Source organism: uncultured Eubacterium sp. (assembly GCF_945980375.1).
Lineage (GTDB): Bacteria > Bacillota > Clostridia > Oscillospirales > Acutalibacteraceae > Eubacterium_R.
In genome coordinates, this window is sequence record NZ_CAMFQO010000003.1 from 1 (window position 1) to 57671 (window position 57671).

The 57671-nt window shown below is 37.5% G+C and carries 61 protein-coding genes and 7 tRNA genes (1 of these 68 running past the window's edge); 7 read left to right on the forward strand and 61 right to left on the reverse strand.

Going from position 1 to position 57671, the window contains the following annotated elements; translation table 11 throughout:
* Nucleotides 1-102: 102 nt before the first annotated feature.
* The 6 genes from Q0P34_RS01685 to Q0P34_RS01710 all read right to left on the reverse strand — a co-directional run bounded on the left by Q0P34_RS01685 (nt 103) and on the right by Q0P34_RS01710 (nt 4231).
* Nucleotides 103-189: transfer RNA gene (locus Q0P34_RS01685), tRNA-Leu, on the reverse strand.
* A 36-nt stretch (nt 190-225) separates the two neighbouring features.
* The gene (locus tag Q0P34_RS01690; protein ID WP_294951945.1) at nt 226-822 is read right to left on the reverse strand and encodes a stage II sporulation protein R; all 597 of its coding nucleotides are present in this window, start codon (nt 820-822) and stop codon (nt 226-228) included.
* A gap of 46 nt (nt 823-868) precedes the next feature.
* A complete protein-coding gene (ispE, locus tag Q0P34_RS01695; RefSeq protein ID WP_294951948.1) occupies nt 869-1756 on the reverse strand; it encodes a 4-(cytidine 5'-diphospho)-2-C-methyl-D-erythritol kinase in 888 nt (295 codons plus the stop codon).
* On the reverse strand, nt 1740-2927 hold the full coding sequence (locus tag Q0P34_RS01700; protein WP_294951951.1) for an aminotransferase class I/II-fold pyridoxal phosphate-dependent enzyme: 1188 nt from the start codon (nt 2925-2927) through the stop codon (nt 1740-1742). The genes ispE and Q0P34_RS01700 overlap by 17 nt, the downstream gene beginning before the upstream one ends.
* On the reverse strand, nt 2924-3403 hold the full coding sequence (locus Q0P34_RS01705; protein WP_294951954.1) for an Lrp/AsnC family transcriptional regulator: 480 nt from the start codon (nt 3401-3403) through the stop codon (nt 2924-2926). Before Q0P34_RS01705 ends, Q0P34_RS01700 begins: the two co-directional genes overlap by 4 nt.
* Before the next feature lie 21 nt (nt 3404-3424).
* Nucleotides 3425-4231, reverse strand: a complete 807-nt coding sequence (locus Q0P34_RS01710) for a histidinol-phosphatase HisJ family protein (RefSeq protein WP_294951957.1) — start codon at nt 4229-4231, stop codon at nt 3425-3427.
* Nucleotides 4232-4361: 130 nt separating this feature from the next.
* Between Q0P34_RS01710 and Q0P34_RS01715 the strand changes: the two genes are divergently transcribed.
* The 3 genes from Q0P34_RS01715 to Q0P34_RS01725 are packed head-to-tail and all read left to right on the forward strand — an operon-like array spanning nt 4362 to nt 8012.
* Complete coding sequence (locus Q0P34_RS01715) at nt 4362-6350, forward strand: right-handed parallel beta-helix repeat-containing protein (protein WP_294951963.1); 1989 nt, start codon at nt 4362-4364, stop codon at nt 6348-6350.
* Nucleotides 6351-6371: 21 nt separating this feature from the next.
* On the forward strand, nt 6372-6641 hold the full coding sequence (locus Q0P34_RS01720; RefSeq protein ID WP_294951967.1) for an ACT domain-containing protein: 270 nt from the start codon (nt 6372-6374) through the stop codon (nt 6639-6641).
* 15 nt (nt 6642-6656) lie between these two features.
* Nucleotides 6657-8012 (forward strand): PFL family protein, encoded by a 1356-nt coding sequence (locus Q0P34_RS01725; protein ID WP_294951970.1) that lies wholly within the window; start codon nt 6657-6659, stop codon nt 8010-8012.
* Between the two features lie 94 nt (nt 8013-8106).
* Here the strand turns inward: Q0P34_RS01725 and Q0P34_RS01730 are convergent, their stop codons facing one another.
* Nucleotides 8107-8763 carry a hypothetical protein gene (locus Q0P34_RS01730; protein ID WP_294951973.1) on the reverse strand — a complete coding sequence of 219 codons (657 nt, stop codon included), beginning with the start codon at nt 8761-8763 and terminating at the stop codon, nt 8107-8109.
* Nucleotides 8764-8984: 221 nt separating this feature from the next.
* On the opposite strand from Q0P34_RS01730, the gene Q0P34_RS01735 reads away from it, so the two are divergent.
* Complete coding sequence (locus Q0P34_RS01735) at nt 8985-10052, forward strand: mechanosensitive ion channel family protein (protein ID WP_294951976.1); 1068 nt, start codon at nt 8985-8987, stop codon at nt 10050-10052.
* 17 nt (nt 10053-10069) lie between these two features.
* Here the strand turns inward: Q0P34_RS01735 and Q0P34_RS01740 are convergent, their stop codons facing one another.
* From Q0P34_RS01740 to Q0P34_RS01880, 30 genes are all read right to left on the reverse strand, one after another.
* The gene (locus tag Q0P34_RS01740) at nt 10070-10603 is read right to left on the reverse strand and encodes a nitroreductase (protein ID WP_294951979.1); all 534 of its coding nucleotides are present in this window, start codon (nt 10601-10603) and stop codon (nt 10070-10072) included.
* A 492-nt stretch (nt 10604-11095) separates the two neighbouring features.
* Nucleotides 11096-11169: transfer RNA gene (locus Q0P34_RS01745), tRNA-Cys, on the reverse strand.
* Nucleotides 11170-11212: 43 nt separating this feature from the next.
* Nucleotides 11213-11288 (reverse strand) — tRNA-Gly (locus tag Q0P34_RS01750).
* A 5-nt stretch (nt 11289-11293) separates the two neighbouring features.
* Nucleotides 11294-11369: transfer RNA gene (locus tag Q0P34_RS01755), tRNA-Phe, on the reverse strand.
* 6 nt (nt 11370-11375) lie between these two features.
* Nucleotides 11376-11452: transfer RNA gene (locus Q0P34_RS01760), tRNA-Asp, on the reverse strand.
* A gap of 26 nt (nt 11453-11478) precedes the next feature.
* A tRNA-Val gene (locus Q0P34_RS01765) sits at nt 11479-11554 on the reverse strand.
* A gap of 79 nt (nt 11555-11633) precedes the next feature.
* On the reverse strand, nt 11634-12518 hold the full coding sequence (gene hslO, locus Q0P34_RS01770) for an Hsp33 family molecular chaperone HslO (protein ID WP_294951982.1): 885 nt from the start codon (nt 12516-12518) through the stop codon (nt 11634-11636).
* Nucleotides 12519-12520: 2 nt separating this feature from the next.
* The gene (locus Q0P34_RS01775) at nt 12521-13261 is read right to left on the reverse strand and encodes a class I SAM-dependent methyltransferase (RefSeq protein WP_294951985.1); all 741 of its coding nucleotides are present in this window, start codon (nt 13259-13261) and stop codon (nt 12521-12523) included.
* A complete protein-coding gene (locus Q0P34_RS01780; RefSeq protein WP_294951988.1) occupies nt 13254-13556 on the reverse strand; it encodes a YerC/YecD family TrpR-related protein in 303 nt (100 codons plus the stop codon). The genes Q0P34_RS01775 and Q0P34_RS01780 overlap by 8 nt, the downstream gene beginning before the upstream one ends.
* 112 nt (nt 13557-13668) lie before the next feature.
* Nucleotides 13669-14943 (reverse strand): diaminopimelate decarboxylase, encoded by a 1275-nt coding sequence (locus tag Q0P34_RS01785; RefSeq protein WP_294951991.1) that lies wholly within the window; start codon nt 14941-14943, stop codon nt 13669-13671.
* A 22-nt stretch (nt 14944-14965) separates the two neighbouring features.
* A complete protein-coding gene (gene yihA / locus Q0P34_RS01790; protein ID WP_294951994.1) occupies nt 14966-15550 on the reverse strand; it encodes a ribosome biogenesis GTP-binding protein YihA/YsxC in 585 nt (194 codons plus the stop codon).
* A 2-nt stretch (nt 15551-15552) separates the two neighbouring features.
* The gene (gene lon, locus Q0P34_RS01795; RefSeq protein ID WP_294951997.1) at nt 15553-17955 is read right to left on the reverse strand and encodes an endopeptidase La; all 2403 of its coding nucleotides are present in this window, start codon (nt 17953-17955) and stop codon (nt 15553-15555) included.
* Between the two features lie 102 nt (nt 17956-18057).
* Nucleotides 18058-18147: a stage V sporulation protein SpoVM gene (gene spoVM, locus Q0P34_RS08435; RefSeq protein WP_178667782.1), complete on the reverse strand. Its 90-nt coding sequence runs from the start codon at nt 18145-18147 to the stop codon at nt 18058-18060.
* A 7-nt stretch (nt 18148-18154) separates the two neighbouring features.
* Nucleotides 18155-18301, reverse strand: a complete 147-nt coding sequence (locus Q0P34_RS01800; RefSeq protein ID WP_294951999.1) for a hypothetical protein — start codon at nt 18299-18301, stop codon at nt 18155-18157.
* Between the two features lie 51 nt (nt 18302-18352).
* Nucleotides 18353-18997, reverse strand: a complete 645-nt coding sequence (locus tag Q0P34_RS01805; RefSeq protein WP_294952002.1) for a thiamine diphosphokinase — start codon at nt 18995-18997, stop codon at nt 18353-18355.
* Nucleotides 18985-19866 carry a ribosome small subunit-dependent GTPase A gene (gene rsgA / locus Q0P34_RS01810; RefSeq protein WP_294952005.1) on the reverse strand — a complete coding sequence of 294 codons (882 nt, stop codon included), beginning with the start codon at nt 19864-19866 and terminating at the stop codon, nt 18985-18987. Before rsgA ends, Q0P34_RS01805 begins: the two co-directional genes overlap by 13 nt.
* Before the next feature lie 51 nt (nt 19867-19917).
* Nucleotides 19918-21924, reverse strand: a complete 2007-nt coding sequence (gene pknB / locus Q0P34_RS01815; RefSeq protein WP_294952007.1) for a Stk1 family PASTA domain-containing Ser/Thr kinase — start codon at nt 21922-21924, stop codon at nt 19918-19920.
* An 18-nt stretch (nt 21925-21942) separates the two neighbouring features.
* The gene (locus Q0P34_RS01820; RefSeq protein ID WP_294952010.1) at nt 21943-22671 is read right to left on the reverse strand and encodes a Stp1/IreP family PP2C-type Ser/Thr phosphatase; all 729 of its coding nucleotides are present in this window, start codon (nt 22669-22671) and stop codon (nt 21943-21945) included.
* The gene (gene rlmN / locus Q0P34_RS01825; RefSeq protein WP_294952013.1) at nt 22655-23704 is read right to left on the reverse strand and encodes a 23S rRNA (adenine(2503)-C(2))-methyltransferase RlmN; all 1050 of its coding nucleotides are present in this window, start codon (nt 23702-23704) and stop codon (nt 22655-22657) included. The genes Q0P34_RS01820 and rlmN overlap by 17 nt, the downstream gene beginning before the upstream one ends.
* Complete coding sequence (rsmB, locus tag Q0P34_RS01830; protein ID WP_294952016.1) at nt 23697-24935, reverse strand: 16S rRNA (cytosine(967)-C(5))-methyltransferase RsmB; 1239 nt, start codon at nt 24933-24935, stop codon at nt 23697-23699. Before rsmB ends, rlmN begins: the two co-directional genes overlap by 8 nt.
* Complete coding sequence (locus tag Q0P34_RS01835) at nt 24932-25627, reverse strand: zinc metallopeptidase (protein WP_294952019.1); 696 nt, start codon at nt 25625-25627, stop codon at nt 24932-24934. Before Q0P34_RS01835 ends, rsmB begins: the two co-directional genes overlap by 4 nt.
* Nucleotide 25628: 1 nt before the next feature.
* The gene (gene fmt, locus Q0P34_RS01840) at nt 25629-26558 is read right to left on the reverse strand and encodes a methionyl-tRNA formyltransferase (protein ID WP_294952022.1); all 930 of its coding nucleotides are present in this window, start codon (nt 26556-26558) and stop codon (nt 25629-25631) included.
* Complete coding sequence (gene def, locus Q0P34_RS01845) at nt 26558-27010, reverse strand: peptide deformylase (protein WP_294952025.1); 453 nt, start codon at nt 27008-27010, stop codon at nt 26558-26560. The genes fmt and def overlap by 1 nt, the downstream gene beginning before the upstream one ends.
* A gap of 13 nt (nt 27011-27023) precedes the next feature.
* On the reverse strand, nt 27024-29240 hold the full coding sequence (gene priA / locus Q0P34_RS01850) for a primosomal protein N' (RefSeq protein WP_294952028.1): 2217 nt from the start codon (nt 29238-29240) through the stop codon (nt 27024-27026).
* Nucleotides 29240-29449 carry a DNA-directed RNA polymerase subunit omega gene (gene rpoZ, locus Q0P34_RS01855; RefSeq protein ID WP_178667756.1) on the reverse strand — a complete coding sequence of 70 codons (210 nt, stop codon included), beginning with the start codon at nt 29447-29449 and terminating at the stop codon, nt 29240-29242. Before rpoZ ends, priA begins: the two co-directional genes overlap by 1 nt.
* 11 nt (nt 29450-29460) lie before the next feature.
* Nucleotides 29461-30042, reverse strand: a complete 582-nt coding sequence (gene gmk, locus Q0P34_RS01860; RefSeq protein ID WP_294952034.1) for a guanylate kinase — start codon at nt 30040-30042, stop codon at nt 29461-29463.
* Entirely contained in the window at nt 30032-30283 is a 252-nt protein-coding gene (locus Q0P34_RS01865) for a DUF370 domain-containing protein (protein ID WP_294952036.1), read from the reverse strand. Before Q0P34_RS01865 ends, gmk begins: the two co-directional genes overlap by 11 nt.
* A 15-nt stretch (nt 30284-30298) precedes the next feature.
* Nucleotides 30299-31177, reverse strand: a complete 879-nt coding sequence (locus Q0P34_RS01870) for a YicC/YloC family endoribonuclease (protein ID WP_294952039.1) — start codon at nt 31175-31177, stop codon at nt 30299-30301.
* Between the two features lie 134 nt (nt 31178-31311).
* Nucleotides 31312-31962: a hypothetical protein gene (locus Q0P34_RS01875; RefSeq protein WP_294952044.1), complete on the reverse strand. Its 651-nt coding sequence runs from the start codon at nt 31960-31962 to the stop codon at nt 31312-31314.
* A gap of 2 nt (nt 31963-31964) precedes the next feature.
* A complete protein-coding gene (locus Q0P34_RS01880; protein ID WP_294952049.1) occupies nt 31965-32882 on the reverse strand; it encodes a dihydrodipicolinate synthase family protein in 918 nt (305 codons plus the stop codon).
* A gap of 88 nt (nt 32883-32970) precedes the next feature.
* Between Q0P34_RS01880 and Q0P34_RS01885 the strand changes: the two genes are divergently transcribed.
* From Q0P34_RS01885 to Q0P34_RS01895, 3 genes are all read left to right on the forward strand, one after another.
* On the forward strand, nt 32971-33663 hold the full coding sequence (locus tag Q0P34_RS01885; RefSeq protein ID WP_294952054.1) for an N-acetylmannosamine-6-phosphate 2-epimerase: 693 nt from the start codon (nt 32971-32973) through the stop codon (nt 33661-33663).
* Between the two features lie 27 nt (nt 33664-33690).
* Nucleotides 33691-34572 carry an ROK family protein gene (locus Q0P34_RS01890; protein WP_294952058.1) on the forward strand — a complete coding sequence of 294 codons (882 nt, stop codon included), beginning with the start codon at nt 33691-33693 and terminating at the stop codon, nt 34570-34572.
* Nucleotides 34573-35170: 598 nt separating this feature from the next.
* Entirely contained in the window at nt 35171-35488 is a 318-nt protein-coding gene (locus tag Q0P34_RS01895; RefSeq protein WP_294952063.1) for a DUF1292 domain-containing protein, read from the forward strand.
* A gap of 252 nt (nt 35489-35740) precedes the next feature.
* On the opposite strand, the gene Q0P34_RS01900 is transcribed toward Q0P34_RS01895, so the two are convergent.
* The 24 genes from Q0P34_RS01900 to Q0P34_RS02015 all read right to left on the reverse strand — a co-directional run.
* Nucleotides 35741-36760 carry an NAD(P)-dependent oxidoreductase gene (locus tag Q0P34_RS01900; RefSeq protein ID WP_294952067.1) on the reverse strand — a complete coding sequence of 340 codons (1020 nt, stop codon included), beginning with the start codon at nt 36758-36760 and terminating at the stop codon, nt 35741-35743.
* Nucleotides 36761-36842: 82 nt separating this feature from the next.
* Entirely contained in the window at nt 36843-38243 is a 1401-nt protein-coding gene (locus Q0P34_RS01905) for a transglutaminase-like domain-containing protein (RefSeq protein WP_294952068.1), read from the reverse strand.
* Between the two features lie 95 nt (nt 38244-38338).
* On the reverse strand, nt 38339-39736 hold the full coding sequence (locus Q0P34_RS01910) for an oxaloacetate decarboxylase subunit alpha (RefSeq protein WP_294952071.1): 1398 nt from the start codon (nt 39734-39736) through the stop codon (nt 38339-38341).
* Between the two features lie 10 nt (nt 39737-39746).
* Nucleotides 39747-40118, reverse strand: a complete 372-nt coding sequence (locus Q0P34_RS01915) for a biotin/lipoyl-containing protein (RefSeq protein WP_294952074.1) — start codon at nt 40116-40118, stop codon at nt 39747-39749.
* A 14-nt stretch (nt 40119-40132) separates the two neighbouring features.
* The gene (locus Q0P34_RS01920; RefSeq protein WP_294952076.1) at nt 40133-41455 is read right to left on the reverse strand and encodes a carboxyl transferase domain-containing protein; all 1323 of its coding nucleotides are present in this window, start codon (nt 41453-41455) and stop codon (nt 40133-40135) included.
* A 143-nt stretch (nt 41456-41598) separates the two neighbouring features.
* Nucleotides 41599-42342, reverse strand: a complete 744-nt coding sequence (locus tag Q0P34_RS01925) for a pseudouridine synthase (protein ID WP_294952079.1) — start codon at nt 42340-42342, stop codon at nt 41599-41601.
* On the reverse strand, nt 42324-43373 hold the full coding sequence (locus Q0P34_RS01930; protein WP_294952082.1) for a D-alanyl-D-alanine carboxypeptidase family protein: 1050 nt from the start codon (nt 43371-43373) through the stop codon (nt 42324-42326). Before Q0P34_RS01930 ends, Q0P34_RS01925 begins: the two co-directional genes overlap by 19 nt.
* Before the next feature lie 54 nt (nt 43374-43427).
* Entirely contained in the window at nt 43428-43817 is a 390-nt protein-coding gene (locus Q0P34_RS01935; protein WP_294952084.1) for a spore germination protein GerW family protein, read from the reverse strand.
* Nucleotides 43818-43835: 18 nt separating this feature from the next.
* Nucleotides 43836-44591, reverse strand: coding sequence for a hypothetical protein (locus Q0P34_RS01940; protein WP_294952087.1), 756 nt, complete (start codon nt 44589-44591; stop codon nt 43836-43838).
* Nucleotides 44592-45224 carry an SMC-Scp complex subunit ScpB gene (gene scpB, locus Q0P34_RS01945; RefSeq protein WP_294952090.1) on the reverse strand — a complete coding sequence of 211 codons (633 nt, stop codon included), beginning with the start codon at nt 45222-45224 and terminating at the stop codon, nt 44592-44594.
* A complete protein-coding gene (locus Q0P34_RS01950; protein WP_294952093.1) occupies nt 45217-45945 on the reverse strand; it encodes a segregation/condensation protein A in 729 nt (242 codons plus the stop codon). Before Q0P34_RS01950 ends, scpB begins: the two co-directional genes overlap by 8 nt.
* Before the next feature lie 15 nt (nt 45946-45960).
* Nucleotides 45961-46650: a site-2 protease family protein gene (locus Q0P34_RS01955; RefSeq protein WP_294952095.1), complete on the reverse strand. Its 690-nt coding sequence runs from the start codon at nt 46648-46650 to the stop codon at nt 45961-45963.
* 4 nt (nt 46651-46654) lie between these two features.
* Nucleotides 46655-47470: a peptide chain release factor N(5)-glutamine methyltransferase gene (gene prmC / locus Q0P34_RS01960; RefSeq protein WP_294952098.1), complete on the reverse strand. Its 816-nt coding sequence runs from the start codon at nt 47468-47470 to the stop codon at nt 46655-46657.
* Nucleotides 47470-48441, reverse strand: a complete 972-nt coding sequence (locus tag Q0P34_RS01965; protein WP_294952101.1) for a DUF1385 domain-containing protein — start codon at nt 48439-48441, stop codon at nt 47470-47472. The genes prmC and Q0P34_RS01965 overlap by 1 nt, the downstream gene beginning before the upstream one ends.
* A 14-nt stretch (nt 48442-48455) precedes the next feature.
* A complete protein-coding gene (locus Q0P34_RS01970; RefSeq protein WP_294952103.1) occupies nt 48456-49931 on the reverse strand; it encodes a HAMP domain-containing sensor histidine kinase in 1476 nt (491 codons plus the stop codon).
* Between the two features lie 24 nt (nt 49932-49955).
* A complete protein-coding gene (locus tag Q0P34_RS01975; RefSeq protein ID WP_294952106.1) occupies nt 49956-50669 on the reverse strand; it encodes a response regulator transcription factor in 714 nt (237 codons plus the stop codon).
* A gap of 29 nt (nt 50670-50698) precedes the next feature.
* Complete coding sequence (locus Q0P34_RS01980; protein ID WP_294952109.1) at nt 50699-52003, reverse strand: hypothetical protein; 1305 nt, start codon at nt 52001-52003, stop codon at nt 50699-50701.
* 358 nt (nt 52004-52361) lie between these two features.
* Entirely contained in the window at nt 52362-53420 is a 1059-nt protein-coding gene (mnmA, locus tag Q0P34_RS01985) for a tRNA 2-thiouridine(34) synthase MnmA (RefSeq protein ID WP_294952112.1), read from the reverse strand.
* A 3-nt stretch (nt 53421-53423) separates the two neighbouring features.
* Nucleotides 53424-54338, reverse strand: a complete 915-nt coding sequence (nadA, locus tag Q0P34_RS01990) for a quinolinate synthase NadA (RefSeq protein ID WP_294952114.1) — start codon at nt 54336-54338, stop codon at nt 53424-53426.
* 24 nt (nt 54339-54362) lie between these two features.
* On the reverse strand, nt 54363-54791 hold the full coding sequence (nifU, locus tag Q0P34_RS01995; RefSeq protein WP_294952117.1) for a Fe-S cluster assembly scaffold protein NifU: 429 nt from the start codon (nt 54789-54791) through the stop codon (nt 54363-54365).
* Complete coding sequence (gene nifS, locus Q0P34_RS02000; RefSeq protein ID WP_294952120.1) at nt 54791-55975, reverse strand: cysteine desulfurase NifS; 1185 nt, start codon at nt 55973-55975, stop codon at nt 54791-54793. Before nifS ends, nifU begins: the two co-directional genes overlap by 1 nt.
* A gap of 157 nt (nt 55976-56132) precedes the next feature.
* Entirely contained in the window at nt 56133-56606 is a 474-nt protein-coding gene (locus tag Q0P34_RS02005) for a dihydrofolate reductase (RefSeq protein ID WP_294952123.1), read from the reverse strand.
* Between the two features lie 14 nt (nt 56607-56620).
* Nucleotides 56621-57523 carry a thymidylate synthase gene (thyA, locus tag Q0P34_RS02010; protein ID WP_294952126.1) on the reverse strand — a complete coding sequence of 301 codons (903 nt, stop codon included), beginning with the start codon at nt 57521-57523 and terminating at the stop codon, nt 56621-56623.
* Between the two features lie 94 nt (nt 57524-57617).
* Nucleotides 57618-57671, reverse strand: a tRNA-Lys gene (locus tag Q0P34_RS02015); it runs 22 nt beyond the window's last position.

The following is a 57671-nucleotide window of genomic DNA, read 5'->3' on the forward strand; positions in this document are numbered from 1 at the left end:
TTAGCTATTTCATAACGCGAAGCGTTATTTCACAAATCCCGCAAGGGATTTATTTAATTGAAAAGAGCCCACACTTGTCGTAAACAAATATGGGCTCTTTTCTGGTGCTGGTGACCGGACTTGAACCGGTACGGTATTGCTACCGAGGGATTTTAAGTCCCTTGCGTCTGCCGATTTCGCCACACCAGCACAACACATATATATTAATTGATTTTATGTTTGTTGTCAAGAATTTATTTTATTTTTTATCTTGTTTATAATTTCAAGAATTTTGAATTTTGGGATGTATTTTTTTGATGTTATCAGCTTCTTTTCCTCCTTGGTTAAAGCTTTATCAAAATCATCACTACAAGCAGAAATGCAAACCGCGGGATACATAACGCACCACCAATTTTTGCCCTTCCCCTCCCCTATTACAACCTTTACGGTATTGTAGTTACCAGATGGCAGAGTAAAGTCCTTGTATTCCCTAACATCGAAGAATTCATTATCAACATATACCTTTACATCGTAGTTTTTGTTATATTTTTTTATCACCTCTTGGGCTGAAGCCTTTATTAATTCTGTATTACTTTGTGCAATTTCGATTGATTCTTCAAGGTTGTTACAGTCGGTAAATAATTCCCTTGTAGACTTTAGTATATTGTTCTTAACAGCAATTTTAAGACTTTGGTCATCAATGGAGTTACTGTTTGCCAAAACGTGCATTCTCAAAACCTTGTTACTGATATTATTTGATGCATCATTTGTGTATGATAAAGACCCAAATAATAAAGTGAAAATTAACAAAAGAGGTAAAAATACAAATAGTTTTTTTGACATAAATAAACCTGCCTTTCAAAACGATGATTGGCAGGCTTTTCATTTTTTATTCAACAATATCAATGATTTTGCAGCCCTTGTTTACGGGTGTACATATAACAGTATCAGAAACGTTAACGTAATTAATAATCGATTGCTTAGCTGTTAAAGCATCTTCCTTGTTCTCAAATATGCCGAAAACCGTTGGTCCGGATCCACTCATACAAACACCGAGAGCATTGTTGCTTCGCATAATTTCTTTAATCGTAATTCGTTCAGGTACCTCAACAAATTGTTCAAATACGTTCTCCATTTTGGCAGAAATTTGAGCTAAATCTCTTGATTGCACAGCATAAAGCATACCTAATTTATCGGGAGTATGTACTTTTCCGTGTTCATCAAATTGCTTAAAAGCACCGCCGGTATTTACTCCCCTGTTTGGCTTTGCAAGAAGCAGGTAGCACTTACGCATAGGCTTAACGGGTGTTAATACCTCGCCGATGCCTTGTGCAAGAAGAGTACCTCCGCAGATGCAAAAAGGAACATCTGCACCGATTTTAACACCGATGTTACATAATTCTTTGTCAGCTAAATCGGTATTGAATATTTTATTTAGAGCAACTATAACAGCTGCACCGTCAGCACTGCCTCCTGCAAGTCCGGCGGCGTGAGGTATACGCTTAATAATATCAATGTGTATGCCGGTATTTTTTATCTTGTTAGCCTTAAAAAAGGCGTCGGCAGCCTTGTAGGCAATATTCCTTCCATCAAGAGGAATATCATCTATATTACACGATATTGTAATTCTTTTACCTTTAACCTTTTCAACCGTAACGGTATCGTAAAGTCCTACTGACTGCATAATCATAAATAAATCATGATAACCGTCTTTCCTTTTTGCAACAATATCAAGCATTAAGTTTATTTTTGCATATGCGTTAATTACTATTTTCATTTTTTAATTCCTTAACAAATTCACCGATTCTGCTTATAGCTTCTTTAATATTATCAATAGAATAGCAGTATGACGCTCTGATATATCCCTCACCGCAATCACCGAATGCGTTGCCGGGCACTACTGCAACATGCTTTTCCTTGATAAGTCTTTCGCAAAATTCATCACTTGAAAGACCTGTTGATTTAATGCAGGGAAAAACATAAAACGCTCCCTTTGGCTCAAAGCATTCAAGACCTATTTTTCTGAATGCGTCAACAGTAAATCTTCTGCGCATATCGTAATCCATAACCATTTTTGATATATCGCTGTCACCGTTTTTGAGAGCGTCAATAGCGGCATACTGCGAATTTGTAGGCGCAGACATTATTGCAAACTGATGAAGCTTTGTCATCTGTTCAATAATTTTTGCCGGGCCGAGAGCATAGCCTAATCTCCAGCCCGTCATAGAATATGTCTTTGAAAAGCCGTTAATAACAATTGTTCTTTCCTGCATATTATCAATGGCTGCAATTGAGGTATGACCCTGAGATGTATATGTCAGCTCACTGTATATTTCATCGGAAATAACAAAAAGATTATGCTTTATAATTACCTTGCTGATTTCCTTTAGCTCCTGCGCGGTCATGATTGCACCGGTTGGATTATTAGGATAAGGAAAAACAATAGCCTTTGTTCTTTCCGTTACATATTGCTCAATATCATCACAGGTTAACTTAAAATCATTTTCAGACTTGGTAGGAACAGAAATTGCGACACCTCCGCAAACCTCGACAATCGGCTTGTAGCAAACAAATGACGGCTCCACAACAAGAACCTCATCATCCCTTGATATAATTGCTCTGATAGCCATATCAATGCCTTCACTGCCGCCTACGGTAACAAGCACCTCTGAGTTGGGATCGTACTTAACAAGATACTTCCTTGCGTAAAAATTTGAAATTTCGTTTCGTAATTCAATTAATCCGGCATTGGCAGTATATCTTGTTGCACCCCGTTCGAGAAAATCAATTCCCTGCTGTCGTATGTGCCATGGAGTTAAAAAATCAGGTTCTCCCACACCGAGAGAAATTACATTTTCCATTTCCTTGGCAATAGCAAAAAACTTTCTAATCCCCGATGGCTTAACATCTACAAGGTCCTTGTTCAAAAAATCATTATAATTTATCACAGTGAGTAAGTCCCCCTGTCATCCTTAATGTTATCGGAAAAGCTTACACCCTGCTCCTTGTATTTTTTGAGTATGAAATTAGTTGATGTTGAAACAACATCTTCAAGCGGTGAAAGTCGCTTAACGACAAACATTGCAACCTCTTCAAACGATTTGTTTTTTACTATACAGCACAAATCATATCCACCGCTCATAAGGTAAATGCTCTCTACCTCTTCAAGATTGGCAATCCTTTGAGCAACCTCATCAAAGCCGTGACCGAACTTTGGCTGTACCTTAATTTCAATCAGAGCAGTACAACCCTGCATATTAATTTTTTCTTTATCAATAATTGCACGATAGCCCTTGATAACACCGCTTTCTTCGTATAATCTTATTTGCCGTGTAACCTCGTCGGCAGATACGCCAAGAGCAACTGCAATCTCTTCATTTGTTAAACGCGGATTTGTTTCAAGTAAATACAGTAATCTGTCCATAATTAATCTCCTTAGGTTACACTAATCAATTTTTATCAGCTTTGGCTGTCTGTTTTCAAATACGGTAAAGTAATCGTATCCACAGCTTTTCAGTATATCATATCCCTTATCAATATTATTGCACACCTTTTCGCAATAATGAGAATCAGAGCCTACAGTTACATATTTTCCGCCCATATCATGAAATCTTTTTATGTATTCGGGGCTTGGCAGGGTATCGTTCATTTCCATAGACAGACCTGAAACATTTAGCTCCAATGCCTTTTCATTTGAAATTATTGCTTCAAATATTTCTTCAATAATATCATCAAACCTTGACATATCAACATTAATTTTTTCTCTTGCAACGATGTATCTTAATGGATATGTCAGGTGAGCAATGCTGTCCGTCTTGTTCCATTTTGCAACATCAAGCACAGCCTCAAAATAACGACGCAGCAATTGATATATGTCATATTGAGAGTAATCTAAAAAATAGAAATCCTCCATATTTTTTAGATTATGAACAGAGCCGAGCACAAAATCAAAATTGAATTTTTCTAAAAGCTCTTCGGACAATTCCTTTTCATAAAGTGGCTGACCGAGCTCTATTCCTTTATAAACCTTAATGCTGTCAAAATCTTTTTTTGCTTCTTCAACTTCGTTATACTGCTTTTCAAAGCTTTCAAAGGATTCTCTCTTTAAGCCGTCAATATCACAGTGGTCGGTAATTGCAATTCCTATTCCGCCGTTTTCAATAATACCCTTGCATAATTCATGGCAGGTGTGATGACCGTCAAAGGAATTAACGGAATGTGTGTGAGTATCAATAATGCTTTTATATTTCATATAATCACCTGAGTACGTATTATACCACAAAACATAGGCAAATTGAATACCAAAATTTGAAATAATTATTTGACAAATCTTTGTTATAAATATATAATAATTTTTAATAATTTAACTTAGGTACTGTTTGATGAAAAAAAGAATTATTTCGTTTGTTTTAAGCATTTGTATTTTGATAAGCTCGCTTTCAACTATGATTGCTTATGCAGAAGCTGATATTGAGGTTAATTCCACCCCTAAAATTGTTATATATAATTCAAATTCCGTTATACTAAATGAATTTGAGATTACAGGTGACGATATTACAAGTGTATTGAAAAAATCGTTTGCATATTGCAACGACAATGCAGGCTTAAATAACGTATTAACTATTAAAATTCCCGAAGGAAAATATTTAATTAAAAAAACAAATGTTGCTTCAAGCAATACAATACTTGATTTGACAGATAATGTAGTGATATATAACGCATGTCCCAGACGGGGAAACATCATAAATTCACCAAATGGGTTCTACGGATACGACGGACTGAAAAATTTTACTGTTCGAGGTGGAGAGTTAACATACGATATTAACAATAAAAACGGTTCAACCCTGTCAAGAATTGCTCACGCGGACAATGTTACCTTTGAAAATGTAAAATTTTCAAACGGATATAAATCCCACTTTGTTGAGGTTGCCGCTTCAAAAAACATAAAGTTTGACAGATGTACCTTTGATGGATTTAAGGGCAATCTTTCCTCATCGGGCTGTGAGGCTATTCAAATTGATATTCTTGAGGAGAAAAGCCATTTTACAGGATTTCCTTATTACGACGGAACAATGAACAGTAATATTACCGTTCAAAATTGCACCTTTACAAATATTGTCAGCGGTGTCGGAACAAAGTCATTATATTACGGCTATTATCAAAGTAAAATCAATATTAAAAATAATACTTTTAAGAATTTGACAGGTACGGCAATTTATTGCAGCGGATACACAAATTGTGATATTTCAGGCAATACAATAACAAACTGTGCAGAAGGCATTAATTACTTTATGATGAAGCCTGATTCAAGGCTTAGCACGGTTTGTAAAATAGATAATCTTGGCTCAATAAATAACAATTGCGCTACAAGGATACACGATAATATCATCAGCGTAAACTCAACTGAGGATATATCGACAGCATCTGCTATATATGTTTTTGGAAATAACGTTACTTCTTCAAAAAAGAGCAAGTATAGCACAAGCGTAAAAGTTGGTAATTACAGAGTTAATAAAATACAAATCTACAATAATACAATTAAAACCACCGCTCACGGAATTAGGGTATACGATACAACCAATTCAAAAATATTCGGCAATACCGTTACAAGCTCAAAAAGCAGCGGCGGATACGGTATTTATGCTGCGAATTCTTCAAATTCAAATCAAATCTATTCAAATAAAATAAACAAGTTTTCAAACGGAATATTCATTGCATCATCAAGCAAGTGCAACAAGGTTACAAAAAACACTGTTAACGGTACAGGAAACAGCGGAATTGTTATTAACAGTGGATGTGACAGTAATAGTATTGACTCAAATACTGTTATGAATTCGGGCAAAAACGGTATTTTGATCGGTGCTTCAAAGACAAGCAGTGTTCAAAGCAATAATATTTCTTCTTCAAAGGCTGATGCAATACACTTAAATTCCAAGGCTAATGTAAATGTTATTAAGGGCAATCTGTTCAACGTTCACGGTAAATATGCAATTTACTGCGACAAGGGCTCAACCGCTAATGTTTATGTAAACAATTACAAAAACTCCTCCGGCAGATACGGCTACAGCAAGGGTGATAAAAAGGATTATAAATTCGCTAATCTTGCTGTTCCTACAGTGACAGTTTCAAAGAAAGGCACAACTGCTACCGTAAGCTGGAAGAAGGTTGGCGGGGCAAACGATTACTATGTTTACCGTTCCACAAGCAAAAACGGTACATACAGCTATATCGGTCACACTAAATCAACAAAATTCCAAAACAAAAAATTGAAAAAAGGAAAAAAATATTATTACAAGGTATCAGCTGTAAAGGTTGCTAACGGAATTAAACAACGTTCTAACCTTTCAACAGTTAAAGGCAAAAAAATATAAATCTATTGGAGGTTATAAATAATGAGATGTGTAATTACGGTTGTTGGTAAGGATATGGTAGGTATTCTTGCTTCTGTATCGGGAATTTGTAAGGAATGTAATGTTAATGTTACGGAGGTATCCCAGTCAATTTTACAGGATATGTTTTGTATGATGATGATGGCTGATACATCAAAGGCAAACGTTGACTTCCCTGCCTTTTCTGAAAAGCTTTCAAAATACGGCGAGGAAAACGGCCTTTCAATTCATGCTATGCACGAAGATATTTTTAACTCAATGCACAGAATATAATCGGAGGGCAAAAAATTGATAAATACATATGACATTCTTGAAACTATTAGAATGATACAGGACGAATGTCTTGACATAAGAACTACCACAATGGGTATTTCGCTTTTGGATTGCGGTGACAGTGATATTGATAAATCCTGCCAAAAGGTTTATGATAAGATTTGTAAGAAGGCAGAAAATCTTGTAAAAACCGGCGAGGATATAGAAAAGGAATACGGTATTCCTATCATAAACAAAAGAGTAAGTGTTACTCCGATTTCAATACTTGCCGGAATAAGCGGCGGTGACCCTGTTAAGTATGCTTTGACACTTGAAAAGGCGGCTAAAACAATCGGAGTAAACTTTATAGGCGGATACTCCGCGCTTGTTCAAAAAGGCTTTGCTGCAGGAGACAGAGAGCTTATTGAATCTATCCCTCAGGCACTTGCGCAAACCGAGCATCTTTGCTCGTCCGTAAATATCGGCTCAACAAAGGCAGGTATCAATATGGATGCCGTCAAACTTATGGGACAAAAGGTTAAAGAAGCTGCCGAATTAACAAAGGACAATGATTGTATCGGTGCAGGAAAGCTTGTTGTTTTCTGTAACGCTCCTGAGGATAATCCTTTTATGGCAGGTGCATTTCACGGTGTATCGGAGCCTGACTGTGTAATTAACGTTGGTGTTTCCGGTCCGGGTGTTGTTAGAGCTGCTGTTGCAAAGCACCCCGACTATAACATTAATCAAATTGCAGAGCTTATTAAGAAAACAGCTTTTAAGGTAACAAGAATGGGACAGCTTGTAGGTGCTCTTGCAAGTGAAAGATTAGGTGTTCCTTTTGGCATTGTTGATTTGTCATTGGCTCCTACCCCTGCTGTTGGCGACTCTGTTGCACATATACTTGAGGAAATCGGTCTTGAGCAATGCGGTGCGGCAGGTACAACAGCTTGCCTGGCAATGCTTAACGATGCTGTTAAAAAAGGCGGTGTTATGGCGTCATCAAGTGTTGGCGGTCTTTCCGGAGCATTTATTCCTGTTTCGGAGGATGCGGGTATGATTGCTGCTGCAAAATCAGGATCCCTTTGTATAGAAAAGCTTGAGGCAATGACTGCTGTATGCTCAGTCGGTCTTGATATGATTGTTATTCCGGGTGATACTACTCCGGAGGTTATCAGCGGTATTATTGCTGATGAGGCCGCTATCGGTATGGTTAACGGAAAAACCACGGCAGTAAGAGTTATTCCGGCTATCGGCAAGAATTTTGGTGATACACTTGAATTTGGCGGATTGCTTGGCTCCGGCCCGGTAATGAAGGTTAACACAATGTCCCCTGCAAAATTCATATCACGAGGAGGAAAAATTCCTGCTCCGCTTCACTCACTTAAAAACTAAAGCATAAAGAAAAAGCAGATGATTAAAACAATAATCGTCTGCTTTTTCTTATACATAAAAACAACCCACAAAAACCTGTGGGTTGTAAATAATCTTATTTTGCAATTAATGCTGTTGAATGGAAGGTGAGAGGATTGTACTCACCGTTTTCGTAAACATATACAGCAGATAGGTTAATTGCAACTGCATATGTCTTACCGCTTGAAGTAAACTCATAGCAATCAACATTATTAACGGTAACAATGTTTGATGTATAATTGATAGCAGCGGATGAAGGATCACTTGAGTAATTGAGGGTTCTCCAATTATCGTGGATAACCTGCTTAAGAAGTGCTTTTGCTTCCGATACGCTATAGCTCTTTGTAGTTGTAATTTCGTGTTCGTTAACGTACCTATCATATTCCTGCACGGTAGCCGTATTATCGTCTTCGGCATTTTTGATAGGTGCAACATATGTAAACCACATAACCAAGAAATATACTACCAACCAAATCAAAAGAATTAATATGATAAGCTGGAAAATCTTCTTACCTTTGCTTTGTTCTCCACCTGCAAAAGCTTCCTCTTGTGTAGGAATCGGAACAGGTGTAAACGGCTTCCCTTTTTTGTTTGCCTTTTTTTCAGCCTTTGCATTCTTTTTGTTAATGCTTTTTACAAGCTTTGCATATTGGCCTGCCTGCTTTTTCTCAACCTTAGCTGCCTTTTTAGCTGCCTTGGCTTCTTTTTTTGCGATTTTAGATTCTTTACTCAAAGCAGTCCCCTCCTTATAAGTATGAATGTAGTATACCATTAATTTTTTCAAAATTCAATAACTATTTATAATTTTTATATCAAAATTTATGAACAAACTGTAAATAATGTTAATATATTAAACAATAAAATACAATATATTGCTTTATTGTTAATAAATTATAATTGAATATTTTGATATTTTGTTCTATTATAGAATAAACGATATGAAGGGATGGTTATATGTCAAATTTGATGGACAGAATAGTTACCTTTTGTGATACATACGAAAGGATAATTTTAATATCTTTGGGTGTGCTTATATTTGCTGTTTTATTTACTTTGAAAAATAAGATTGCAAATTCTTTGTTAAGGTTTGCTTCAAAAATATTTTTTAAGGGTAACGATGAAAAAAAGAATTCATTTTGTGATTCTCTTATAAAGCCTTTTTCCTATCTTATATTAACTCTCGGTTCGTATCTGGCAATTAGTATAAACATCAGTAACACCTCGGTAAACAGATTTTTCAAGATACTTATTATTTTAATTATATGCTGGTGTTTGGTAGGTTATCTGTCAAATAATATGTTTATTAGGCTTCATTTTGGCGGTGATGTTTCAGAATCAATGAACACTACTGCTGTTAAATTCCTGTCAAACATAATGAAAATAGTCATTATTGCATTTGCAGTTGTAATGGTTATAAGTGAGCTTGGATATAATATTAATGGTCTGCTGACAGGTCTTGGTGTAGGCGGATTGGCAGTATCCCTTGCGGCGCAGGATGCTGTGGGTAATCTAATCAGTGGTTTTATTATAATATTTGACAAACCGTTCAAGGTTGGTGATTTGATAGAAACACCTACTGTAAAGGGCTTTGTTGAAGAGGTTACGATGCGCAGCACAAAAATACGAAATCTTGACGATAGTGTTATCACTGTTCCCAATTCAACCTTGACGAAGGAAGCAATTACAAATATTTCAATGATGGATAAGCGCCGTATAAAGCTTAATTTCGGCCTTATCTACTCTACCCCTAACGATGTATTGGAAAAGGTTAGAAACGAAATTAAGGCATATATAGACGAAAATGAGAGCATACTCCCTGAACCATGCAGAATACATTTTAGAGAGTTTGCTGACAGCTCACTGAATTTTGAGGTAATATGCTACACACAAACCCCAGATATGGACGAGTATCTAAATATCAGTAATGATTTGAATTTGGCAATAAAAAGAATAGTTGAGGCAAATAATACTGATTTTGCATATCCGACATCAACTGTATATATAAAAAATAAAAAGGAGTAAGTGCTCCTTTTTATTTTTTATATCCATGTAATAATATCGGCTGTAGTTTTTCTGCTCGGCATGTCAGGGTTTGCATCCGTATAACCTACTGCTATTACGGAAACGATGGTTTCCTCATCGGGAATTGACAATGCTTTTCTGATAATTTCAGCATCTCTTATACCCATAACCAATGTACCGAGTCCCATTTCCGTTGCCTTTAGCAAAATGTTTTGGTTTGCCAAGCCTAAATCGTAATATCCCCAACCGTTACCGCATTCGTTTTCAGGTTCTCCCTGTGCAGTAAAACCCGAACGGTTATGTACAAAGGTTGTAACTATTAATGCGGCACCGTTACATCTTTTTTGATTAAACTCAGGCAGTGCGTGTTTGATAACATCTATTGATGTTGGTTCAACAGCACAGTAGTACCTTGCTGTTTGAGAATTTTTCCAAGACGGAGCATAAATGGCTGAACTGATTAATTCTTCGATTTGTTCTTTGGATACATTTTTGGTGGTATCATATTTTCTGATACTTCTTCTATTGGTTATAGTGGTTGATAATTCCATAAGTAATCTCCTTAGATTCAAGTTTTGTGACAGTACGTCTCACTTTAGAACCTTGTATATTAATTTATCAAAAACTCAACAAGTTCAAAATTGTTATGAATATTTTTGTAATAATTTCTGCAAACTTGACAATCACAAGGTTTATTAAAATCCGTGCGATACTCTTTTGTTTTTTCTTTGTCGAAAATTATTTTTACAGAGTTTATTTCAATTGTTTGCAAGGACATCTCATCACAGCCTTAAGTTAATTATAGCATAAAAGCGATAAAGTCGCAAGTATAAGTGAAATCGTGCTATCGCGCGGTGAAATCAAAGGCTTTCGCCTTTGATGATATATTTTGCTAACGCAAAATGTGAAATTAAATCCACCCACCGCCGCAGCGATTTCACTCGAGCGAAGCGAGAATTTCACATTGCGAAGCAATATTTCACCCACCCGTTAGGGTGGATTTAGTTGAAAAAAGTCCTGTTCTTTCGAACAGGACTTTTTTCTGGAGGCACCACCCAGATTTGAACTGGGGATAAAGGTGTTGCAGACCTCTGCCTTACCCCTTGGCTATGGTGCCATAAAATTAATAGAAAACACATTAAAAGTGTTTTCTATTAATGTGGAGCGGATTACGAGACTCGAACTCGCTACCTTCACCTTGGCAAGGTGACGCTCTACCGGATGAGCTAAATCCGCAAATTTGGTGCTTCCGGACGGAATCGAACCATCGACACGTGGATTTTCAGTCCACTGCTCTACCGACTGAGCTACAGAAGCATTAAATGGCGACCCGGAACGGGCTCGAACCGTCGACCTCCAGCGTGACAGGCTGGCGTTCTAACCAACTGAACTACCGGGCCATTTATCCAAGGCAAAGCCTTGGATGTGGTGGGAACAACAGGGCTCGAACCTGTGACCCTCTGCTTGTAAGGCAGATGCTCTCCCAGCTGAGCTATGCTCCCGAATTGCTACTTGCAACGTGTTATACTATACAGTATTTTAACTAAATTGTCAATACTTTTTTTCAATTTTTTATATTTTTTATTTTTGCGTTGAATCGACTATTAACTGTTTAATATCGTTTGGTGTAAATTCGTATTCCTTGTTGCAAAAATGGCATTCTACCCTTGTATTTTTGGTATCATTTGCCATTTCGGTTAAAGCCTCAATTCCGGTAGAAATCAAAGCATTTTCTACTTTTGCCTTTGAACAATTGCACCTGTATTCTGCTTTGCTTTCATCAAGCTTATCAATTTCTATTCCGGACATGGCAAGCTTTGCAATATCGTCGGGTGTCATTGAGTCATCAAGCATTTTTGTTACAGAAGGAATCTCCGATATATTCTTTTCTATAATATCAATAACACTATCAGGACAACCGGGTAACAGCTGAATTATATAGCCCCCTGCCCTTTTGACAGTTAAATCCGGATTTACAAGAACACCTAATGCACAAACTGAAGGGGTTTGCTCTGATGTAGCAAAATAATTTGTTATATCCTCGGCAATTTCACCGCTTATAATCGGCACTTGACCGACGTACGGCTCCTTCATTCCGATGTCCTTAATGACGTAAAGTTGACCGTTTGTTCCGACAGCGCCCGATACATCAAGCTTTCCGTTGGGCTTTAGCGGAATTTCAACAATCGGATTTTGAACATATGCTCTTGCATTGCCCTCATAATCGGAAACAGCAATAATATCACCGCAGGGACCTCCGCCGTTGATTCTTATCGTAATGCTGTCATCCTTGCTTTTGAGCATATCACCCATCATAGATGCGGCGGTAATCGTTCTGCCCAAGGCAGCAGTAACTGTTGCAGAGGTTTTGTGGATTTGCTCTGCCTCATATACAATATCGGTAGAATCGGTTGCAATTATAAATGCAGAACCGTCTACTGTAATATATCTAACAATTTTTCCCATTATTACACCTTTTTACAAATAAAATATAATCGTTCACTTTTCTCTCTCGGAGAATTCAGCGTTAGCTCGTCATAAACGGAAATATCAGAAAAGCCTGCTTTGCATAAAGCATCAAGTAAGTCATCAATTGAATATGCAGTTTCCTCAAAGCTTTCGCTGAATCTGTCGTAAGATTTTCCGTTCCAAACAAACATATCAAGCAGTATTCTAACTACTCTGTCGCTGACAAATTCATTGTCCCATACAAGATAAAAATCCTCTTCATCAAACACAAAGGTATTGTTTGCAAGGATTTCGTTGTGCTTATAAATTGTGTTTACATCAAAAACAAAAACACCGTTTTCATCAAGAGAATTATAAACATTGCAAAACGTCTTTTCAACGTCATTAATGTCATTCAAATGGTTTATACTGTCAAGACTGCAAATACATGCTTTAACACTTTTGTCAAGGCGATAATCTGTCATACTTCCTTTCAACAAGGAAAAGTTGTCACCATACTCTAAAAGACGATTAGAGGCAATCTCGAGCATATTTTCAGATAAATCTATGCCAATAACATCAAATCCGTTTTTTATTAGCTCAATGCTAATAGAGCCTGTTCCGCAGGCTAAATCCAAAACTGTACCGTTTGTAATATTATTCTCAATCAAAAAATGATTAATGTATTCAAATCTTTTTGGATAATCGACATTTTGTGTCAGTTCATCGTAAACAGCAGAGAATTCGCAATAACTATTCATTTGCTTCATCTTTAGCTATTCTTTCAAAAATTTTATCATAGCCGTCACAACCGTATTGCAATGAACGGTTTACTCTGCTGATTGTTGCAGTTGATGCACCTGTTTGTTCAACAATATCTGTATATACACATTTTTCAGACAGCATTTTTGCAACAACAATACGCTGACTTAATGTTTTCAATTCCTGAACAGTGCACAAATCCTCAAAAAAATCATAACATTCCTCTGTGGTTTCAAGTGATAAAATGGCCTTAAACAAGAAATCGACATTTTCATTTTGTAACTTGTTATTCATAATCGAGCCTCCGATTTTCAGTATAGTAACATTTTAGCACATTAAATCGTGATAGTAAAGTAAAAAATTAAAAAGGGTGAAAAAATCACCCTTTTGTAAGATATTCCGTAAGTTATTCCGTAATTAAGTCGTTATAAAAATCAAAGCAATCAAAGGTTGCAAAGTAATCCTTTGGAGTTTCGGCTCTTCTGATAAGCTGATAAGAGCCGTCTTCCTTAAGGAGAATCTCTGCGCTCTTGAGTTTTCCGTTGTAGTTATATCCCATAGAAAAGCCGTGAGCACCTGTATCATGAATAAAAAGTATATCACCCATATCAATTTTAGGTAACATTCTGTCTATTGCGAACTTATCGCAGTTCTCGCACAATGAACCTGTAACATCATACTTGGTATTACATTCTTCAATTTCCTTACCAAGTACGGTAATGTGATGATATGCTCCGTAAATTGCGGGACGCATAAGGTTTACTGCACAGGCATCAACACCGATATATTCCTTATGAGTGTGTTTTTCGTTAATAGCAGTTGTAACAAGACCTCCGTACGGACCCATCATAAATCTGCCGAGCTCTGTGCAAAGCTTAACATCGCCCATACCGGCAGGCAAAAGCACCTCATCAAATACCTTGTGAACACCCTCACCGATAGCCATAATATCGTTTGGAGTTTGATCCGGTCTGTATGGAATACCGACACCGCCTGAAAGATTGATAAAGCCAATATGAACACCAATCTTTTCCTTAAGCTCCACAGCAAGCTCAAACAATACCTTTGCAAGCATTGGATAATATTCGTTGGTTACTGTGTTTGAAGCAAGAAATGCGTGAATACCAAATTCTTCTACTCCCTTTTCCTTCATAATCTTGAATGCCTCAAAGATTTGCTCTGTGGTCATACCATACTTTGCATCACCGGGATTATCCATAATATCATTGCTGATTTTGAATACACCGCCCGGATTGTAACGACAGCTCATTTTCTTTGGCAATTTTCCGCAAGCCTTTTCAACAGCATTGATATGAGTAATGTCATCAAGGTTAATTATACCACCCAAATCGTTACAATACTTAAATTCCTCGATAGGTGTATCGTTTGATGAAAACATAATATCATCGCCTGTTGCACCCAAGGTTTTAGCCATCATCAATTCGGTTTTCGATGAACAGTCACATCCACATCCGTATTCCTGAAGTATTTTGATAAGAAACGGATTTGGAGTAGCCTTAACCGCAAAGTATTCCTTGTACCCCTCATTCCATGAAAATGCGTCCTTAAGAGCTTTAACGTTATCTCTTATTCCTTTTTCATCGTAAATATGAAAAGGTGTTGGATACTCCTTAATAATTTCCTGTGCTTTTTCTAATGATAAAAACGGTGTCTTGTTCATTAGTATATCCTCCTCTGTTCGCCTATTGTTCAAGCGATTTTTCAATTAACATTTTTATATTATCAAGTCCAAGACCTGTTTGTGAAGAAAAAGGAACGATTAAGCCTTCATCAACCATATTAAGCTCCTGCTTAATTTCCCGTTCTCTTTTTTGGAATTCCTTTACCTTAAGCTTGTCTGCCTTTGTGCACGCAATGATAAACGGAATGTTCATTTGTTGCATAAAGTCTATCATTCCAAAGTCATCCTGTGACGGCTTGTGTCGCATATCAACGAGCTGCACAACGAGCTTTATATTTCTTCCGCTTTGAAAGTATCCCTCCATAAGCTCACCGAATCGGTCACGCTCGGTTTTGCTTAGCTTTGCATAGCCGTATCCCGGTAAATCTACAAATTTACAATCATCAACATTGTAAAAATTTATTGTAATTGTTTTACCCGGAACAGAGCTGACTCTTGCCAAAGATTTTCGGTTAAAAAGCTTGTTTAGCAACGAGCTTTTGCCTACATTTGACCTGCCTGAAAACGCTATTTCGGGCGATGTGCTTTGTGGGAGCTGGCTTGATATTCCAAATGCTTTTTCAAATTCTGCTTTATTATAATTCATATCTACTGCGTTACAACTGATGATGCAGCATCATCACGATTAATAATTATATTTTGTTTATTGGATTTTTTTGGTATATATTCAAGTGCCTGCTTGACAACATCATCAAAGGATGAAACAGGAATAAATCGTACGGAAGCCTTAACCTCGTCGCTGATTTCAGCCAAATCCTTAAAATTATCCTTTGGAATAATAACTGTGTCACAGCCTGCCTTGTATGCAGCCATGGATTTTTCCTTTAATCCACCGATAGCAAGTGCTCTGCCTTTTAGAGATATTTCGCCTGTCATTGCTACATTGCGTTTTATCGGTATACCTGTAAGCTCGCTCACTAACGCAGTTGTTATAGCTAATCCGGCAGATGGTCCGTCCTTTGGAACTGCAGCCTCAGGAGCGTGAATATGTATATCCTTTGTTTTATAGAAATCCTCGGCAATATCATATTTTGAAGCCTTACTTCTTATATAGCTGACTGCGGTTTTAGCACTTTCCTTCATCACATCTCCAAGATTACCGGTAAGTTCAATTTTGCCTGTACCGTCAAGAGCAGAAATCTCTATTGGAAGAATAGTACCTCCGACCGAAGTCCAAGCCAGTCCGTTAACAACTCCTACCAAGTTTTCCTTAGGTATTTCATCTTTTGAATATTTTTCAGCTCCGAGATAATCCGAAAGATTGTCGGCGGTTACCTTAAAGCTTTTTTCACCGTTTTCAAGAGCAACGGAAGCCTTTCGACAAAGAGCTGCGATATTCTTTTCAAGACCTCTTACGCCTGCCTCCCTTGTATAACATTCAATTATTTTGTAAATTGCGTCATCGCTTATTTTGAATTCTCTGCCGGTGAGGCTGTGCTTTTTCATTTCTTTTTTTACAAGATGTTTTTTTGCAATATTGAACTTTTCTTCAACAGTATAGGAATTAAGCTCAATTACCTCCATTCTGTCATACAAAGGTGCAGAAATGGTAGATACATCATTTGCGGTTGTAATAAACAAAACCTTGCTCAAATCAATTGGAAAATCAATGTAATGGTCGTTGAAGGAATTGTTCTGCTCGGGATCAAGAGCCTCAAGCAATGCTGATGACGGATCCCCCTTATAGTCAGAGCCTACCTTATCAATTTCATCAAGTAAAATTATAGGATTCATTGTTCCGGCGCTGATTATTGCTTCAACAATTCTGCCTGCCATTGAGCCGATATATGTTTTTCTGTGGCCTCTTATCTCAGCCTCATCGTGCACTCCGCCAAGAGCTATGCGAACATATTTTCTGTTCATGGATTTTGCAAGTGATTTTACGATGCTTGTTTTACCTACACCCGGCGGACCGTAAAGACAGATTATTTGACCGTTAAACTGTGGGTTTCTTTTAAGAACCGCAAGCGATTCCACTATTCTTTCCTTAACCTTATCAAGACCGTAATGGTCTGCATCAAGAATTTTTCTTGATTTGTCAAGACTGATTCTGTCCTTTGTATACTTGCCAAAAGGAATTTCAAGGCATTTGTCAAGGTATGACCTTACAACTGTTCCCTCATGTGATCCTGACGGCATTTTCATAAGCTTATCACATTCCTTGAAAAGCTTTTCTTTTATATCGTCAGAGCAGGACATCATATTTATCTTTGCTCTGTATTCGTCAGCCTCCTGAAGAGGAGAATCACCCTCACCGAGCTCGTCGGAAATTACCTTCATTTCCTCGCGAAGATAATACTCTCTTTGGCTTTTATCAATTTCCTTTTGAAGCTTATCGTGAATTTCTGCTTCGATTTCAAGAGATGCAGTTTCCTTTCGAAGCAAGGTTAAAAGGCTTTTTGTACGCTTTTCAGGATCAAATTCCTCCAAAAGCATTTGCTTATCGGAAAAAGAGAAAAAGCTGTTTTCGCAAATATAATCGGTAAGCTCGTCCATATTTTCACAGCAAATAATTTTTGCAACAACCTCGTTTGAGATTTTTTTGAACATAGAGGCATACTTTTCATATTCTTTTTTTACACAACGTATGTATGCGGTGTTTTCCGCATTTGGTTGAGGAAAAAATTCAGGAGCTCTGTCAACAACTGCATTGTAATGATTATCGTCATAATACATTGTAACTATGCTTGCTCTGGCAATACCTTCAACTATTACGCGAAGATTTGATGAATTTGGTATTCTAATCATCTGCTTTATTTTGCAAATAACACCTACATCAAATACATCCTTTTCGGTTGGATCCTCAACGCTTGAATCGATTTGTGACACAAGGAAAATAAGCTGATTTGTTTCCATAGCAAGATTCAAAGCAGCCACACTCTTTTTTCTGCCAACATCAAAGTGAAGGTTCATATTCGGATAAACAACAAGTCCTCTTAACGGAACAACCGGAATATCCTCAAAATTGTTCAAATCAATATAATTTTCCATTCTACTTAACTATCCTAAATAAATTTCTATTATTATAATATAAAAATATATAAATTTCAATAGTAAAAAGACATCCAAATTGATGAATGTCTTTTTTACCGTTTAATCGTCATAATTTACCTTTTTAACCTTAAATATTCCTCTTAATATCGGTGCTAAAATTTTTGGACTTTTAATAAGTATAACCTTCATAATCCCCCTACTTTCTGCAACAGATTAGTATTCCGAGGATAATTACAGCTATAGCAAGAATTCTTGTAACCCATATCGTAGGCATGCAGCAAGCCAAAACACAGCCACAGCCAAATGCAATCCACAAAAAATCCCTTTTACACATTTTATTCATAGCAAACACCCCCGAATTATCTGTGCTTACTACAATATATGTAAAAACAAATTAATCGTTACTTTCAATTAAAAGTAAAACACCGCTTTCAAGTGTAACCTCAGCATAATCCTCATTTACAAAGTTACTTTGTGCAAACTGATCATCAAGGCTTATGTCAAGACTTTCCCTGTCATAAAAGCCTGCCGTATAATAAGCACCTTTAATTTTTACACCCTTACAGCTGTGTAAAAAGGCGAAAAGCGAAAAGCTTTTGTAATCCTTATTAATTACAGCTCTTTCTTCAATCAAGGAAAGCCTGTTTTGTCTGTTTTGAATACAGCATTTAACATTGTTTTTTCTGCAATATTCAAGACAAAGAATGTTTGAATATGTATGGTCAAGGCGGGAGCCGATTGCGCAAAAGATTTGAATATTCTTGTATCCTCTTTCAACGGCCTCCATAACACAATGAAAGGTGTCTGTATATGCTTTTTCGGGATTTAACGTAATAATTTCACAATCAATGTTTGGCTTTGGCGATGAATCAAAATCACCTATAATCAAATTTGGTGTAAATCCGGCGTTAATGCAGGATTTATATCCTGAATCGGCACAAATAATATATGATTCCCTGTTAATATTTTCCTTTAAGTATTGTAAATCATTATCAGGCGCACCTGAAATGATTGTGCACAGATTTGTTACAGTTCCCATTCCTTTATGTTTTTTACCTCGTTGTACATAGAAATGTAGCTTTCATGTCTTGATTTTGAAATTTCGTAATTATTAACCGCTTCAACTATCGCACAGCCCTTGTCATTTGTATGAGAGCAGGTGGAAAATTTACAGCAACCCAGGTATTTTTCAAATTCCTTAAAGCAATAAGGCAAATCCTCCTTTAAGATTCTTTCACATCTTTCAAATTCTAATGAAGAAAATCCCGGAGTATCAGCGATATAACCGTTATCAACCTTAAATAACTCGCAATGCCTTGTGGTATGTTTTCCCCTGCCGAGTTTTTTGCTTGTTTCCCCTGTTTTAAGATTAAGCTTGGGAAACAATCTGTTAAGCAAGGTAGATTTACCTACACCTGTGTTTCCTGTAAATGCAGAGCATTTGCCGGCCATCATTGTATGAATTTTGGCATATGAAGGTGAATTTTCGCTGTTATTGCAAAGTATTACCCTATACCCTGCTTTTTCGTAAATATTTTGGTAAAGTTCAGCATTGTCCTGCAAATCGGTTTTTGTAATTATAACAACAGGATTTATATTTTTGTATTCTGCAATGGCGATAAGATTATCAATTATAGTTGTATTGATTTTCGGATCAACCAATGAAGCAACAATAAACAACTGATCAATATTTGCAAGAGGAGGTCTAACAAGCTCATTTTTCCTTTGCAAAATTGTATCAATGGTGTTTTCCGAATTATCGTTAACGGATATTTCTACATTGTCTCCGACGAGCGGAGTGATTTTCTGATTTCTGAAATTCCCTCTTGCCTTACATTCGTAAACATCATTTCCGGTATCAACATAATAAAATCCGCCGATACCTTTAATAATTTTTCCTTTTATCATAAAATCCTTTCAAATAACATCAACGGCGAATTTTTCGCCGTTGGTATTATGCTAATTATTGGTTTGAGTCGACTCGGGCTGAGTTGTAGAAGCTGACGGATAGTTAGAAGCAGATGAAAAATCAATGGATATATTCTTTGATTTTTTACCGTCTACGGTCTTGGTTTCCGTAACACCTGTTGTCTTTAACGAAACCTTGATGTTTTGAGTTTTGTCAAAATCTGTTGAAATGTCAACAGGGATTGAGCTACCGTCAAGAGTAATTCTTCTGCTTGAGTAGGTATCTTTGCCAACCTTAACAACCATTGTGTCGGTTGCGTATGTTCCGTCGTCGTTTAGTACAACAGGAAGAACAATTCTAAGTGAATATTTTACGGATTGAACTGCTGTAGTAGTAACTCCGGAGCTGATGATTACCTTAATTGAATCGTTAGCCTTAGCCTGAGAGCCTGCGGCAGGGCTTTGCGAAATTACAACACCCTTTTTAATTGCATCGTCCTGTGTTACAAAGGAAATGTTTGTAAATCCATACTTTTCAAGGAACGCTCTTGCACCGCTTTGCGATAAGCCTAAAACATCGGGAACAGTAATTGTTTCAATAACAGTTGTTGAAGGCCCTGAAGATACGTAAATTGTGATTTCCTGTTCTGCGGAAACAATGGTTGCAGCCTTTGGATCTGTATAAATAACCTTGCCTTCCTCAACATTTTCACTTGCTATATTCATTGTTTTGAAGCTTTGCAATCCCTCAAGCTGTAATGTTTGCTGTGCAAGCTCAAGCGTTAATCCGTATACATTTGGCATAGTAATATCTTTATCCGAGGATGCAACAACAAGAGTAACCTTTGAACCCTCCATAACCTTAGAGCCTGCCTCAGGTGATTGTCTAATAACTGTGCCCGGATCATACTGGTCTGACTTTTCATACTCTGCAATAAACTCGTAATCGTAAGCTTCGTTATCCTGAAGCTGATCATATGAAAATCCAACAAAGTTTGGAAGCTTTTGAGTTTTTGTATTAAAGCCTGATGTAAACATCATAATGATAGCAACGATAGCGGCGATAAGAACAACTATACCTGAAACAACAGCAAAAGCAATTTTTCTTTTTCTTGATGGATCTTCGTATTCTTCCTCATCGTAGTATTCTTCATCGTTATCAACAATAGGCTCTATTTCATTTATTTCCTCATTAGCAGCGGAATTGTTGATGTAATTAAATGTTTTTGAAGGGTCTTTTATTATTTCCTCCAAATCCAAAAGCATTTCGGTAGCAGATTGATATCTATCGGCAGGATTCTTTTGCATTGCGTGGAAGCAAATTTGCTCAAGTCCGTACGGTATATCGGGATTTGCAGAGCGTAAATCCTCTGCATTTTTGTTTACCTGCATCAATGCAACGGAAACAGCACTGTCTGCCTCAAACGGAACCTTGCCTGAAAGCATTTCGTACAAAACAACACCGATTGAATAAATATCTGCCTTTTCGTCTGTATACTCACCCTTTGCCTGTTCAGGCGAAATGTAATGCACAGAGCCGATTGCCTGCTCGGTTAAGGTTTTTGTATCGGAGCGAGAGAACCTTGCAATGCCAAAATCGGTAACCTTAAGATTACCGTTTGGCAAAAGAATAATATTTTGCGGTTTAATATCGCGGTGAACAATACCCTTATCGTGAGCATGTTGAACAGCTTTAAGGATTTGAGTCATAAAGAACAAGGCGTCGTTCCATGTAATTGAACCTTGCTTATTTATGAACTCTTTAAGGGTAATACCGTCAATATATTCCATTACGATATATTGAAGCTTCTCACCAAAATTTACATCGTATACCTTTACAATGTTTTCATGAGATAAAAGTGCAATAGCCTTCGATTCGTTCTTAAATCTACGTTTGAAATCCTCGTTATTAAGGAATTCCTCCTTTAGAATTTTTACGGCAACAATTCTATCATCAATATTATCATAAGCCTTATAGACAACAGACATACCTCCAACGCCGATAATCTCCTGAATCTCATATCTGCCATCTAATCTTTTTCCTACATAATTATCCATAATTTCTCCTAAACCCTTTTATATAGCAATAGCAACAACTGTTATGTTATCATTTCCGCCGTTTTTGTTAGCTCGTTTTACCAATCTGTCAGCGAAAGCGTAGTATTGACCGTCCTTAATTTCCTCTGACATTTCTCTGTTGTTAATACAATTACTTAATCCGTCTGTACAAAGGATTAAAGTTTCATTTTCGCACAAATCAACCTCAGAAAAGTCAACGTCAATTCTTTTATCAACACCCAAGGCACGTGTAATCAAATTCTTTTTAGGGTGTCTTTCAGCCTCTTCGGGTGTAATTTCTCCCCTATCTACAAGATTTTGAACAAGGCTGTGGTCAACAGTTATTTGTTTAACATCATCCTTGCTTACAAGATATGCTCTGCTGTCGCCTGCATGCGCAATATATGCAATATTATCCCTTACAATAACGGCAACAACGGTTGTGCCCATGCCGTTAAGGTCAGAACGGGAATATGCCAAATCGTAAACCTCGATATTTGCGGCAGCAATGGCCGAATCAAGAAGGTTTTTGATGGATGCATCTCTCATTCTTTCATTGTAAGCGGATGTAATTTTTTCACTGATAACCTTTACGGCGAGTGCCGATGCAATATTTCCTCCGGCGGCACCGCCCATTCCGTCACATACAACAGCCCAGGCAACCTCTCCCGGAAGCTCACCTACTGCATATGCGTCCTGGTTATTTTCTCTAACCAAACCTTTATCTGTTTTAGCAACAATTTTCATTGGCATCACCCTCATTCTTCCTGCGTCTCAGCTGACCGCAGGAGGCATTAATATCAGAACCAAGAGTTCTTCTTATTGTAGCATTAATTCCTAATTTACATAAGGTATCACAAAATATTTTAATAGATTTATCTGTCGATCTTACATTACCCCGTTCCTTTACATCGTTAACGGGAATAAGGTTTACATGGCAAAGCATACCCTTAAGTTTGCCTGCCAATTCCTTTGCATTTTCTTCACTGTCATTTACACCATTTATCAGTGTGTATTCAAACGACACCCTTCTGCCTGTTTTCTTTGCATATTCTTTACAGGCACCTATTGCCTCATCAACACACCATTTATCATTAACCGGCATTGTTTTACTTCTTATTTCATCATTTGGAGCATGAAGTGAAAGCGTTAAGGTAATAGGTATATTCTCTTCTATCAGGTCATAGATTTTAGGTACTATTCCGCAGGTTGACAGTGTTATATCCCGCATAGAAATATTCAGTCCATTGTCATTGTTAACTGTTCGAATAAATTTTATAACATTATCGTAATTGTCAAGGGGCTCGCCTATACCCATTAAAACAATATGCGAAATTCTTATACCTAAATCCCTTTGAGCAATATGTATTTGAGATTCCATTTCACTCGGCATAAGGTTACGCTTAAAGCCCGCCAGTGTGGAAGCACAAAATTTACAGCCCATTTTACAGCCGACCTGTGACGAAATACAAATCGTATATCCGTATTTATATTTCATTACAACGGATTCGATGTATTCACCGTCACAAAGCTTAAATAGGTATTTAACCGTATCATCGATTTTTGATGTGTACTTATCCTCAATTTTTACCATAGGAATAAAGTACTCATCAGAAAGCTTTAAACGCAAATCCTTTGAAAGATTTGTCATTTCATCAAAGCTTTGTACACCTTTTTGATGAAGCCAAGAATAGATTTGTTCGGCTCTAAACCTTGGTAAACCAAGTGACTGTACGGCATTATTCAGTTCCTCGTATGATAAAGATTTAATATCAGTCATTTCTCTTTTTCAGTATTGAATAAAAAAATCCGTCTCCGCCGTTTTTAGTCGGAAAAACAGTTTTGCTTTCTACAAGTGAAAAATCTGTATTATCGTTCAAAAAACGGTCAACAACCTGTTCGTTTTCTTTTTTGTTAAGTGTGCAGGTGGAGTAAATAATGACTCCTCCCGATTTCAAATATCTTGACGATGTAAACAAAATATTATATTGAATTTGCGGTAATTCCTTAATATAATCAAGATTTTTATAACGAATCTCCGGCTTTCGTCTAATTATACCGAAGCCACTGCACGGAACATCGCAAATAATTCTGTCGGCAAAAGGAAGATTTGCGTTATAAATTAATGCATCATTTATGCCCGTAATAATATTATTAAGACCTAATCTTTGTGCAGACCTTTTAATAAGCTCTACTCTGTGCTCATAAATATCATAAGCATAAACAGTAGCGCCTGATTGAGCTATTGTAAAAGCTTTGCCTCCCGGTGCAGAACACAAATCAAGAACTACATCATCAGGCTCTGCCTCAAGCACCTTCGCACAGGAATATGAACTGTAATCCTCTATGTAGAATAATCCGTCGTTAAAGGCTTTTAGTCCCGATAAATCAAATGACGAATTGATTTTTACAACGTCATTAAATATTTCACAATCTATTCCGGCAGAAAAAAGCTCATAATACAATTCCTCTGCGTCAACATATTTACTGTTTGGTATAGCAAATACGGGCGGTCTGTTATTTATTGACTCGAGAATATCAAGCACATTATCTTCGCCGTACATCTTTGTCCACATATTTATCAAATGCTGTGGGCAGGAATATTTTATACTTAAATCATCGATAACGTCAAATTCGGTTTTGTAGTCAATTATCCTATGTAAAACGGCATTGATTAGCTTTTTGTAATATGACAAACCAATATTATCACAAAGACTTACGGTCTCGTACACGGCAACAGCATCGGGAATTTTATCCATATATAACACCTGATATGCTCCGATGTATAAAAGTATTTTTACCTTTGGCTTTGTTTTACCGTTAAGAAACTTATTAATAGCATAATCAAGCGAAAGCCTGCGTTCAATGATTCCGTACACAAGTCTTGACACAAAGCCCTTGTCCTTTGATTCAACTGCTTTAAGCCCCTTTTCAAGAACAATGTTTGAATATGCACCACCGTATATTATGTCATATAGCATATCAAATGCCGAAAGTCGTGCGTTTTTCAACGTCTTCCTCCATTGTTAACTACTAATAATAATCTGAATATGGTTGCAATAGCGGAAGCCAAAGCAGCAACATATGTTAATGCGGCACTTGTGAGAACCTTTTTAGCACCTGAAAATTCTGTTTCTGTCAAAAAATGGTTTGCTTCTATTGTTTGCAAAGCACGCTTACTTGCGTTAAATTCTACCGGCAATGTGATAAGCTGAAACAAAGCAACAAAGCAGTACATAATAATGCCGATATATGCAACAGATTCGGACCTGATAAGCATACCGATTAAGCACAAAGGTATGCCGAGAGATGAGCCTATTCGTGTTGCAGGGATAACGAGATTTCTGATTTTCAATGGGAAATAACCCTGTGCGTGCTGACACGCATGACCTGCCTCGTGACATGCAACACCTATTGCAGCAATTGAGCGAGAATCAAATACATCCTCGCTGAGACAGATTTCCTTTGTTCTCGGATCATAATAATCGGTAAGCCTTCCGGCAACTCTTTTGATTTTTACATCGTTTATTCCGTTAAGCTGTAAAAGTCTCCAAGCGGCATCGGCACCTGTCATACCCGATCTGCTGACAACCTGAGAATATCTATTAAAATTTCTTTTTACACTACCCTGACATATAAGAGCAAATATAAATACAGGAATCATAATAAATCCTGTCATATAATACATTAAATAATATCCCATATTACTCTCCCAAAACAGTACCTAATTTTATGTTATTCCCTTGTAAAAATGATTTTACATCCATACGCTTTTTTCCGTCTAACTGCAATTCAAGAATTTCAAGACATTTTCCGTCACCGCAGCATACGATTAGTCTGTTGTTATTATCAACAATAGTTCCCGGCTTATCAGAGGTAATTGTTGTATGAACGGTTTTGTGAATTTTTACATTTCTGCCGTTTAGCGTTGTCATTGCAACGGGCCAGGTTTGAAGTCCTCTGACCTGATTATGAATTTCATCAGCAGATTTGCTCCAATCAATAGGACTCATAGCCTTGCTGATCATTGATGCGTATTGAGTTTCGATATTTGGTTGCTTGGTTGCAGTGACTGCTCCGTTACTTATCATATCAAGAGTTTTTACTAACGCATCGGCGCCTATTACCGACAATCTGTCAAAAAGGTCTGCACTTGTTTCATTTTCGCCTATTTGAGTTTTTTCAACGTAAAGTACATCGCCTGTATCAAGCCCCTCATCCATTTGCATAATGGAAACACCGGTTTCCTTATCTCCGTTAAGAACTGCCCATTGAATTGGCGCAGCACCTCTGTAAAGCGGTAATAAAGACGCGTGAACGTTTATGCATCCGTATGGTGCAGAGGTTAAAATCTCCTTTGGTAATATCTTGCCGTATGCAACTACAATAATTACATCGGGGGAATACTCCTTGATTATTTGAACTGTATTTGAGCCTTTGATTTTTTCAGGCTGATACACGGGGAGGTTATGCTTAATTGCACATGCTTTAACCTCGGGTGAAGTTAAAATCTGCTTTCTTCCGACAGGCTTATCCGGCTGAGTAAACACTGCACAAACCTCGTGACCTGATGTAATTAGCTTTTCGAGACAAGGTACTGCGAAATCAGGAGTACCCATAAAAACAATTCTCATTAGCCTTCCAACTTTCCTATAACCTTTGATACAAACAAAATTCCATCAAGGTGATCAATTTCGTGGCAAAAGCATCTTGCTTTAAGATCTTCACCGGTATATACATGCCACTTGCCTGTTCTGTCCTGTGCCTTAACCTGTACCTTTGCCGGTCGCTTGCACACACCGTATTTTCCCGGAACAGAAAGACAGCCCTCTGATTCCATTTGTTCACCCTCTGTCATTGTAATTTCAGGGTTAACAAGCTCAATAGGCTCGTCGCCGCAGTCCATTACAACAACTCTTTTGAGCAATCCAACCTGCGGTGCAGCCAGTCCGACACCGTTTGATGCGTACATTGTTTCAAACATATCATCTATTAATGTGGAGAGCTTTTCATCAAATTTTTCCACTACCCTGCACTTTTTTGATAAAACGGGATCACCCATTTTAACAACATTTCTTAATGCCATAATATTTTCCTCTTTATGATATATCGGGAGGATTTAAGCTAATGCTTATCCTTACACTTGAATATATCTTATTTTTATTAACATCCTTTAGAATATTTGTTAGCATTTGGCGAACTCTTTGTGAATTTTTACACTTTATCGCCAATCTATACCTGTAAGTATTGTTTATTTTTGAAATTTTTGCCGGTGTAGGACCTAATACAACAAGCTTAATATCAGCATATTCACTTGTATTTAATTCTACGAGCCTATCAAAAAAGGTCTTTGCACACATAGCAGTTGTATTTTCATTAATATCTGTAAATGTTACACAGTAAATATCGCAAAACGGAGGATAAATCATTAGCCGTCTAATCATTATTTCGTTATTATAAAAGCCGATATAATCTTGATTAGAAGCAAATTCGATAGTCTCGTTTTGAGGATTAATTGTTTGAATAATTGAAGTTCCCTCAAAATCTCGTCTGCCTGCCCTGCCGACAACCTGCGTAATTAAATCAAATGATTTTTCGTTTGCGGTATAGTTTTGGTCATACAGGGAATTGTCCGCGTTAACAACACCGACAAGCGTAACATCGTCAAAATCAAGCCCCTTTGCCACCATTTGCGTGCCGATTAATATGTTGTATTCTTTATTTGCAAACTGTTCTAATAATCTTTCGTGTGAAAATTTTGCAGAGGTTGTATCGGCATCCATTCGCAAAATTCTCGCATTTGGTAACAATGCCTGAAGCTCCTCTTCAATTCTTTGAGTTCCGAAGCCACTGTATCTAACTGCATCACTGCCGCAGCTTGTACAAATATTATCAAGCTGTTTTGAATATCCACAGTAATGGCACACAAGCCTGTTGTTATAGCTGTGATAAGTTAATGAAATTGAGCAATTTGGACAGGTTATAACATGTCCGCACTCGTTGCAGGCTATAAATGTATTATATCCTCTGCGGTTTAGCAACAATATTGCCTGCTTGCCGTTATCAATAGTTTGTGTCAAATGGTCGAGTAAAATTGATGAAATAGGACTTTTATTGCCTAATTTCATTTCTTTCTTCATATCAACCGTTATAACCTTAGGGAGCTTTGCATTGCCATATCTATTGTTTACGGTGGTTAAAAGATATTTTCCGTTAACAGCATTGCTGTAAGATTCAATCGACGGAGTTGCGGATGTCATTAAAAAATATGCTTTGTTATACGCAACTCTAAATCTTGCGACATCCTTTGCATTGTATCGAGGAGTACGCTCGGATTTGTATGTTTGCTCCTGCTCCTCGTCCATAACAATTAAACCAAGGTTATGAACCGGTGCAAAAACAGCAGACCTTGTGCCAACGACAATTTTGGCAAGACCGCTGTCAATGCGCTTGTATTCGTCGTTGCGTTCACCCAAAGAAAGACCGCTGTGTATAACAGCAACATTTTCACCGTATCTCGTATGAAAAATTGACAGAGTCTGAGGTGTAAGTGAAATTTCGGGAACGAGAACAATAACGTCCTTGCCGTTGTTGATTACATCATCAATAAGCTTAAGATAAATTTGTGTTTTGCCGCTTCCTGTTACACCGAACAGCAGTCCGCATCCGCCTGAGCAAAGCATTTTTTTGTTTTGCTCGTATGCAATTTCCTGCTCCTTTGACAAAGTGATGCTTTCGTTATTTGTAACAGAAATATTTTTATACGGATTTCTGTAAATCTCTTTTTGATACAGCTTTATAATACCGTTTTTCTCAAGATTTTTAAGAACACCTATACCAACACCGCAAAATTCACAAATCTCGTTTGCACCTGCGCAGCCTATATCAAGCAGCAAATCACAAACCGTTTTTTGCTTTTTTGTTAAGCCGGAAATAACAGCCTCATCATCAACTAAAAGCATTGCCATACGCTCTGATTTTGCTTTTAATTTTGAATATTTTCGAGGAAGCATTTGCTTCAAGCAATCATAAGTTGTGCAAAAGCATCTGCTTTTCATCCACAATGCAAGCCCTATCATCTCTTCGCTTAATGCAGTATAGTTAACGGATATTATACTTTTAAGCTTTGAAGCATCCTCTTCCTTTAATTCAACAACAATTCCCTCTCTGCTTTTGTTACCCTTTCCAAACGGAACTGTAACATTAGAGCCGATTTTAATATCGTTCAGAAGCTCATCGGGAACAGCATAGCTGTAATCTGTATCAAGGCTAAAGTATGTGTTGTCAACGGCAACGGTTGCAACAATCCTTTTCATTACTTTGACTTAATTTCTTCAGGCTCTTCTATAACATATTTGCCGTCACAAATTTCCTCAATAGCAGTAGAAACTGTTTTAACATCAAGCTTTGTATCGTTTTCGATAGCTTCATCTCTGATTTCTCTTGCTCTTTTAGCAGTACCTACAACAAGGCTGTATCTGCTGTTTACATTACCTAACATTTTCTTCAAATCTGGATTAAACATTACTTATCTCCTTATTTACTATTAAGAGTTAACAACTCTTTATTAATTATTTCGTTTATTTTATTTACACATTCTTCAAGATCATCATTTACCACAGAGTATTTGTACAGCGGAGCCATATCAATTTCTCTTTTAGCGATTGTCATTCTGTTTTTAACATCCTCAATGTCGTTTGTAGAACGGTTAACTAAGCGTTTTTCAAGAACCTCAAGACTTGGCGGAAGCAAAAATATTGAAATTGCATCGGGTCGTACCTTAAGAATGCTTTGAGCACCCTGAACATCAATTATAAGAAAACAGATTTTGCCGTTGTTAATTGCCTTTTCAACCTCTGATACAGGGGTACCGTAATAGCAATTATTGTACCTTGCATATTCAAGAAGCTCGTCGTTAACAACCATAAGCTGAAAATCGGACTCGGTCTTGAAGTAGTAGTTTACTCCGTCAACCTCACCCTCTCGCGGCTTTCGCGTTGTTGCAGAAACAGATTCAACAACATCGTTTCTTATTTTCTTTATCTCCTGAAATACAGTATCCTTACCGCAACCGCTTGGTGCAGACAAAATTATAAGCAATCCTTTGTTATTCATCATTTTGCACCTCCACACCAAAGCGTAACGCAATTTGCTTTAAGTCCATATAGCTCAAAACAACATTGTCACTATCGGTAATAATTATGCTCATCGTTTTTCTGCCGTGAGTTGCATCAATAAGAGTTCCGTCCTCTTTTCCCTTTTGGACAAGACGCTTTGCAGGAGCACTTTCGGGAGAGATTATGGATATAACTCTGTCGGCATTAATTAGATTTCCAAAACCGATATTTACTAAATTCATATTGTTTCTCCGTAATTATTCAATGTTTTGGATTTGTTCTCTGATTTTTTCAACCTCTGCTTTGATGTCAACAACCTTGCGTGCAATATCAACATCATTTGCCTTTGAGCCGATGGTATTTGTTTCTCTGTTAATTTCCTGAACAAGAAAATCCATCTTTCTGCCCACAGGCTCATCGGAAGAAATAAAAGCATTAAGCTGATCAATATGAGAACGAAGACGAACCGTTTCCTCTGCAACGGCAACCTTGTCTGCATAAATTGCAACCTCTTGAAGAATTCTGCTTTCGTCAAGCGATACTTCACCCAAAAGATCGTGTACTCTTTGCACAAGCTTGTCGTTATATTCCTTAACGGTTTGCGGAGAACGTTCTTCAATATATCCGACACAATCCAAGATAAACTGTCCTCTTGAATAAATATCGTCCTTCATTTTTGCACCCTCTGTTGTTCTCATAGCAACAAATCTGTCTATTGCCTCATCACAAACAGCTTTTACATAGGACCAAAGAAGTTCTTCGTCATCCTCTGACTTTCTTACAACAAGCACCTCCGGAAAACGAGAGATAGAAGACGCGCCGAAATCCTCTTTAAGATTATATTCGGTTGAAATCTCTTTTAATGCCTTTACATAAGCGTTTGCAAGTGTATGATTAACAACAACATCTGCAGTGTCGGTATCAAGAGCGTCAATGGTGACATAGCATTCAATTTTACCTCGAGAAACCTTACTGTTAATGTAGGACTTTAGCTTTTCGTCAAGAAAACCGTATTGACGAGGTACTCTTGATGAAAATTCAAAATATCTGTGATTGACAGACTTTAGCTCAACGGTAATAACGTAGCCGTCAATTTCCTTTTGAGCTCTGCCAAAACCGGTCATTGATTTTATCATGGCAATCCCCTTTCCTAAATAATAAAATTATATATTTATTCAAATTATAAGTCAACATTTTGTTAACAGTTTGTTTACAATTTTAATATTATATTTACAAAAGCCCCGTAAAACGAGGCTTTAATATAAAATATTTAGTTTTGTGATACTTGAACTGTTGTTGATATAGTAGTAGATTCGGTAGTAGTAATTGTAGTTTCCTCTGCTGCCATTAATCCCGTATATCCCCTGTGAATAATCTCTGTATTTTCGTCATAAAAACCTAAATCCATCAATGTCGGCAAAACACCGTTGTTAAGCAAATCGGAATTAGCGTCCTCATCAATGATTTGATATGCGGTTGTTGATTTGTCGACATATCTCAATGCATCCTGCATACCTTCAATACCATTAACCTCAACACCGTCAACAAAAATATACATTCCCTTTACAACAATAGTACCGGCATATGCCTCCTGTATTGATGTTGTTGTTTCGGTTGTAGTTTGCTTTGCGGCAGTTTCCTTTTCGTTGCCAAAGCTGATGTTTCCTGTTAAATACAGAACACCAAAAACAACAGCGATAACAATGATAAAAATAACAATTATAATAGGTTTATTACTCTTTTTATTTGGATCCTTTTTGAATCTGTGCCTTTCAAGTGTAGGCTTGTTGTTTGTAATATGAGTTTCATTCATATCAACATTTGTTACGCCATCCTGATATGAAGCATCACTTTTTTTATGTACAACAAGAGGTGCATCAAGTGCTTCCTCTACAATATCGTTTTTCTTTTCTTCAGCCATAATTATTCTCCTAATTCATTTAATTGAGCAACATATTTTTCGATTTTTTCAACTATCGCAGAAATTTTTTCATCATTTTCTACCGGTAAAAACGGAGATCTCGGGACACCGGCATCAATACCGAAACGTCTTGAAATTACATTTTTAGCTGCACCGTAAAGTGACGGAAGACTGATTAAATCAAAAATAACATCATTGATTTTGTACTGAAGTTCTTTAGCTTTGTCAATTTTGTTTTGATTAATAAGCTCATCAAGCTTAACAAAAAGCTCGGGCATAGTTCCGTATGTTCCGCCTATACCTGCATTCGCTCCCATTAATCTTCCGCCGAGGTACTGTTCATCAGAGCCGTTAAATATGATAAAGTCGTCACCTGCGACTGTTCTGTATCTTTCCATATTATATACAGGTTCCTCGGAATTCTTAATGCCTATTACCTTTGGATTTTTGGCCATTCGTTCAAACAAATCAAGCGGAAGGTTAAATGATGTAAGCTGTGGGATATTGTAAATAATAAAAGGTAAATCGGTAGAATCAATTATCCCGTTCCAATGCTTTTCTACGCTTGCGGGAGAAAGATGATAGTATACCGACGGAACTGCAGAAACAGCGTCAACACCGATTTTTTCAGCATGCCTTGCAAGGCGTATGCTCTCCTTTGTTCCTGCGCATCCAACATGAACGATAACAGTGAAATCGCCATCTGCAGCATCCATTACCGCTTCGGCAACCTGCATCCTCTCCTCTGTCGAAAGAAGAAAGCCCTCGCCTGTTGATCCGCAAACATAAACACCCTTGACACCCTTGCTCTTGTATATTCTAACAAGCTTCTTGATGGCATCAACATTTATTTCGTCATTTTTGTCGTAAATAGTATTAAGTGCGACAAATATACCCTTAAATTTTTCTAAATCTCTCATTTTCATCACCAAAAAAATAATATCACATAAATTATACATTTTCAATATTAATGTTGAAAATATGTAAATCACTTGCTATAATTAATTTATGGAAAAGAATACTAAAATTTTAGAACAAATTAAAGGCGGATTAATTGTCTCATGTCAGGCATTGCCGCATGAGCCCCTTTATGACTCTTACATTATGTCCAAAATGGCATATGCAGCTATGCTCGGCGGTGCCGTTGGCATCAGAGCAAATACAATAGTTGATATTTTGGCAATAAGAAAAAGAGTTGATTTACCGATAATCGGTATTATTAAGCAGGAATATAACGGCAGTGATGTGTATATCACTCCGACAATGGATGAAGTGGATGCTCTTGTTGAAATAGGTTGTGACATTATAGCAACCGATGCAACAAATCGTATTAGACCAAACGGAAAAACCTTTGAGGATTTTTTCAGCGAGGTCAGAGCAAAATATCCAAATCAACTATTTATGGCTGACACCTCGTGCTTTGAGGAGGGACAGCTTGCTGAAAGGCTTGGTTTTGACCTGATCGGTACAACTATGGCAGGTTATACCCCATACACAAAGGGTAGATCTTTACCTGATTTGGAGCTTATTGAAAAGTATTCAAAGGAGCTTAACGTACCTATTATTGCCGAGGGTGGAATATGGTCACCCGAAGACTTAAAGAACGTATACAAGGCGGGTGCATTCAGTGCTGTTTGCGGAACAGCTATAACAAGACCTATGGATATTACAAAGCGTTTTGTCAAGGCATTAGATGAATAATTATAATACCAAAGGATGTGTTATGATATGAGAATATTAGCATTTGATATAGGCGGTACTTTTATTAAGTATGCTTTATGTAATGATAATTTTGAATTAACCGAAAAGAATAAAATTCCAACCAATGCCAAGCAAGGCGGTCAGGTAATTATTCAGCGAATTATTGATATTATCGAAAGCTATGAAAATATCGATAGAGTTGCTATTTCCACCGCAGGTCAGGTTGACAGCGAGCACGGTGTTGTTGTTTATTCAACCGATAACATTCCATACTACACAGGAATGATGGTAAAAAGCCTTATTGAAAACAAAACAGGTATTCCCACCTTTGTTGAAAATGATGTTAATGCCGCTGCTTTAGGTGAGGCTCACTTTGGTGCAGCCAAGGGCGAAAATGATTTTATATGCTTAACACTCGGAACCGGTGTCGGTGGTGCTATTTTCCTAAATAATAAGCTATATAAGGGCTCTGCATCTGCGGCAGGTGAAATCGGTCATATGGTTATTCATGCGGGAGGCAGACAGTGTACTTGTGGCGGTGAAGGATGCTTTGAATGTTATGCTTCGGCTAATGCGTTAATTAAGGCAGTTAATAAGATTTCAGATGAGCCGCTTGACGCCTTTCAGATATTCCAAAAGGAAAATATGCAAAGACCTGAAATAAGATCGGAAATTGACAAATGGATTGACGAAATTATTATCGGTCTTATGAATTTGATTTATATTTTCAATCCCCCGCTTATTGTCATCGGCGGCGGTATTATGAATGAAGATTACATCATTGAACTTATTGACAGAAAGATTTACAGCAGACTTATGAAAAGCTTTAAGAATGTTAGAATTGAAAGAAGTCAAAAAGGTAATGATTCTGCGCTGTTGGGCGTTGCTTACGAGGCTTCAAAGCTTTAATAAACAAAAAATTGCTCCCGACTAATCATCGGGAGCATAACTATATTTACTTGTACATTGGACTATACCTCAAAAATTAATTTTTGAAAAATACTACTTAGCCCATTGGAATTTACCTCTTTATACTAATAATCAAAATCAAACTATTTAGTACATCGGAGTTTACCTCTTTCAAAATTATAGGTTGAATTTTAAGAGCCATCTACTCTGATTATCTGCAGGAAAATAATCTTATATATCCTTATTATTAAGTTTTTACGACACCTATAAGTATTTATCCAACCCTGCAATAACTATTTAATTCATCTGATAAGATACCGGTCGGTGATTAATTCCGTTTTAATACTCTCAACCGTTAGTTCCGTTATTTATTGGAATACTGTATAGGTGGCTGAATTATCAATCTGAAGTTTCATATCTTCAGCCTCCTTTCCTTCGAACCCTCTCTTAAGTTCAACTAAATAGTAGCATACTTTTTAGTAAAAGTCAATAGTTTTTTTCAACATTTTTCAAAAAATATATAAAATGTTACAAAAGAAAGAAGCCTATTGACTAATTTATATATTATATATTATAATGACAAAAAGGAGTGATAAATATGGATAACGAAGAAATTTACGAGCCTGATCTCCTCTCTGTTACCGATGAGGACGGAAACGAGATTGTTTTTGAATTGCTTGAAAGATACGAAACAGATGACGATGTTTATGTTGCAATAACCGAGTATCACGATGTTGCACAGGATATCGTTGAGGCTGATTATGAGGTAATTATCCTTAAGGTTGTTGAGGATGAAAACGGTGATGAGTATCTTGAAGAAATTCAGGATGAAATGGAATACGAGCAGATTTCCGACATCTTAATGGCTAAGGTTGAGGAAAAATATGATGTAGAGTATTTTGAACCTGAACAGTAATAATTTTTATAACTATTCATAAAATAATAATGTCTGCGCATCTCGACAACCTATCGCCAAATAACCCGAACAAACAATTTTTAATGGGAACTAAGCTCCGATTTATGTGATGCAGACCTCCCTACTTTGTAGGACGCTGGGAGCACTGATTACATCGGGCAGTAACCCACCTGCTTTAACCGCAGGTTATATTCGGCATAGGCGGATGCGTGGATAAAAAAACGGCGGCACGTAGCCGCCGTTTATTTTTTATTATTCGCCCTTCATTTCAAGAAGCTTTGCCTTACCCTCAAAGGAGTCCTTTGAAAGCTTGATAGAATCGAAGATAGCCGCCTCAATATCGTCAGGAGTACAACCAAGCTCCTTGGTGTCGTCAGTAGGAATGAAAAGATTCATGCCCATAATATCAGCAAGACCAACAGGATCAATTCCTGATTCAACATTTCTCTTTGCATAATCCTTTCTCATAACGAGACCGAAAGCCTGGAATGTCCACTTTGGAACATCAACAATCTTTCTGTCAGGAATTCCATCCATTGCTCTGTAAACAATCTTAAGGAATTCTCTCCAAGTCATATTGTAGCAGGAAATGCCATATGCTCTTGCGCCCTTAACCTGCTCTGCAGCACCAACAATAGCCTCACCAACCTGGCGAACTGTAAGCATTGCTGTGCCTCCCTTTGGATACATGGTGAAAGGCATTTTTTCAAATCTTTGAAGCTGTTCAATAAGGATAACCCAAACAGGTCTTCTGCCCGGCTGTGTACCGAATATGTACGGAAGCTCAAGAACACCGACGCCCATATTTTCATCAGCATACTTAAATGCAACCTCTTCCTGATCAATCCTTGAACGGATATATGGATGCTTTTCGCAAAGCTTCATATCAGGACGCTCCTTTGCAAGCCATGCAAAGTATGAACCAAGAACAACACAACGCTTAACACCGCATTTTTTAGCCATAGCAAGACATCTGTCAACCGGGTCAATATTGTACTTTTTGTATGCTTCGTATACAGGAGCAGGAAATTCAACTCTTTCATCAACACCTGCAGCATAAACAAATGCATCAACACCTGTCATTGCCTTTTCAAGCTCTTCATCTGTAAGCTCAAGGAAATTGCCGAATTCAATTTCCATTTCCTCCGGAATAGGAGCACCTTCCGGTAGAGGTGGAAGAGCAATAGTCTTTACCTTGTGTCCTCTGTCAATAAAAATTTGTGCGGCAGCCGAGCCAAGAAGACCGGTACCACCGAAAATCAATACGTTCATAATACCCTCCCGTATCTAAAATAATTTAACATTATTATAATACTACATATTTTTCCATTCGTCAATAAATAAATATCATTGTTTATACAAGTATATTAATTAACACATAATCCTTTGAATTAATGCATCCATCGTTATTTACATCGACATATGGATTATATCTGCTGTTGCTTTTATTTGCAGGATAAGCGCTATCAAAAAGTGGTGCTTTATCTATCGCAAAATAATTGTATCTGTCACTGTACAAAGAATAGTACAAGATACCGTTTTCTTCACCTAAACCGGCATTTTTGTCGGTATGATTGTATACCAAATATGTATCCCCTGTTTTCAAATCATACGAACGGATATATGCCAATGTATTCGTTGAATGGCTGAAATAAAGCACATCCCCTATTCTTACCAGCTTTGCAAGCGGAACATTTATTCCGTTTGAATATTGCGAATATACGGTTTGATAGTTAGCGGTGTTAAGCCTTGTGGTGTTTGCGTTTACATCTCTTTTAATAAGGTTGATATAAAAGTTTTCGGCATCCAAATCAAGATAATAGTAATCTCCGTTATAAACATAAATATTGGATGTTAAGCTGTCCCAAAAAGCATCGTCAAACGATGTGTCCGTACATTCTATGTTATCAGGAAATGTACTGTCGGAGTGGCCTTTATTAGCTTCAAAATCCGCAGTGCTTTTCAAAAAGTATATATGAGCATAAGTACCCATACTGTTTTTGCCTGTTGTTGTAAACGTAGTGTCATCCCATGTTAAATCCGCATTATACCATTTTCCGTTAATACAAACCGCGTTCCACGCATGTTCCATAGAATTGGAAATTACATATCGGCAAGGAATGCCAATCTCTTTAAGTATTGCAGAGTATACTAAGGCATATCCCGCACATACAATTTTGTAATCCTTAAAAAATCCGTAGGCAGAATGATATATATCCTTTTCATCAGTTGGATAGATTGCCTTTGAGCAAACATAATCGTGAATAACAATTGCCTTTTGCAAATCGGTCATTGTGTCGTCAACAAGTGACAATGCCTTTGCCATACCTAGATTATATTCATATTTTGCTGATTCGATTTCAGCACTTGTACAGGAATATTTTGGATAAACGGATGCTACTGTATTATTGCTTTCATAATAGCCGTACTGAATATTGCTTGATACATAAAACAGCTCCGGATTGTCATTAATAACATTTGAATATATCAAAAGAAATTCAGGTATCGGTATTTTGTAAGATGAAAGGTCAAAATATGATTTAACATTAATTAACCCGTTATAAATAGTATCTTGAGCAGTAGCCAATGTTGAATCGCTTATTGAATATTTAGGGCTGAATGTGTCAACAACTTCGCCCTCCTGTAAAAGGGGTACATTATCCTGGGCTATATCTGTATTTGCATAAACAGCTAAAGGAGCAAAAACAGAAATTAATAAGATAAGACTTAGTATAATACAACTAATTTTTTTCACAAAATCACATCCTTTTTATCTAAATTATATATCCATTTATATAATACTAAAAAAACAGCGCTCCGTCAAGAACGCTGTTTTTTTAGTATTATAAATTATACCGGATGAACCTTTGTTTCGATATTATCATGCTTTCCGTCAAGGCCGTATTTTTTGTCTCTTCTCTTTTCAAAGAATTTAACGGCAACCTGTCCGAATTGTGCGTAGGAAAGAACATCTTCCTCCTGCTCATAGAATTCGGAAATTTCACTCTTGAACTGATCGATGGTATCGTTAAGAAGGTCGGCAGGACGGCAATTAATTATATCATCATCACCGACAATCATCTTTCTGAATTCAGGATCAATTTCACATGGAGTAGCACCGTACTTACCTGCAACCATATCCTTAAATTCCTTTGTAACCATCTTGTATCTTTCACCCATGATAACGTTAAATACAGCCTGTGTACCTACGATTTGAGATGTAGGTGTAACAAGTGGAGGATAACCTGAATCCTTACGAACTCTCGGAACCTCAGCCAAAACCTCTTCAAGCTTATCTTCCTTGCCTGCCTGTTTAAGCTGGCTATTAAGGTTTGAAAGCATACCGCCCGGTACCTGATAAAGCAAGGTGTTAGCATCAACGCCAAGCATTTTAGGATCAAGCAGACCGCTGTCAAGGTATTTTTGACGAAGCGGAGCAAAGAAATCTCTAACCTCACTCAATGCTTTAAGGTCAAGACCTGTGTCATATTCTGTACCCTGAAGAGCGGCAACCATTGACTCTGTTGCGGCGTGTGATGTGCCCATAGCAAGTGGTGACATTGCTGTATCAATAACATCAACACCGGCCTCAATGCCCTTTAGAAGCACCATTGAAGCAAGTCCCGATGTATAATGGGTATGAAGTTGAATAGGAATATTAACGGTTTCCTTGAGTGCTTTAACCAAATCATATGTGCCGTAAGGAGTCAGCAAGCCTGCCATATCCTTAATACAGATTGATGAAGCACCTGCATTCTCAAGCTGCTTTGCATAATTGCAATAATACTTTGTATCAAATACAGGACCTGTGGTATATGAAATCGCAGCCTGTACGTGACCGCCATATTTATTTGCGGCATTTATTGCAGTTTCAAGGTTGCGCACGTCGTTAAGAGCATCAAATATACGAAGAATATCAATACCGTTATCTATGCTCTTTTTTACAAAGTAATCAACTACCTCATCACTGTAATGACGGTAGCCAAGCATATTTTGCCCTCTGAAAAGCATTTGAAGCTTTGTGTTTGGACACTTTTTTCTTATAGTTCTTAATCTCTCCCACGGATCTTCGTCAAGAAAGCGAAGACAGCTGTCGAAGGTTGCACCGCCCCAGCACTCTAACGAATGAAAACCGATAGCATCCATTTTGTCAAGAATATCAACAAATTCTTCTGTTCTCATACGGGTAGCAATCAACGACTGATGTGCATCACGTAAGACAGTTTCGGTAATTCCAATTTTTGCCATATTGCACCTCTTATGCCAAAGTGATAATAGTTTGACCTGCTTCTACAGAATCACCCTTGTTTACATTGATTGAAGCAACGGTACCGTCCTGCGGAGCAACAATATCATTTTCCATTTTCATTGCTTCAAGAACACAAAGCACCTGACCTGCCTTTACAGCATCACCGTTTGATACCTTAATATCCAAAATGTTACCCGGCATAGGAGCATCAACCTTTACGCTTCCTGCACCGGCAGGAGCAGGAGCTGCCTTTGGTGCCGGAGCATCCTGTGGAGCAGGTGCCTGAACAGGAGCAGCAACCGGAGCAGCTGCAGTTGAAGTGCCCTCCTCAACAGTTACGTTATATGGTGTACCGTTTACAGTAATAGTATAATTTTTCATTTTTATATCCTCCGTTATTTTACAGAATGTTTTCTTGGAATAGTTGTTTCTCTTTTGCTTGCAAGCATATCAAGATACTGAGAAATCTTTGCCCTCGTTTCCTCCGGAGCAAAAACATCATCAACAGCTCCGCATGCAGCTGCTGTATACACAGAGCCGACTGTTTGTCTGTATTCGTCCTCAAGCTTTGCACGATCCTCGTTATTTGCAAGTCTGTCATTATAAAGGAAAGAAACGGCAGCCTCAACATCAAGCGGAGAAGCAACGGCATTGTTCCAAGCCAATGTAACATCGGCATTTGCACCCTTGCCGGCAAGAATAATATACGAGCAACCGATAGCCTGTCCTGTAATTAAGCTGATTTTAGGACAGGTAGCACTTGCGTATGCTGATGTAAGCTTTGTTGCAGCGACAAGCATTTGTGACTCCTTGTCTTTAGCCAATCCTGTGCTGTTAGCAATTGTAATAACAGGAATGTTAAATGAATCGCAAAGCTTAACCATAGCCTCTGCTTTGTAAGACGCAGACGGACAAACAAAGTCATCAGCAAATGCAACCACACCTACTGTGCATCCGTCAACCGTACCGAGCTTTGTAATAACGCGATTAGCATAATCAGCCTTAAGCTCAACAGAAACGGTTGAATCAAGAATTGAATCAATAATATCATTTACAGCTGAGCCATTTGCTGCAACAACTGACGGAGCTGAATATTCAAAATCAACCATAGGTGCGCTGTACAAATTATTTTTAGGAAGCATACAGGCAAGCTTCTTTGCCTGCTCAACAGCGTCATCAAATGTATCACAGGTAATGTCAACAATTCCCTGCTTTGCGCTTTCTTCAACTGTAATATCGCTCGGAGCTGTGATGTAAAAATCGCTGTCCTTTACTGCAATAACAACATCAGCCAAATTAGCTATAAGAGCTGATGTTCCGAGGCAGGCACCGGTAATTACGGAAATCTGCGGCACAACACCCGAGAGCATAGAAGCTGCTTTTACAACCTCACCGAAGGCATTAAGCACCTCAAATCCCTCTGTAAGCTGAACACCGTTTGAATCATAAATACCTATAATTCCACAGCCTGTTTTTTTAGCTAAATTAAAAACCTTTGAAAGCTTTGTGCACTGTGCAACTGTTATCGCGCCGCTGTTAACGTTACTGTCCTGTGCAAAAGCATAACATTCGGTTCCGTTTACATAACCGAATCCGGCTACAACCTCAACATCACCGTCAGCACCCTTTGCAAACGGATCAATCTCGGTAAAGATACCGTCATCAAAAAGAGATGCAAGCCTTTGAATGGCAACATTCTCTTTGTTTGAATTGCTCATTGAGAATCCTCCTTGCGAGTTAATTAAAGTAAACCCGAATATCAAAATATCCAAATTTCGCTATTTTATATATTAACATTATTAGGTAAAAATATCAATATAAAAATAAAAAAAGTCAAATATAAATCTGACTTTTTTGCAAATTATTTGTCCGAATGACCCGCAGAGCGAAGCAGTTTTTTTACATCCTGCTCCGAAAGCTCTCTGTAATCACCCTGCTTTAGCATACCGAGCTTTATCGGACCGATAGATATTCTTTTGAGTCTTGCAACCTCGAGTCCCTGACTTTCACACATTTTACGGATTTGTCGATTTCTGCCCTCATGAAGAACAAACTCGAGAACAACTCTGTTTTCCTCCTCGGTTAAAACAGTTACCTCGCACGGTGCAGTAACCCTACCGTCTATTTCTATTCCGTTTCGAAGATTATAAAGAATGTTATCATCAACAGAAGGTCTGACTGTAACACGATATACCTTTGCATATTCGTGTGACGGATGCGTCATACAGTTGGTAAATGAACCATCATTGGTAAGAAGCAGTAACCCTTCGCTGTCCTTATCCAGTCTGCCGACAGGATAAATTCTCACACCGAAATCAGGAAGTAAATCCATAACTGTTTTTCTTCCAAGCTCGTCTGACACGGTTGTAACATATCCACGTGGTTTATTTAGCATAATATAAACCATTTTTCTGTTTTTTACATTAGTAAGCTTTTGCTTTCCAACTGTTACCAAATCCTTACGCGGATTTATTTTCATACCGATTTGGGCAACATGACCGTTGACCTTTACCTTGCCTGCAAGGATAAGCTCCTCGCTCTTTCTTCGGGAGGCAACTCCCTGCTCTGCCATAAATTTTTGTAATCTTACCTCGTTGTTTGCCATACCCTTACACTTTCCGGGGCAATAATATCTACTGTCCCAATCAATCTGTTATTTGAATAAATCTCTGCCTTACCTACAACTGTATTCTGCAAAACAGGTGTGTACAGTATAGGATAATAATAATACTTTATGCTAATGTCGTCAAAGTATGATATATCAAACCTTGCAACACAACTGACGGTTGATTCATTTGCACCGACTATGCTTATATTTATAATTTCGTTTTTAGCTAAGGTTTTATATTTTCTTTTTGCATAATCATAAAGCTTTTTGTGGTCGTTCCAATCGTCACTGTCGTTTAGGGTTACAATTATTATTGTGTTCCCCTTGTATTCGTATGCCGTTACAAGACATCTGCCTGCTTTTGTTGTAAATCCTGTTTTAACGCCGATGCAATCCTCTATTTGATACAAAAGCTTATTATGATTATATATTGTTTGTGTTTTACCGTTAATGCTTATGTCGGCTTTTTGCATAGAACATACTGACTTAAAAAGCTCATTATCAAGAGCATATGCCGTTAATTTTGCCATATCATAAGCGGTTGAATAATGCTTTGCACTGTCAAGCCCCGACGGAGTGGCAAAGCTTGTGCTTTCCATTCCTATTGCTTTTGCATAATCATTCATAAGTGATACAAAGCTCTCAATACTACCACCGATATACACGGCAAGAGCATTTGCCGCATCATTACCCGAGGCAAGCATAGCACCCTTAATTAAATCATAAACACTTATTCTGTCGCCTGCTTTAAGATAAATAAGCGAGCCCTCTGTTCCCTTTAGCATATTATCTGAAATGAAAACAACATCATCTGCATTTAATTTTTCACAGGCAATTAAGCAGGTCATTATCTTTGTTGTAGAAGCCATGGCGACGCGTTTATCGGAATTTTTTTGATACAAAACCGCAGAGCTTATTTTATCATAAACTACGGCGTTATCTGCGCTGATAGAAATGCCCTGCGCATACACGGTTGACGGAAAAGCAAAAATAAATGCGAAAATAAATGCTACTATTCTTTTACACAAAACAATCACCCACATAAATATATGCAGGTGATTATATTTAATTAAACAAAATATTTATTCCTCAGCCGGTGTTGAATCCTTTTTCTTTGCCTCTGTAAGCTCAGTGAGCTTATCAACAAGCTCAGGAATCATAGCAATAGCTCTGTCGGCAGATGATGTGTAGTTGTTAATCTGCATCAATCTAACCTTTGAATCCTGAATAACAATGAATGCAACAGGAGTAATGGAAATTCCGCCACCGCCTGCACCGCCAAACAATTCCTTGTTCTGTTTTGACGGAAGGTCGGTACCGCCTGTTGTAAAGCCATATGATACCTTTGATACAGGAATAAGTGTTGTATCGCCTGTAACCATAGGCTCGCCGATAATGGTTGAAACATCAACCATTTCTCTCATTTTTTCAAGTGTTGATTCCATAATTTTGTTTACCGGAGTCTCTCTCATAATCTTTCCCCTTAAATATTATCTGTTTTTTATTAAATTAATCAGGAATGTTTTTCCTGCCTTAAGTCCGACTTTAAGTATAAGTGCAACATTAAGCGATGCTATAAGCTGAAATTCGTATTCATTATGCGTTGCCAAGAAATCAGGCTGAATATAGTCGTCGTATTGGTCAACCTTCATACCGTTAAGTATGATACCCTTTATAGGATAATACATACCGCAGATGTTACCGTATGAACGTGCAATTTCATCGGCATCACCACCGCCTATAATCATTTTAACATATAATGAGTAAATATGCAAACCCCTAAATAAAGTTACTACTGCCGTGTTAACGGTTTCCAAAAGATTTGATACAAGAAGCATAATACCGACAATGCCGTCCTCATCAATAATCTTTTGAATAATATTTTTCTTTGGTGGTTGTTGCGGCTGTGCTTCACTGTTTACAGCAGGATTGGTTGCGTCTGCCTTAATTTCATCTGTATTTTCCTGTGTTTCCTGAACAATGTCAGTATTATCAGGTTGTTTTTGAGTATTGTCAGGCTTTTGTTCTTTTTTTTGCTTCTTTTTTTCGGCGGCTTCCTTGCCTGCCTTTTCCGGAAAAAGAACAAAGTTCAAAATCTTTGAAAGCTCAACATCCTTTTTGATAAAAAGAATCTGTACGGATGTGTGCCAGCCATTATCATAAATTATGGTTGCTTCGGCAGATAATGATAAAATTACTGCAATAAGAAATACAATGACAGCAAGTATAATTAAAAATACCTTCATTTATTCCTCCTCAATATGAGCAATTTCTGATATTTCCTTTTCCTTTAGTATATCATTTTTATTCTCATTGTCAAATAAAGATGTTTGGCTTTCATCCCTTGCTATACTGTCAATCTCATCATTTTTCGGCAAATCGGGCAAATCCTCAAGAGAATTTAACGAAAAGCATCTTAAAAATCTGTCGGTAGTTCCGTAGATAAGAGGTCTTCCGGGTAGATCCATTCTTCCCTTTTCCTCAATCAAACCCTTTTGAACAAGTGAAGAAATAGGTCCTGAGCAATCTACTCCCCTAACCTGCTCAATAAATGAACGGGTAACGGTTTTGTTGTATGCAATAACTGCAAGCACCTCAAAGGCAGCATTGCTTAACGGAGTGTTTTTCTTTATCTCCATAAGCTTTCTTACTTCCTCGCTGTATTTCTCTCTTGTGCATATTTGATACTTGTTATCAATGCGAATAATCATTAAGCCTGAGCTTCGTTCATCATAAAGAGCGCTTAAATGCCCAAGCATTTTTTCAACTGTTTCTATATCAATATCAAGCACCTCTGCAAGCTTTGATGCCTCAACGGGATCTCCCGAAGCAAAAAGCATTGCCTCAATTGTTGATATCAAATTATCTGTTTTATTCAACTGCTTCTACCTCATTAGCTTCGTTTACTATTTGAACGGTTGGATTGTGCATATCACCATCAACCGTAATTCTTTTTGTTTTTGCAAGCTCAAGCACTGCCAAAAAGGTTGCCACTATATCTGATTTTGATTTTGCTCCGTCAAACAGATTAAGAAAGCTAACCTTTTTTCCACTCCAAAGCTTTCGCATAACGGTTCTAACCTTTGACGCTACATTTACAAATTTCTTTGCAACGATAACCTTAAAGGAATCAATGGGCGGGGGTAATCTCCTTTGTGCCTTGCCTGCAACATTAATGTATGCATCAAGTAATTCATCAGGCTCATGAAAGCGTTCGTAATCATAGTTAACCCATCCGCCTTGAGGCTGTCTTACAAACCTGCCAAAGCCCTCGGTTTGATTTGAAAGCTTTTCAGCCATCAGCTTACAGTCACGGTATTCAATAAGCTCTCCCGTCAGTTCTTTTTTAAGCACCTCCGCCTCCTCGTGACGAGGTAAAAGAGAAACAGTTTTGATATAAATTAACCTTGCGGCCATTTCAAGAAAATCACCTGCAATATCAAAATCAGCCTCCTCCATTTGACGAACGTAATCAAGATACTGATTAACAAGCTCAACAATGGGAATGTCGTTAATATTCAGTTTATGCTTACTTATAAGATGCAGGAGCAAATCCATGGGCCCCTCAAACACCTCAATTTTATACGTTAAATTATCCATAAAGCCTCTTGTATATTATCCAAAAATCAAGCTTGGAATAATTGAAATTATGTTCAACAGCTTATTTGTTAAAAACATTATAGGTGTATCAAGAATACCTGTAAACAATAGAATCATAAGACCGATCATTACATATCTTTCATACATCATATACTTGTAATAAACCTTATCGGGTAAGATTGCGGCGAGGATTTTTGAGCCGTCAAGCGGTGGAATAGGAAACAAATTAAACACTGCAAGCATAACATTTATCTGTGCAGAATAAAGGAAGAATGCAGCTATTGCACCGCCAAAGCCTGCCATTGATCCGCCAACCTGCGAAAAAGCAGGAATTGCATTAACAATAAAAAATCCCCATACAGATACAAATCCCATAAGAATATTTGCAAGCGGACCTGCAAGTGCAGTTAATGCCATACCGCCTTTTACATTTTTGAAATTGCGGGGATTAACCGGAACGGGATTTGCGTATCCTATACCAAACAGAAAAATCATTACCGTACCGATAGGGTTAAGATGTGAAAAGGGATTAAATGTAAGTCTGCCTTGATTTTTTGCTGTATTATCACCAAGAAGATGCGCCATAAAACCGTGTGCCAACTCGTGAATCGGTAAACAGCAAAATACAACAAAGCATCTTGACAATACTGCTATTACGGCAAGAAGATACTCACCCTGCTGAATATATCTAAAAATAGAAATCATACACTCACCCTCTTGCAACAACCATTCTATCGTTGCCGTACAAATCTTTTTTTACCTCAACATTCCTGAAATTTGTTAAAACCTCAAGAATATCACTACCCTGATCATTACCGATTTCAAGTAAAAGTAAACCGTTTTTCTTTATAAAACCAAACCACTTATCATTGATTACTCGGTAAAAATCAAGTCCGTCAACTCCTCCGTCAAGTGCCATTGCAGGCTCTCGTTTAACCTCATCCTGAAGATTTTGAATATCACAGGATTTGATATACGGTGGATTTGAAATAATTAAATCAACCTTTTCTATATTAATATCATTAAAAATGTCGTCGTTGATTGGAACAACATTATCAACACCGTTTGCATTTTTAAGTAAATATGAATAAGCCTTTTTGCTTTTTTCAATACAATAAACCTTTGAATCGGTCAAAGCCTCTGCAATGCTGATGCCTATACATCCTGTACCGCTGCACAAATCAATAACAATGGGATTATTGACATTTTTAAGAATATTTATTGCAAGCTCAACTAACTCCTCGGTTTCCGGTCTTGGAATCAATACGCCTTCGCCAACATAAAATTCACTGTCAAAAAAATCCCATTTACCGATAATGTATTGCAATGGCTCACCGGATTTTAATCTACATAGACAATCGTCAAGCTTTTTGTCGGAAATAATCTGCTCTTTGTTAAAATGGTATTCACTGTTGCGTATGCCTGCAATATGACAGCAAACAGTCAATGCCTTAAAGTCAGGCTCATCAATTCCGTTTGCATTAAGAAAGCTAAAGCTGTAATCAAATGCTTCTTTAAGAGTCATTACTTTACTTCATCATCCTCAATATTATCGGTGATAACAGCCTTTATTGCCTCGATGCCGACCTCAATAATATCGTCATCAGGCTCCTTGGTTGTAATTCTTTGCATCCAAAGACCCGGAGCAGAAACAATCTTTACAAAGACATTATCATGTTTTCCTGCGTACTTTATGAATTCGTAGCCAATACCCATAATTAATGGAATAAGAGGTAGCTTAATTAACATCCAAATTATTGTATTTTGCTTTAGCTCTGCGGGTACTACAAGCGAAAGCAGAGTTACAATTATAATGCTTAATATCAGCATTACAAACATAAATGATGTACCGCAACGAGGATGAAAGCGGCAGCATTTTTTTACATTCTCTACCGTAAGCTCTTCGCCCGATTCATAACAGGCAATGCTTTTATGCTCCGCACCGTGATACTGAAACAGCCTTTTAATATCCTTCATTTGAGACACCAAAAGCATATATACAACAAAAATAATAATTTTCATTGTGCCCTCGATGGTGCCCTGCCAAGGAGTAAGAGCCATATCGGTCCATGAATTAAGCTTATTAAAAACGAATACAGGCAAAAAGAAGAATATAACAAACGCAAGTGCAAATCCTAACAAGCTTGCAAATGCCATAATTATGTCCATAAATTTGTCACCGAGCTTGTCTGTCAGCCACTTTTCAAATTTGTTCATTTCTACATCCTCAAGGTCCTCCATACCGGAAGCCTCTGCGGAATACATAAGAAGCTTATAGCCCATAATCATAGATTCAAAAAAGGCAACAATGCCTCTGATTACAGGCAAGCCGAAAAATTTGTTTTTATCCTTTAGATGAGTGAATTTATGATACTCAACAAGAATTGATTTGTCGGTTTTTCTGACAGCAGTAGCAATTCCCCTTGGCCCCTGCATCATTATTCCCTCAATAAGCGCCTGTCCGCCGACAGATGTTATGTGTTGTTTTTTACTCATTATTTTCCTTTCAATTAAGAATGTTGAGAGCTGTCAATTAAAGGAAGAAGAATAGTAACCAAGGTTCCCTTTCCTTCAACGCTGTCAATATCCAAATATCCATTATGTAAATTTACAATTTCCGATGTCACGGCAAGTCCGATACCCGAACCCTTAACACTGACATTAGCCTTATAAAATTTTTCTTTAACATGAGGTAAATCCTCTGCTGAAATTCCGCATCCTTGGTCGGCAATTGCTATTTTTACATAATCATTGCCATCCCTTTCCGTAAGTTCGGCTTTAACAAGAATTTTACTGCCCGGACGCGAATATTTTAACGCATTGTCAAGTATATTCATAAATACCTGCTTTAATCTGTTTGCATCTGCATTTGCTATACAGGGAGTTTCGGGTATGCTGTATTTAACCTCGTATCCCTCGCGAACAGCACGCTCAATAAATGTAAACAGAGTTTCCTCAAGCTCGGCAAGAATATCCACCTTTGACAGACGAAGTGTCATTCTTCCGCTTTGGAGCCTTGAAAAATCCAAAAGCTCCTCAACAAAGCCTTCAAGCCTGCCTGCTTCCTTAACAATAACCTGCAAGCCTTTTTTTGTAAGCTCATCAACATTATCTTGATTGCCGAGAGTTAAGGTTTCTCCCCAGCCTTTAATTGAGGTTAAAGGGGTCCTCAGCTCGTGAGATATAGTTGAAATAAAATCATTTTTCATTTTATCGGCGGTTGCAATTTCCGATGCCATAGTGTTAATACTGTCTGCAAGGTCGCCGATTTCATCGTTGTATTTTTTCTCAATTCGAACATCAAGATTGCCCTGTGCAATCACCTTTGTGGCTTGGTTTACCTCTTTAAGAGGTGTAATAATCGTCCTGATAAAATACAGATTTGACAAAATAACAATTGCAAAAATAATTATAAAAATAAATGCAATCATTACGGAAATACCTGCAATTTGTTTGTCAACCCGTTCTACCGCTGTCATAACGCGAATGGCGCCTACCTTGATGTTATCGGAGCTTTTTATTACGCGCGTTACAGCCATAACCTTTTGACCGTTAGAAAGCTTGCCTATATATTTGCCCTTGCCCTCATCATTTTCCATAGCAGAATTGTAATCGGGCATTTCCTGCTTTTCAACAGCAAATCCGTTTGAAGAAATGATTATATTACCCTCATTATCAACAATCCAAACTGTTGTAGAATTTTTGTTGGAATATGTATCAATGTATAAAGCTGCAGATGACTCAAGCGATTCGCCGTTATTTATACTGTTTTCAAAGTAATTAACTGCAGAATCGGATGCGGCAGAATTAACGATGCTTTCTACCGAATTATAATAATAAACCCTTATAAGCGATGTACAAACAATAAATGCAACGGTAAACAAAAGAACAATCAGACCTATAATTAAAACAAGCCATCTGCGAGTAATACCCTCGATTTTTTTGCTTTTTAATTTTTTTACATAAGCATTAAAATCCTTGTTCATTTGCAAACAAATTTACCTTTCAATTTACTGTTCACTTGTAATCCACTTATATCCAAGTCCCCAAATTGTAACAAGCCTTGTTGGACTTGAGGGATTGTCCTCAAGCTTCATACGAAGTCTTCTTATGTTAACATCAACTATCTTTTCGTCTCCGAAATAATTTGCACCCCAAACCTGCTTAAGTATATCATTTCTTGAAAGTGCAGCATTTGGATTACGGAAGAAATATTCGACAATTTGAAATTCAACCTGAGTTAATTCAATCATATTGCCTGATTTCATAAGAGTTCTGTTGCGAAGATTAAGCTCAAATTCATCAAGAACGATGCTGTCGGAATTAGTATCTACGTTCTTAAAGCCCCTTGTCATTTCAACACGACGGTAAACAGCGTCTACTCTTGCCATCAATTCGCTTGGAGAAAACGGCTTTGTAACATAATCGTCTGCACCTACAAGCAAGCCTGTAACCTTATCCATTTCCTGTGTTTTGGCACTAAGCATAATGATACCCAAATCGGATGACAGCTTCCTAAGCTCCTTGCAAACCGATAAGCCGTCAAGCTCCGGCATCATAATGTCAAGAATGGCAACATCAAAGCCTTCCTCATCCTGCTTGAATTTTTGAAGAGCAACAAGGCCGTTTTCAGCCTGCTCAACATTATATCCGGAGCGGGAAAGGTTAATTACTATAAATTCTCTGATAGATTCTTCATCCTCGGCAACAAGTACCTTTTTCATACGAACACCTTACCTTTCAGTAAAATTGATTAACTGACCTTAATTAGTTTTTTCAGTTCATCGGTTGATATTTTTATTGATTTATCATTACCCGTTCTTGCTAAATAATAATATCCTGACTGATCAAGTATTACAGTGTAATCAGTATACTCTGCTTCGTTATAAACTGCTTTAAGCACAGGCATAACGGAGAATACGGTATTTTTAGTTTTCTTGTTTGAGACAGTCATTTCTTTTTTTTCGGCATCATAGCTGACAGATATGTTTTTGTAAATTTTATCGGGAATTACTATGTTGTATTTGTCAGCAGTAGAATACAATGAATAGCACCTGTGAACAAGAACAGTTTTGTCGTATACAACCCAATCAAGAGCCTTTATTCCCTTTGGAAGCTTATTCATTGATGCATCTGTAGGAATTTCTATTCTGTCATCATCATTAATGTCAACAGAATTTACAAGACAGCCTCTTGATGTGCCTGTTGTTCTTCCTGTTGAATAGCTGTAAAACGGAGAAACAATAGAGCGATACATATTTGACCAATATATAACCTCTGTTCTTATGCTGTCACCGTCAGAGCCTATAGCATCGGCATAAACACGAACATCGCCTTCAGCCTTTTCAACATTAATGTTTCTGTAAGAGATTACTCTTGAATCAAGCTTGGTTTCACCCTTTAGAACAAAATCGTTTTTACTGATAGAATAAAGCTCAGCCTTTGCACTTGTTTTTGTTCCGGAGTTTATTTCAAACATTAAGATATCATTTTTACCTGTTTGATTAAAATCAACAACTATATAATTATTTAAGTATATTTCATCGTTGCCTATTCTTTTTACGGAAATTTTTTCGTTGCTGAATTTAAGATTGTATGCAACAAAATAATGACTGTTTGAATTGGAGATAGTATTCCAACAAACTAAAATTTCCGGCTTTCTGTCATTATTTACATCGGCAAAGTCAAGACGGTATGCATCATCACCGTAGCCCTTTACATTTGAAACAACCTGCCACTTACCGTCAAGCTCCTTTATAATTGCCATACACACTGTGCCAAGGTTATCGTTAGACTCATAGAAGGCAACCGCTTCATCCTTTGAATCCGAGTCCAAATCATAAAAATTGTACGAAGTTATATAATCACCCGATGACGGATTTTTCAATATGTAGCCGTTTGGCAAAAAGCTGTCAAGCGCATTTTTTACATCTGCGTTATCACCAAACGGAGCAACGGCAGAAATAAGGTCGTTTACCGATGAGGCGAGCCTAAAGCTGCAACCGGAAAGCAAAGCAACAATTAAAACAATACAAGCAAATACCTTAATCTGTTTCATTTTGCCCTCCTTATTACAGTAAACTATTCTAATTATAACAGATAATTAAAATAAAATAAATAGTAAATTAATAAAAAATAACATTTTATTACAAAAATAAAAAGACTTGATACAATTATCAAGCCTCGGTAACAATTAAAATACAAAAAAATGGTGGATTGGAGCATTTTTAAAGACAACGGTTAGAGGAGAAACAATGAAAAGAGAAACATTATACCGACTCCGTTCAGCTTTGCTGTTAGGCTGGAGAAACCCAATACTTGTCTTCCACCATATTGTAAATGTATTATAACACTAAATTTATAAATAAACAATTTAATAATAATTAAATTTTAATGAAATTTTCGTTAATTAAGAACTAAATTATTGTACCGCCGCCAAGGACATAGTCACCGTCATACAGCACAACAGCCTGTCCAGGAGTGATAGCTCTGACAGGATTTTCAAACTCTACCACTACCCTGTCACCCTCACAATATGCCGTACAAGGTACCTCCTTCATATTGTATCTGGTTTTTGCGCAGCAATTAATTCTGTCTGTTGGCTTTTGAGCAATCCAATTAAAATCATCGGCAATCAGTGATGTTTTATTCAAGTCCTCGTTGGAGCCTAAAATAACAGTATTCTCATTAAGATTTTTATCTATAACATAAACAGGATGACCCAGAGCAATATTTAGTCCCTTGCGTTGTCCTATCGTGTACTTTATTATTCCCTGATGCTCACCGAGAACATTGCCCTGCTTATCAACAAAATTTCCCTTTGGATAAGAGCAGCCTTTATAATGCTCAATAAACGCAGAATAATCCCCGTCGGGAACAAAGCAAATATCTTGACTGTCACGCTTATGGGCATTAATAAAGCCGTTTTCTTCTGCGATTTTTCTTATATCCTCTTTGGAATATTTACCTAAAGGGAAAATAGTGTGCTGAAGCTGATACTGCGTTAATGAATACAAAACATAGCTTTGATCCTTTGATAAGTCCTTACCTTTTTTAAGCATATATCTGCCGTTAACATATTCTATATCGGCATAATGCCCTGTAACGACAAAATCAAATTTCAGCTCTTGCATACGCCTCATAAGCTTTTCAAACTTGAGGTGACGGTTACAGTCTATGCATGGATTTGGAGTGCCTCCGTTTTCGTATGTTGCAACAAATTTTTTTATAACCTTTTCATTAAATTCATCCTTAAAATTAAATACGTAATAAGGCATTCCGAGCTTTGTTGCAACAGCCCTTGCATCCTCGATATCATCAAGCGAGCAACAGGTTTTATCAGAGCATACACCAATATCCTCGTTATCGTAAAGCTTCATTGTTGCTCCGATACATTCATATCCCTGCTCTTTCATAAGCAAGGCAGATACACTTGAATCAACTCCGCCGCTCATTGCTATAATTGCTTTTTTCATAGATTAACCTAATTCAATCATTTTATCTATACAGCGTCTTGCTCCGTCCATTACATCCTTTTCAAGAATGATTTCCTCACCTGCAATGCCCTTAACGCAATTAAGAACATCAACTATTGTTGTAAGCTTCATATTATGGCAAACAAGGTCCTTTGACAGAGGATAAAACATTTTGTCGGGACATTCAAGCTGAAGATGAGAAACAATGCTGTTTTCCGTTCCGATAATGAATTCCTTTGCATCGCTGTTCTTGGCAAAATCCATAATGCCTGTTGTAGAGCCGACATAATCTGCAAGCTCAACAACCTCCGGTACACATTCGGGGTGTACAAGAAATAAAGCATCGGGATGCATTGCCTTTGCTTTTTTTACGTTTTCGGCACTCATCCTTGCATGAGTTGGGCATCCGCCCGATAAAAGCTTGAACTCCTTTTCGGGCAACTGTTTAGCAATATATGCACCAAGATTCTTATCAGGAATAAATAAGATTTTATCATTATCAATCTTTTTACAGATTTTGAGTGCAGAAGATGATGTAACGCAAACATCACAAACAGTTTTTAGCTCGCTTGTCGTATTAACATATGCAACAACTGTGTAATCGGGATATTGCTCTTTAACCTGTTTTATCAGATCCTTATCCATCATTTCAGCCATAGGACAGCCGGCATCTGCATTGGAAAGAATTACCTTTTTGTCAGGCGAAAGAATCTTAACTGTTTCAGCCATAAATCTTACACCGCACATAATTACGGTTTTGTTTGTAACCTTTGATGCGGAGACCGACAAAGCAAAGCTGTCGCCGACAAAATCTGCAACCTCAAGTATATCAGGTGATTGATAGCAATGTGCTAATATACAAATATCGTTTTCTTTTTTTAATCTGATTATTTCGTCTTGAATGTCTTTTAACGCCATAAAGCAAGCTCCTAATCAAAATAATTATTCGTGTTCGTGGGTATTTAATTCCTTAAATGTTTCAGGATCATATTCAATACCGTTTTTATCGTAATAATCCTTAACTGCAGCCTTGATAGCCTCCTCTGCAAGTACAGAGCAGTGAATTTTTACCGGTGGCAATCCGTCAAGAGCCTCAACAACTGCTTTGTTTGTAAGCTCAAGAGCGTCGCTGATTGGCTTGCCTTTAATAAGGCAGGTAGCCATAGAGCTTGATGCAATAGCCGAAGCACAGCCAAAGGTGTTAAACTTTACATCGGTGATAATATGGTTTTCATCAACCTTTAGGTAGATTTTCATAATATCTCCGCATTTTGCATTTCCTACCTCGCCGACACCGTCAGCATCATCAATTTTACCGACATTACGAGGATTGGTAAAATGATCCATAACCTTTTCTGAATATAAAGCCATTATAATACTTCCTCTCCGTTTTGTATTTTTTCCCAAACAGGTGATATTGATCTTAAATAAGATACTACCTTATGAATTGATTTAATAATGGTTTCAACCTCCTCCTCGGTGTTGTATTCACTCAAGGAGATACGCAGTGAGCCGTGTGCTACCGCAACGGGAATTCCCATTGAAAGAAGAACATGTGACGGGTCAAGCGAACCGCTTGTACACGCAGAGCCCGATGATGCACAAATTCCGTCTTGGTCAAGAAGCAAAAGCAAGCCTTCACCCTCAATTCCCTCAAAGCAGAAATTAACTGTTCCGGGCAATCTTTTATATCTGTCGCCGTTTAATCTGTGCAGTTCAATATCGCTGCAGCCTTCAATTATCCTGTCACGAAGCCTTGAAACATATTGAGCATTGCTTTCAAGATTATTTACAGCATCCTCCATAGCCTTTGCCATGCCGACAATGGACGCCATATTTTCCGTTCCTGCTCTTTTTCCTCTTTCCTGTGCACCGCCGTTAATGATGTTTTGAAGAATTATACCCTTGCGGCAATACAAAACACCGACACCCTTTGGACCGTGGAATTTGTGAGCGGATACGGAAAGCATATCAATATTCATATCCTGAACATCAACAGGTATATGACCAATAGCCTGCACTGCATCTGTATGAAATATAACCTTTCTTTCCTTACAAAGAGCGCCTATTTCCTTAATTGGCTGAACCGTACCAACCTCATTGTTCGCTGTCATTATGGTTACAAGTGCCGTATCCTCGCGAATAGCATTTGCAACATCCTCAACGCGAACAATTCCGTTTTCGTACACATCAAGAAGTTGAATTTCAAAGCCTTCTTTTTCAAGTTTGTCAAGAGTATGAAGAACTGCATGATGCTCAAACTTTGACGAAATTATGTGCTTCTTTCCTTTTTTAGCACCGTTGTATGCAGCGGTTACAATAGCCTGGTTGTCGGCCTCACTGCCCCCTGATGTAAAATATATTTCATTGGGATTTGCGTTTATACATTTTGCAACCCTCGCTCTTGCATCCTCCAATCGCTCCTTTGCAATTTGACCGATATGGTGCAGTGATGACGGATTTCCGTAAACATCCTGCATCATATCCTTCATTGCATCAAGAGCACTGTCGGACAATCGAGTTGTTGCAGCATTGTCAACATAAATCGTTTTCATATCTATTGCCTGCCTTTATTCCTATTAATCTAATAGGTTTTTCGTTGTATAATATATACTTTATTTCCTACTTTGTCAATAGGAAATTGTACTTTTTATCATATTGTTATCAAATTAAGTAAAAATATAAGGGTATTCCGTAAAGAATACCCAAAAACTATTTTTTATACACAACGTGATAAAACTCCACACCGTCAATATCGTAGTAGTTAATTATTTCCTTAATATATTCGGATTTGTTAAATTGAGGAAAATATGTGTCCGCATCCGCACACTCGGCATCAATTTCGGTAAGATAAAGTTTATCTGCATACGGCAAAAACTCGGCATAGATTTTTCCTCCGCCAATAACGAAAACTTCCTCATTATCGGCAATTTGTAAGGCTTCTTCAACAGAAGTAACAACAGTTGCTCCCTGTGCTTGATATTCGGCATTGGAGGAAATTACAATATTTTTTCTACCCGGTAATGCCTTTGGCAAGGACTCAAACGTTTTTCTGCCCATAACAACGGTATGCCCCATTGTTGTATCCTTAAAAAATTTCATATCTTCCTTGAAATGCCAAATTAAATCATTATTTTTACCAAGCTCAAGATTTTTGCCTACAGCGGCAATCATAGAAACAGACATATTCTCTCCTTAATCTACTGTGCAATGGGAAATGCAATTTTACCCAAATGATTATAATCCACAAGCTTTACATCCTTGCAATCTCTTGAATTATCAAATTTGAAGAAATCCTTAACTTCGGGATTAAGCCAAAGCTTTGGTGCCGGCAAATCACCCTGCTCATCAAAGCGTCTGATTTGCTCTTTTATTCCATCAATTTGATTAACGTATATATGGGCATCCTTTATTGACCAATCAATTGTACCCGGCTTAAGCCCGCATACCTGCGCAAGCATACAGTTAAGTACGGCATATTGCGTAACGTTAAACGGTAATCCAAGCGGAACATCACAGCTTCTTTGATGTACCCAACAATTAAGCTTACCATCGGTTACATCCCATTCACTTGACCAAACACAGCTTGGCAAAACGGCAGTATCAAGATAATCGTTCTGCCACAACGTCATAACCATTCGCCTATCCTCAGGATGATTTTTAATCTTGTCAATAAGGTTTTGTGTCATAGAAAACTTATTTACGATATATCCGTACGCGGTGCCGATGGTGTGTGCATATTCCTTACCGAAGAATTTGTGGACCTCTTGTCTGATAAGATTTCCGTTTTCATCAGGAAGCATTTGAGAAGCATTCCAATATCCCTCATCATCAATCTCCCATTCGTTCCAAATCTTTACATCGCGTTCCTTAAGCCAACGGACATCGTTTGACTGTGCCTGATAAATCCAAAGCATTTCCAAAACAGCCTGTCTGATAAACAACTGCTTTGTAGTTAAAATAGGAAATTCCTCACCGATATCAAGATGAAAATGATGCGACGGAATTTTAATAGTGTTAACACCTGTTCTGTTAACAACCTCTGTGCCCTCACTCAATATCTTTTTACAAAGGCTTATATATTCCTTATCCCAAAGTCCCATAACAATGCTCCTAAATATTAATATGTATAAATAATATCACAAAAAATAATTTTAGTAAATACCGAAAGAAAAAAAGCCTCGGTTTACGAGGCTTTGGTGACCCATCGGGGATTCGAACCCCGGACACCTTGATTAAAAGTCAAGTGCT

Coding starts and splice junctions, on each gene's coding strand:
- nifS (WP_294952120.1), bottom strand. CDS start 55,975: ATGAAAACGATTTATGTTGACAATGCTGCAACAACTCGATTGTCCGAC.
- Q0P34_RS01715 (WP_294951963.1), top strand. CDS start 4,362: ATGAAAAAAAGAATTATTTCGTTTGTTTTAAGCATTTGTATTTTGATA.
- thyA (WP_294952126.1), bottom strand. CDS start 57,523: ATGGGACTTTGGGATAAGGAATATATAAGCCTTTGTAAAAAGATATTG.
- Q0P34_RS01735 (WP_294951976.1), top strand. CDS start 8,985: ATGTCAAATTTGATGGACAGAATAGTTACCTTTTGTGATACATACGAA.
- gmk (WP_294952034.1), bottom strand. CDS start 30,042: ATGATGAATAACAAAGGATTGCTTATAATTTTGTCTGCACCAAGCGGT.
- Q0P34_RS01780 (WP_294951988.1), bottom strand. CDS start 13,556: ATGAATAACAAGTTACAAAATGAAAATGTCGATTTCTTGTTTAAGGCC.
- spoVM (WP_178667782.1), bottom strand. CDS start 18,147: ATGAAGGTTATACTTATTAAAAGTCCAAAAATTTTAGCACCGATATTA.
- priA (WP_294952028.1), bottom strand. CDS start 29,240: ATGAAAAGGATTGTTGCAACCGTTGCCGTTGACAACACATACTTTAGC.
- Q0P34_RS01920 (WP_294952076.1), bottom strand. CDS start 41,455: ATGAGCAATTCAAACAAAGAGAATGTTGCCATTCAAAGGCTTGCATCT.
- rlmN (WP_294952013.1), bottom strand. CDS start 23,704: ATGACTGATATTAAATCTTTATCATACGAGGAACTGAATAATGCCGTA.
- rsgA (WP_294952005.1), bottom strand. CDS start 19,866: ATGATAAAAGGAAAAATTATTAAAGGTATCGGCGGATTTTATTATGTT.
- Q0P34_RS01775 (WP_294951985.1), bottom strand. CDS start 13,261: ATGAATAGTTATTGCGAATTCTCTGCTGTTTACGATGAACTGACACAA.
- Q0P34_RS01785 (WP_294951991.1), bottom strand. CDS start 14,943: ATGAACAAGACACCGTTTTTATCATTAGAAAAAGCACAGGAAATTATT.
- nifU (WP_294952117.1), bottom strand. CDS start 54,791: ATGGCTTTATATTCAGAAAAGGTTATGGATCATTTTACCAATCCTCGT.
- def (WP_294952025.1), bottom strand. CDS start 27,010: ATGGCATTAAGAAATGTTGTTAAAATGGGTGATCCCGTTTTATCAAAA.
- Q0P34_RS01885 (WP_294952054.1), top strand. CDS start 32,971: ATGGAAAAGAATACTAAAATTTTAGAACAAATTAAAGGCGGATTAATT.
- Q0P34_RS01835 (WP_294952019.1), bottom strand. CDS start 25,627: ATGGGATATTATTTAATGTATTATATGACAGGATTTATTATGATTCCT.
- nadA (WP_294952114.1), bottom strand. CDS start 54,338: ATGGCGTTAAAAGACATTCAAGACGAAATAATCAGATTAAAAAAAGAA.
- Q0P34_RS01740 (WP_294951979.1), bottom strand. CDS start 10,603: ATGGAATTATCAACCACTATAACCAATAGAAGAAGTATCAGAAAATAT.
- yihA (WP_294951994.1), bottom strand. CDS start 15,550: ATGAATTATAATAAAGCAGAATTTGAAAAAGCATTTGGAATATCAAGC.
- Q0P34_RS01955 (WP_294952095.1), bottom strand. CDS start 46,650: ATGATTTCTATTTTTAGATATATTCAGCAGGGTGAGTATCTTCTTGCC.
- Q0P34_RS01880 (WP_294952049.1), bottom strand. CDS start 32,882: ATGAGAGATTTAGAAAAATTTAAGGGTATATTTGTCGCACTTAATACT.
- Q0P34_RS01710 (WP_294951957.1), bottom strand. CDS start 4,231: ATGAAATATAAAAGCATTATTGATACTCACACACATTCCGTTAATTCC.
- Q0P34_RS01800 (WP_294951999.1), bottom strand. CDS start 18,301: ATGAATAAAATGTGTAAAAGGGATTTTTTGTGGATTGCATTTGGCTGT.
- mnmA (WP_294952112.1), bottom strand. CDS start 53,420: ATGAAAAAAGCAATTATAGCAATGAGCGGCGGAGTTGATTCAAGTGTA.
- Q0P34_RS01875 (WP_294952044.1), bottom strand. CDS start 31,962: ATGGCTGAAGAAAAGAAAAACGATATTGTAGAGGAAGCACTTGATGCA.
- fmt (WP_294952022.1), bottom strand. CDS start 26,558: ATGAGAATTGTTTTTATGGGTACTCCTGATTTCGCAGTACCTTGTCTC.
- Q0P34_RS01925 (WP_294952079.1), bottom strand. CDS start 42,342: ATGGCAAACAACGAGGTAAGATTACAAAAATTTATGGCAGAGCAGGGA.
- Q0P34_RS01965 (WP_294952101.1), bottom strand. CDS start 48,441: ATGAGTAAAAAACAACACATAACATCTGTCGGCGGACAGGCGCTTATT.
- Q0P34_RS01820 (WP_294952010.1), bottom strand. CDS start 22,671: ATGAAAATTGTTGCTAAAACAGATAAAGGTTTGGTTAGAGAAAATAAC.
- Q0P34_RS01980 (WP_294952109.1), bottom strand. CDS start 52,003: ATGAAACAGATTAAGGTATTTGCTTGTATTGTTTTAATTGTTGCTTTG.
- Q0P34_RS01865 (WP_294952036.1), bottom strand. CDS start 30,283: ATGAATTTAGTAAATATCGGTTTTGGAAATCTAATTAATGCCGACAGA.
- Q0P34_RS01950 (WP_294952093.1), bottom strand. CDS start 45,945: ATGGATAATTTAACGTATAAAATTGAGGTGTTTGAGGGGCCCATGGAT.
- Q0P34_RS01970 (WP_294952103.1), bottom strand. CDS start 49,931: ATGAACAAGGATTTTAATGCTTATGTAAAAAAATTAAAAAGCAAAAAA.
- hslO (WP_294951982.1), bottom strand. CDS start 12,518: ATGGGAAAAATTGTTAGATATATTACAGTAGACGGTTCTGCATTTATA.
- Q0P34_RS01705 (WP_294951954.1), bottom strand. CDS start 3,403: ATGGACAGATTACTGTATTTACTTGAAACAAATCCGCGTTTAACAAAT.
- lon (WP_294951997.1), bottom strand. CDS start 17,955: ATGGAAAATTATATTGATTTGAACAATTTTGAGGATATTCCGGTTGTT.
- Q0P34_RS01805 (WP_294952002.1), bottom strand. CDS start 18,997: ATGGGAACTGTAACAAATCTGTGCACAATCATTTCAGGTGCGCCTGAT.
- Q0P34_RS01915 (WP_294952074.1), bottom strand. CDS start 40,118: ATGAAAAATTATACTATTACTGTAAACGGTACACCATATAACGTAACT.
- Q0P34_RS01935 (WP_294952084.1), bottom strand. CDS start 43,817: ATGAGAGAGACTCCGGTAAACAAAATTATGGAATCAACACTTGAAAAA.
- ispE (WP_294951948.1), bottom strand. CDS start 1,756: ATGAAAATAGTAATTAACGCATATGCAAAAATAAACTTAATGCTTGAT.
- Q0P34_RS01690 (WP_294951945.1), bottom strand. CDS start 822: ATGTCAAAAAAACTATTTGTATTTTTACCTCTTTTGTTAATTTTCACT.
- prmC (WP_294952098.1), bottom strand. CDS start 47,470: ATGACTCTTAAAGAAGCATTTGATTACAGCTTTAGCTTTCTTAATGCA.
- Q0P34_RS01720 (WP_294951967.1), top strand. CDS start 6,372: ATGAGATGTGTAATTACGGTTGTTGGTAAGGATATGGTAGGTATTCTT.
- Q0P34_RS01870 (WP_294952039.1), bottom strand. CDS start 31,177: ATGATAAAATCAATGACCGGTTTTGGCAGAGCTCAAAAGGAAATTGAC.
- Q0P34_RS01910 (WP_294952071.1), bottom strand. CDS start 39,736: ATGGCAAAAATTGGAATTACCGAAACTGTCTTACGTGATGCACATCAG.
- pknB (WP_294952007.1), bottom strand. CDS start 21,924: ATGGATAATTATGTAGGAAAAAGATTAGATGGCAGATATGAGATTCAG.
- Q0P34_RS01900 (WP_294952067.1), bottom strand. CDS start 36,760: ATGAACGTATTGATTTTCGGTGGTACCGGTCTTCTTGGCTCGGCTGCC.
- Q0P34_RS01975 (WP_294952106.1), bottom strand. CDS start 50,669: ATGAAAAAGGTACTTGTTGCCGAGGATGAAGAATCTATCAGAGAATTT.
- Q0P34_RS01890 (WP_294952058.1), top strand. CDS start 33,691: ATGAGAATATTAGCATTTGATATAGGCGGTACTTTTATTAAGTATGCT.
- Q0P34_RS01940 (WP_294952087.1), bottom strand. CDS start 44,591: ATGAAGGTATTTTTAATTATACTTGCTGTCATTGTATTTCTTATTGCA.
- rpoZ (WP_178667756.1), bottom strand. CDS start 29,449: ATGTTTAATCCAGATTTGAAGAAAATGTTAGGTAATGTAAACAGCAGA.
- Q0P34_RS01895 (WP_294952063.1), top strand. CDS start 35,171: ATGGATAACGAAGAAATTTACGAGCCTGATCTCCTCTCTGTTACCGAT.
- Q0P34_RS02005 (WP_294952123.1), bottom strand. CDS start 56,606: ATGTCTGTTTCTATGATTGCCGCTGTAGGCAAAAATCTTGAGCTTGGT.